A 41,682-nucleotide genomic window follows, 5' to 3' on the forward strand; every position below is an offset into this window, starting at 1 on the left:
TCAAACAACACCCACACACCGATCCACCGCGATACACTCACCACAGCTTCACAGGGAAGATCCTGCAACCGCCGCCCTCCCGGGCAACTTCTCCAGCCTAGCAGCAACAACTCCCAGCTCCAAAACCGGGGGTTCCGCTTGCTCCTGGAGCACGTCTACTTTGAGCGACCCCGTTCCTTTCGGTCCGGGCTCGCTCTCGGCGACGTCCATTAAGTTACGCAGACATGAACTGAAACGCAAACCCGCTGGTTAACGGCCCCAAGAACACGAAAACGCCGGCATGGCCGGCGTGATCGTGGTCGGAATCGCGAGGAATCAGCGGATGCGGATCCCGGCGAAGCTCTTCTTGCCCCGGCGCAGAACCACCCAGCTGCCGTGGAGCAGGTCGTCGGTGGACGGCGTCCACTCGGGATCGGAGATGCGCTCGTTGTTCACGTACGCACCTCCCTCTCCCACCGCACGCCGGGCGGCGCCCTTACTCGAGCAGAGCCCGCCGGCCACCAGGAGATCCGTGATCGTCCGTGGATCGTCCGGGGCGATCTCGGCCGCGCCGGCATCGTCGAGCGCCGCCGCCAGAGTGGCCTCATCGAGCTGGCCGAGTTCGCCGCGCCCGAACAGTGCCTGGGCCGCGGCCTGAACGGACTCGGTGGCCGCGACCCCGTGAACGAGCGTTGTCATCTCCTCTGCCAGCCGCTTCTGGGCAGCGCGCAGATGCGGCTTCTCGGCGGTGAGGACCTCGAGTTCCTCGATCTCCTCCCTGCCGAGGAACGAGAACCAGCGCAGGTAGCGGACCACGTCGGCATCCGCCGTATTGAGGAAGTACTGGTACCACGTGTACGGGCTCGTCATGGCGGCGTCGAGCCATAGGCTGCCGCCGCCGGTCGACTTGCCGAACTTCTTGCCGTCGGACGAGGTCACCAGGGGCACGGTCATGGCATGGACCGCCTTGCCGTCGACACGACGGTTGAGGTCGACTCCGCCGACGATGTTGCCCCACTGGTCGGAGCCACCGATCTGGAGCGTGCACTCGTGATGACGTCGCAACTGCAGGAAGTCGTTGGCCTGCAGCAGCATGTACGAGAACTCGGTGTAGGAGATGCCGTCGCCATCCAACCGGCGCTTGACCGTGTCCCGACCGAGCATGGTGTTCAGCGAGAAGTGCTTGCCGACATCCCGCAGGAACTCGATCACCGAGAGGTGGCCGGTCCACTGCATGTTGTTGACGATGCGCGCCCCCGTGGGCCCCTCGGTGAGGTCGACGAAGCGCTCGAGCTGGCCGGAGATCCGCTCGGCCCAGTCCGCCACCGTGTCGGAGGTGTTCATGATGCGCTCCCCGACATCACGCGGGTCACCGATCATGCCGGTCGCGCCGCCGGCCAGAACGATGGGCCGGTGCCCGGCGAGCTGGAAGCGGCGCAACGTCAGGAGCGGGATGAGATGACCGGCGTGCAGGCTCGGCCCGGTGGGGTCGAAACCGCAATAGAGCGACACCATACTCTCGTCCAGATGGGCGCGGAGCGTGTCGAGGTCCGTCGACTGGGCGATCAGGCCACGCCACTGCAGGTCATCGAGGATGTTATTGGTCACGACGTTCATTGTCCCCCATCACCGGCCGGGGTCGAGCACTGGCCGCGTGACCGCGGGTGCCCTCGGGCTCCGTCGGTAGGCGGAGACCTCCCGGGCGCCGGCGACCCAGAACCGCCAGTGACGGTCGGCCTCGCGGGAGACGCCGACGCGGGGCCCGGAGCGGATCAGTTCGTCCGGAAGAGGGTCGGGACGGAAGGAGACCGACGACGACGAGTTGAGCACGTCCAGACCTCGGAACGACAGGTCGACCCCGAGTGTGCGGCCGAGATTGCCGGGTCCGCGTGCGAGCTTGTCGGACGTGATGCCCGGCCGGCGGGTCGCGACGACCTCGTGGCCTTCTTCGACGCGGGCTGCCCGGAGCAGTACGCCCCCGCCCTCACCGGGCGGCCGGCAGGTGATGTTCACGCACTGGTGGATGCCGTGACTGAGGTAGACGTACAGGTGGCCGGCGTCGCCGAACATGACCTGGTTGCGCGGCGTCGGGCCGGGCCAGGTGTGGGCCGCGGCATCGGGGTAGGCGGATCCGGCCGGCCCGCCATAGGCCTCGACCTCGAGAATGCGAACAGAAACCGGGCCGTGTGTCAGCGTCCCACCGAGCACGATCCGCGCGGCCTCGTCCGGCGCCGCCTCCCGCAGCAGCTCTCTGAGCGGGTCGGTGACGCCGGACCGGGCCCCGTGGTCGGTGTGAGGGTTGCTCACTCCGGGGACGAGCCCTCTCCGGCGCCCGCCTTGGCGAGTAACTCCGCGTGCTCGGCCTCGTCGACCTGCCGGGATTCGTCGACCAGCAGCACGGGGATGCCGTCGTCGATCCGGTAGGCGCGGCGCAGACGCTGGTTGTACAGCGTGTCGTCACCAGCGAGCAGGAGCGGGCCCTTGTCCTCGGGGCAGGCCAGGATCGACAGCAGTCGTTCGTCTAGGACGGACATGCCGTTCACCCTACCCAGGCGGCGAGCTCGTCACGGAACTCGGCCAGCCGCCCGCGCTGCTTCGCGACAGCCTCACCGGCGGTGCCGCCGCGGGCGTTCCGGGACGCGATCGATCCCGTGACGGTCAGCACCTCGCGAACCTCGGGCGTCAACGCGGGGTCGACGGCGGCGAGCTCGTCGTCGTCGAGCTCATCCAGTCCCACCCCACGTCCCTCGGCGATGCGCACGCACTCCCCCGCCGCCTCGTGGGCGACCCGGAACGGGACGCCCTGCCGGACCATCCACTCCGCGATGTCCGTGGCGAGGGTGTATCCCGCCGGGGCGAGCTCCGCGAGCCGTTCGGGGTGGAACTCGAGGGTGTCGACCAGACCGGCCATCGCCGGGAGCAGCAGGTCGAGCTGGGCCACCGAGTCGAAGACCGGCTCCTTGTCCTCCTGCAGATCCCGGTTGTAGGCCAGCGGCTGTGCCTTGAGCGTCGCCATGAGCCCGGTCAGATTGCCGATGAGCCGGCCGGTCTTGCCGCGCATCAGTTCGGCGACGTCCGGGTTCTTCTTCTGGGGCATGATCGAGCTGCCCGTGGACCACTCGTCGGCCAGGGTGACGTAGCCGAACTCGGGCGTCGACCAGGCGATGATCTCCTCCGCCAGACGCGAGAGATCCACCGCGATCTGGGCGAGCACGTAGGAGGCCTCGGCCGCGAAGTCACGCGAACTCGTGGCGTCGATCGAGTTGTCGGCGGCGCGGTCGAAACCGAGCTCGGCCGCGATCGCGTCCGGGTCCAGACCGAGCGACGAGCCGGCCAGTGCGCCGGAGCCGTACGGTGAGACCGCCAGGCGCCGGTCCAGATCACGGATCCGGTCGAGGTCGCGCAGCAACGGCTGGGCGTGCGCGAGCAGCTGGTGGGAGAGCAGGACCGGCTGGGCCGCCTGGAAGTGGGTCTTGCCCGGCATGACCGTCTCCGGGTGCGCATCGGCCTGCGCCACGAGTGCGTCGACCACATCGAGCACACCCGCGGCCACCGCGCGCACGGCATCCCGCAGCCACATTCGGAACAGGGTGGCCACCTGGTCATTGCGCGAGCGGCCGGCACGCAACCGTCCGCCGACCTCGGGACCGACCCGCTCGATCAGGCCTCGCTCCAGGGCGCCGTGCACGTCCTCGTCGGACTCGGCGGGCACGAACTCCCCGGAGTCGACGTCGGCGGCGAGTCGATCCAGACCGTCGAGCATCGTGTCCAGGTCGGCACCCGTGAGCAGGTCGGCGCGATGCAGCACCCGGGCGTGCGCCTTGGACGCCCGGATGTCGTACGGCGCCAGATCCCAGTCGAAGTGGGTGGACTTGCTCAGGGCCGCCATCGCCTCGGCGGGGCCGCCGGCGAATCGGCCGCCCCACAGGGCCCCGGTGTTGGTCCCGTGCCGGTCGTCCCGGCCCTGCTCGTCGCTCACAGTCCCAGGTCCCGCTTCGCGGCGATCTTGGAGCTCAGGCCATGGAGGTTGACGAAGCCCTTGGCGTAGCTCTGGTCGAACGAGTCACCCTCGTCGTAGGTCGCCAGGTTGAAGTCGTACAGCGACTTGTCGGAGCGGCGGCCGTTGACGGTGATCGAGCCACCGTGCAGCACGAGTCGGATATCGCCCGAGACGTGTTCCTGGGTGTTGTCGATGAAGGCGTCCAGGGCGTACTTCAGCGGCGAGAACCAGAGACCGTCGTAGACGGCGTTGGACCAGGTGTCCGAGACGCCGGACTTGTAGCGGGCCAGCTCCCGCTCGAGGGTGACGTCCTCGAGGGCCTTGTGCGCGGTGATGAGCACCATCGCGCCCGGGGCCTCGTAGACCTCGCGGCTCTTGATACCGACGAGACGGTCCTCGACCATGTCCAGTCGACCGACGCCCTGGGCGCCGCCGCGACGGTTGAGCTCTTCGATCGCCTCGAGGACGGAGACCCTACGGCCGTCGATGGCGACCGGAACGCCGGCCTCGAAGGTGATGGTGACCTCGTCCGGGGCGGCGAAGTTGATCGTCGGGTCCTCGGTGTAGTCGTAGACGTCCTTGGTCGGCGCGTTCCACAGGTCCTCGAGGAAGCCGGTCTCGACCGCGCGGCCCCACACGTTCTGATCGATCGAGAACGGTGACTTCTTGGTGACGTTGATCGGGATCGCGTTCTCCTCGGCGAACTCGATGGCCTTCTCACGGGTCCAGGCGTAGTCGCGGACGGGGGCGATCACGTCCAGGTCGGGAGCGAGCGCGCCGAAGCCCACCTCGAAGCGCACCTGGTCGTTGCCCTTGCCCGTGCAGCCGTGGGCCACGGCCGTACCGCCGTGCATCTTCGCGGCGGTCACCAGGTGCTTGACGATCAGCGGGCGGGAGATCGCCGACACCAGCGGGTACTCGCGCATGTACAGGCCGTTGGCCTTGATGGTCGGCGCACAGTAGTCGTTCGCGAACTCGTCGCGGGCATCCACGACGATCGACTCGACCGCGCCGCAGTCGAGGGCGCGCTGGCGGATGGAGTCCATGTCCTCTCCGCCCTGTCCCAGGTCGATGGCCACGGCGACGACCTCGGCACCGGTCTCCTTGCCGATCCAGCTGATGGCGACGGAGGTGTCCAGTCCACCCGAGTAGGCGAGGACGACGCGATCGGTCATGGTGTTTCTCCTTGGTTGTTGTTCAGGTGTTGTCTATCGGCCCGGGGCCGCGTCAGAGTTGGCGCCGGGCCAACGCTGCGAGGCGGCCCGCCAGCTCTTCTCCGCGCACGGGTTCGCGGGCCATCACGAATATGGTGTCATCCCCGGCGATCGTGCCGACCACGTCGTCGAGATTCGCACGGTCCAGGGCACTGGCGAGAAAGTTCGCCGCCCCGGGCGGCGTGCGCAGGACCGCCGTGTTCCCACTGTGGTCGGCGGACACGAGCAGCTCACCCAGAAGGCGTCCCACCCGGTCCGTTCCGCCGGGGATGCCCGGGACCTGACTGCCGTCCTCCGGGATGACATAGCGGCCGGCACCGCCGTCGGCAGCGCGGAGCTTGACCGCGCCGAGCTCATCGAGATCGCGACTGAGAGTGGCCACCGCGATAGCGATCCCCTCACCGGCCAACGCGTCGGCCAGTTCAGTCTGACTGCGCACGGGCCGGTCCCGGAGGATCTCGGCGATGCGCGCGTGACGAGCCGTCCGACTGACCGCGCCGACGGAGGTCACGATCGCTCCAGCAGCCAGACGAGTAGCGCCTTCTGTGCGTGCAGCCGGTTCTCCGCCTCGTCGAACACCCGGCTGCGGGGACCGTCGATGACCTCGCCGGTGATCTCCTTCTCGCGATACGCGGGCAGGCAGTGCAGGACGATCACATCGTCGGAGGCCTTGTCGACCGCGTCCCGGCCCAGCTGGTAGTCGGCGAGATCGCGCAGACGCTCGGTGGCCGAGTCCTCCATCCCCATCGACACCCAGGTGTCGGTGATGAGGACATCGGCGTCGATCACGGCCGTGTCGACCTCGGTCGTGATGGTGACCGAACCGCCGGTCTCCGCCGCGATCCGTTCGGCGTCACCCACCACCTGTCCGGTCGGCTGGTAGCCGGCCGGCGCCGCGATGGTGATGTGCATCCCCGCAGTGGCGAACCCGACGAGGTACGAGTGCCCCATGTTGTTCGCGCCGTCGCCGAGGTAGACCGCCCGCAGGCCCGCGGTGCGTCCGAAGTTCTCCCGGATCGTCAGCAGGTCGGCGAGGATCTGACAGGGGTGGAAGTCGTCGGTGAGCGCGTTGACGACAGGCACGGCCGAATCCGCCGCGAGCTCGGCCAGTCCGGCCTGCGAGTACGTCCGCCACACGATCGCCTCGACGTAGCGGGACATCACCATCGCGGTATCGGAGAGCGTCTCGCCCTTGCCCATCTGCGTGGACCCGGATTCCACCACGATCGCATTGCCACCGAGTTGTGCGATGCCCGCGTCGAAGGAGAAGCGGGTCCGCGTGGAGGTCTTGTCGAAGATCACCGCGACCGACTTCGGCCCCTCCAGCGGGCGCGCCGAGAACGGCTCCGCCTTGAGCCTGAGCCCGAGCTCCAGCACCTCGGCCTGCTCCGCGGGACTGAGATCGTCGTCTCGGAGAAAGTGACGCGGGGTCGGGCTTCCCGGGGCTGTCGTCGTGGACGACGGCGAGGTCGTACCGGTCATGACGAGGTCTCCTTCTCCGACGCGGCGTCGAGGATCGGGGGCAGGGCGGTCACGAACTGCGCGACCTGGTCTTCGGTGAGGATGAGCGGCGGGGCCAGCCGGACGACGTCCGTGCCGGTGGCGCCCACGAGGTAGCCCGCGGCGCGCGCGGCCTCCTCGACCTCCTTCGCCCGCGGCGCGGTCAGCACCACTCCGAGCAGGAGTCCGCGGCCCCGGACATGATCGACCAGCGGGTGATCCAGGCACTCGATCTCGGCGGCGAGTAACTTGCCGAGCCTGTCGACGTGGGCGACGAGGTCGTCGGTGTCGATCGTTCTCAGGACCGCCACCGCGGCCGCGCACGCGACGGGGTTACCACCGAAGGTGGTGCCGTGCTGCCCGGCGGTGAGCAACTCCCCCGCCCGGCCGATGCCCAGACACGCGCCGATGGGCAGCCCGCCGCCGAGCCCCTTCGCCAGGGTGATCACATCCGGAACCACCCCGGCCTTGCGGGACGCGAACATCGCGCCGGTGCGGGCGACCCCGGTCTGGACCTCGTCGACGATCATCAGGATCCCGTGTTCGGTGCACAGTTCCCGCACGTCCGCGAGGAAGCCCTCGGGCGGTTCCACGACGCCGCCCTCCCCCTGCACCGGTTCGACGATGACGGCGGCGGTGTCCGCCGGGGCCTGCTCGACGAGCGCCCGGAGCGCCGCGGTGTCCCCGTAGGGGAAGTACTCGACGCCGGCGGGCATCGGCTCGAACGGCGCACGCTTGGCGGGCTGACCGGTCATCGCCAGCGCCCCCATGGTCCGACCGTGGAAGCCGTTCTCCGCGGCGAGGATCCGTGAACGGCCGGTGCGGCGGGCAATCTTGAACGCCGCCTCGTTGGCCTCGGCGCCGGAGTTGCAGAAGAAGGCCCGTACCGGCGCCTCCACCGCGAGAAGTGATTCGAGACGCTCCGCCAACTCCACGACAACCGGGTGGACATAGAGATTCGACACGTGCCCCAGTTCGGCGACCTGACTGCTGACCGCCTCGACGACGGCGGGGTGGGCGTGCCCCAGGGAATTGACCGCGATGCCGGCCAGCAGATCGAGGTACTCGCGACCGTCGGCGGCGGTCACGGTCACGCCCCGGCCCGAGACGAGTTCGAGCGGAGGGGTGCCGTAGTTGCGCATCAGCGCGGTGTCCCACCGTGAGGTGAGATCAGTGGTGTCCTGCGGGCTCACTGTGCTTCTCCTACTGCTGAACGTGTCTCGTGGTCACCCTCGGTGACCATCGTTCCGATGCCGCCCTCCGTGAGGATCTCGAGCAGCACCGAGTGCTCGACGCGGCCATCGATGACGTGCGCTGCGCCGACGCCGCCCCGCACGGCGGCCAGACACGCCTCCATCTTTGGAACCATGCCGCTCTCCAGCGACGGCAGCAGTGCCTCCAGCGGCGTGGTGCCCAGGTGCGTGACGAGCGACGAGCGATCCGGCCAGTCGGTGTACAGGCCCTCGACGTCGGTTAGGACGACGAGCTTCTCCGCTCCGAGTGCCGCGGCGAGTGCGCCCGCGGCCGAATCCGCGTTGATGTTGTGGACGACGCCGTCGGCATCGGGGGCGATCGTGGACACGACCGGGATGCGTCCGGCCTCGATGAGGTCGATGACCGCCCCGGGATCGACCGCGGCGACGTCCCCGACGAGTCCGATGTCGGTGGCCTCCCCGTCGACCATCGCCGTCCGACGGACCGCGGTAAACAGACCCGCGTCCTCGCCCGAGATCCCCACCGCGTACGGGCCGTGCGCGTTGATCAGCCCGACGAGTTCGCGGCCGACCTGGCCGAACAACACCATTCGCACGACATCCATCACCTCGGGCGTCGTGACACGGAAACCGCCCCGGAACTCGCCCTCCATGCCCAGCCGACCGAGCATCGCGGTGATCTGGGGACCACCGCCGTGCACCACGACCGGCTTGAGGCCACAGGTGCGGAGGAACACCATGTCGGCGGCGAACGCGGCCTTGAGCCTCTCGTCGACCATCGCGTTACCGCCGTACTTCACCACGACGATCTTGTCGTGGAACTCCTTGAGCCACGGCAGTGCCTCGGCGAGGACGTGCGCGCGGACGAACGGCGACAGTTCGGTCGACCCGTCGTTCATCAATGTGGGCATATCAGTCGCCTCCGGCGGTGATGGGGATGGTCAGGGTCAGGTGGATCTGTGCGCCGCCGCGGTGGCGGAAGCGGAACGCGGCGCCGGCCTCGGTGGCCGCGGGTCCGGGCCACGGCCCGAGTTCGGTGTCGGGCCGCAAGACGAGGACCTCAACCGGCCCGGCCTCGACCCCCGTGCGGACGCCCACGAATCCGGCGACGCCCTCGGCGACACCGTGCACGAACGTGAAGTCCGCGCCAGGATCGCCGGATCCGGGTCCGTCGAGCAGCACGACCGCGCGGGTCGACGGCACCTGGGCGCTGAGCGCGCTCCACTGCAGCTCGACCGCGTCGGCCCCACCACCCGATACGTCGAGTGCGGCCGTCGCACCCGAGGGAGCCAGCCAGATCCCGGCGATGTTCCGGGCCGGATCCGTCCACAGTTCGAGCCCGTGATCGTGCCCGACCAACGTCGCCCCGGGCAGGACCTCCGCGCTCAAGGGGCCAGGCCGACCGTGCTGAGACCGGCGGTCTCGGGCAGCCCGAGCGCGAGGTTCATCGACTGGATGGCACCGCCGGCGGTGCCCTTGGCCAGGTTGTCGATCGCGGCGGTGAACACGGCCCGACCGGTGCGCGCGTCGACCTCGATACCCAGCTGCACGGCGTTGGAGCCGAGCACCGAGGCGGTCATGGGCTGCACCCCGGCCGGTAGGAGGTGGACGAACGGCTCATCACCGAAGGCCTCCGCATAGACCTCACGCAGCTCGTCCGCAGAGGCCGTGGTGGGCACGACCGCCGTGGTGAGGATGCCGCGCGCCATGGGGGCGAGCACGGGCGTGAAGCTGACCGACACCTCGGCGTCGGTCACCGCCCGGAGGTTCTGCGTGATCTCCGGGGTGTGACGGTGGGTGGCGACCCCGTACGCCTTGGTCGAGCCCATCACCTCGGACGCGAGCATGGGCACCTTGGCCGCCTTGCCCGCGCCGGATGCCCCTGTCACCGAGACGATGGTGATGTTCGACGCATCGACGAGCCCCTTGGCCACTGCCGGGAACAGCGCCAGGGTCGCCCCCGTCGGAAAACAGCCCGGGACCGCGACCCGCCGGGTCGACCGCAGCGCCTCGCGCGCTCCGGGGAGCTCGGGCAGCCCGTACGGCCACGTACCCGCGTGCGGGGAGCCGTAGAAGGCCTCCCAGTCACCGGCGTCCGTCAGACGGAAGTCCGCCCCGAGATCGATCACCAGCACGTCCGGCCCGAGCTGTTCGGCGATCGCCGCGGAGTGGCCATGCGGGAGGCCGAGGACCACCACATCATGACCGGACAGCGACTCGGCGCTGGTCTCCGAGAGAACCCGGTCCGCCAACGGCAGCAGGTGCGGATGGTGCCGATCCAGCGTCTGGCCGGCGTTTGACCCCGCCGCCAGGACTCCGATCTCCAGCTCATCCGAGAGGTACGAGGGATGTGCGAGGAGGAGTCTGAGGAACTCCCCGCCCGCGTAACCCGATGCACCTGCGACAGCTACCTTGATTGCCATACGCACGAGTATGCATCACGTTGCAATCTTTTGCACACAAGGTCCGTCGGCGAGCCTCGCGTTCAACCGGGAGCCGGTCCGATCACCAGCACATCCAGGTTATGCCCCGATCTGCCGTGGCGCACCGCCGAAACGCTGTTGCCCCAGGTCGACCGAACCGCCCATGCGACGCCCCTCATCGAGGCCGGACGTGCCGACGCGGCGCCTGGAACTCTTGACGGTGTGGGGGAAACGGCGACACAGCTCCGCCTCGGCGCACTGTGAATCCGTACGCAGGACCAGCCCAGCCCCTGCCGCATCCGAACTCTCGGACACCGCCTCGGCCTCGGCCGCGGCGAGGCGCCGGCCCACTTCGAAGGCGAACCCGGTCATGAACGATTTGCGGTGGGTCACCGCTGACACCCCCGGCGCCGGGCGCTGCCGCGCGGCGCCGGCCAACATGATCCCGGTCAGCGCACCGGCCAGCATCGACACGCGCTCGACGTGTCGACGGACCCCGACGATATACACGTTCCGACCCCCGTCCGCCCGCCTCGATGACACCGCCCTGCAGTGCATAGCCACCGCCAGCGACGCGACGAGACCGATCTGGTCGGGTTGGTACTTTCCGAGCACCACGTGCTCGTGGACCACCACCTCGGCCGCCGCCTGATCCGGACCGGATCTGGCCAGCGCCTCGTCGACCCCGTACTTCGCGAGCAGCGCGTAGGCCCGCTCGAGTAGCACCTCCGCCTCCGGCGTCCCGGCCACGCTCTCGGCCTTGGCGAACAGCTTGCGGACCCGGTCGAAGGCCTTCTCCGAGGAGAGCGCTGACGCGGCGCCGCCCCCGTTCTGGCCGGTCGCGCGGGAGTTGTCGGAACGAGTGTGGGTCATGGCCTGCTCCTGATCGTCTCAGCATTGATGTCGAGACGGATGTTCGCACACACGTACGACAGGGCTGTGTCGACGCCGCCGGACAGCCGCCCGGGTCGATGACCCCGGTCCGATCAGCGGTGGAGGAACCAGGTGTGGTCGAGCGGGCCGGCACCCTGCCCCACGTCGAGGGACAACCCGCCGTGCAGGGCCCCGTCCATCCATGGCCGGACCCGTCGGTACGCCGCTTCCCAATCGGGCGCACCGACACGCGCGGTGGCCAGTGCCGAGGACAGCGAGCATCCGGTGCCGTGGGTGTGCGGCGTCTCGACGCGGACGAACGGCAACCGGAGTGTCGTGCGACGGTCCGTCTCGGACTCGACCATCACGTCCTCGGCGCTGCCGTCCTCGAGGTCGCCGGTCGTCGCGAGAACCGCGCTATCGGTCTGCTCGTGGACCAGCTCCGCCTGACTGACGATCCCCTCGATGTCGGTCGCGGTGTCTGTACCGCAGAGCACACCGAGCTCGGGCACGTTCGGGGTGACGAGGTCGACGAGCGGTACGAGGTCGCGCAGCATGGACGCGGCATCCTCGCTCGCGAGACGCCCGCCGGTGGTCGCGACCATGACGGGGTCCAGGACGATGTGAGGAGGGCGACGACGACGAAGCCACGCCCCGACCGCTTCGACGAGTGAAGCCTCTCCGAGCATGCCGATCTTGACGGCGTCGATCTGGACGTCATCGGCGACCGCGTCCAGCTGGGCGATCACCGTATCGACCGGCACCGCGTGGACGCCGGCCACGCCGCGGGTGTTCTGCACCGTGACGGCGGTGACCACGCCCATCGCGTAGCCGCCCATCGCCGTGACGGACTTGGTGTCGGCCAGCAGGCCGGCACCACCCGACGGGTCGGTGCCGGCGATGCAGAGAATGCGGGGCACCCGCACCGCGTCAGCCACGAAGGCTCGCTCCCACGGCCCGTGCTGCCGCGTCCACCGCGGCCGTGCGCCACTCGCTGGCCTCGTCCTCCGTCAGCGTCCGGTCGTCGGCGCGGAAGGTGAGCGCGTACGCGAGCGACTTCCTGCCCTCACCGAGCTGGCTGCCGGTGTAGATGTCGAACAGGCGGACGCTCTCGAGCAGGTCGCCGCCTCCCGAGATGAGGGCCGCCTCCACCGCGGATGCCGGGACCACCTCATCCACGACGAGAGCGACATCCTGATTCACCGACGGGTAGGAGGAGATCGCCGGCGCGGGCAGGACCTCGCGCGTGCCGATGGCGGTCAGGTCGAGCTCCATCGCGCATGTCCGCGCGGGAAGCTCCAGACGCTCGCACGCCGCGGGGTGCAACTCACCGGCGTGGCCGACCACCGCGCCGTCGACGACGATCTCGGCGCAGCGGCCCGGGTGCCAGGGTGCGTACTCCCCCGACCTCACCTCGACCTCGACGCCGAGCGCGGCGCCGACGGTCCGGGCCGCCTCGACCGCGTCGAGCGCGTCGGCGTCGCGGCCCGGATCGAGATGGCCGGCCGGCACTCGTCTACCGGTGTAGAGGGCGGCCGTGTGCAGCGGCTGCGCGGGCAGCGAATCGCCGAGCCGCTTCTGCTCGTCCGCGGTGGGCTCACGGTCCACGGGCAGCATGTCCACCCCGGAGGTCGCGGGCGTGCGGAACGCGACCTGGGCGATCGAGAAGAGCGCGAGGTCGCGGGTCCCGCGGGTGAGGTTGCGCCGGGCGATCTCCACCATCGACGGCAACAGGGTCGTCGCGAGATGCGCCTTGTCGCTCTCCAGGGGATTGACCACGGACATCGTGTGGCGACGCTCGTCGTCGTCGCGGAGCCCCATCGCGTCGAACACGGACGGATCGCAGAACGGCGACGTGAGCACCTCGACGTGCCCGGACGCGGCGAGGGCCCGCCCCACGGCCCGGCGGCCGCGCTGGGTGGCCGTCAGGCCCCGACCGGCGGGGGCCGTGGGCAGCACGGACGGGATGTCCTCCAGCCCCTCGAGTCGCAGGACCTCCTCGACCAGGTCGGCAGGCATCGTCAGATCGGGGCGCCACGTGGGTGGGGTGACCTCGAGCAGGACGGCGTCGTCGCCGGCCACCGTGGCCCCGATCTGCTCCAGGCGCCGGCGGGTGGTCCCGACCGGGTACCCGAGCCCCGCGACCCGCGAGGGCCGGTCCGGGTCGAAGGCGATCGTGGGTGGGACGGGCGCGGCGCCGACGTCGGTGAGCGACGCCTCGACGGTGCCGCCGGTGATCTCGGCGAGCAGCGTGGCCGCGCGATCCAGCGCGGCGACGGAAGCCGCCGCGTCCACCCCTCGCTCGTAGCGCTTCCCGGCCTCACTGGGCAGCTTGTGTCGGCGGATGGTCCGGAACACGGCCAGGGTGTCCCACACGGCGGCCTCGAGCAGCACGTCGGTGGTCGTGTCCGAGACCTCTGTGCTGGCGCCGCCCATGACGCCGGCCAGCGAGACCGGGCCGGTCTCGTCGCAGATCACCACGTCCTCCGGGTCGAGCGAGCGCTCCGCGCCATCCAGGGTGGTCAGCGTCTCCCCCGCCCGAGCGCGACGCACGGTGAGCCCGCCCGTGAGCGTAGCGGCGTCGAAGGCGTGCATCGGATGGCCGAGTTCGAGCATGACGTAGTTGGTGACGTCGACGGCCGGGGAGATGGGCCGCACACCCGACATCAGCAGGCGACGGGCCAGCCACCAGGGGGTCCTGGCCGACGGGTCGACGCCGGTGACCCGGCGCAGCGCGAACCGCTGGGCTCCGGACTCCCCGGTGACCTCGAGCGGCCAGGTCTCCTTCCCCGACGGCAGGCCGAGCTCGGCGGCCGGGTCCGCGAAGTCCAGGTCGAAGCCGCACGCGAGCTCGCGGGCCAGACCGCGGGCCGACAGGCAGTAGCCGCGGTCCGGGGTCACGTTGAGTTCGAAGACCGTGTCCCGCTCGGGGGCACCGGCGGCGAGGACCGGCCCGGCCGGGGTGCCCGGCTCGGCGGTGCCCGGCGCGAGCACGATGATGCCGCTGTGATCCGACCCGATCCCGAGTTCGGACGCCGAGCAGATCATGCCCTCACTGGGCCTGCCGTAGGTCTTGCGCTTGCCGATCTCGAAGCCACCGGGCAGGACCGTACCGGGCAGTGCCACCACCACGAGGTCGCCCTCGGAGAAGTTCCGCGCGCCGCACACGATCTGCTGCGGCTCGTCGCCGCCGACATCGACGAGGCAGAAGCGGATCGGCTTCTTGAAGCCCTCGAGTTCCTCGATGCTGCTGACCCGGCCGACGGTGAGCGGGCCGGTGATCTCCGGGAGCGTCTGCGGCTCCCCCTCCACCTCGAGGCCGACGCGCACGAACCCGGCGTCGAGTTCGGCCGGCGACACCGACCAGCCGTCGTTGGCCCGCTGCAGGATCTCGGTCAGCCAGGACTGCGCAATTAGCACTGTGGGGTCCTTCGTAGTTCTCGGTGGTCGGGTGAGCTCTGGGTCGGGCAGGTGGGGCATCGGCCCGGGCCCCGGCGGCGGCCGCCGCCCGGGCCGGTACGCCGATCAGTACCGGATGCCGAAGGGCAGCGAGAACCGCACGTCGCCCTCGACCATGTCGCGCATATCGGACAGCCCGTTGCGGAACTGCAGCGTGCGCTCGAGGCCCATCCCGAACGCGAAGCCGGAGTACACCTCGGGGTCGATGCCGCAGGCGATCAGCACATTGGGATGCACCATTCCACAACCGCCCCACTCGACCCAGCCGGCGCCGCCCTTCTTGTTAGGGAACCAGACGTCGACCTCGGCGGAGGGCTCGGTGAACGGGAAGTAGTTGGGACGCATCCGTGTGCGGGTCTCGGGCCCGAACAGGGCGCGCGCGAACGCGTCGAGGGCGCCGCGCAGGTGCGCCATGGTCAGCCCCTTGTCGATCGCCAGCCCCTCGACCTGGTGGAACACCGGCGTGTGGGTGGCGTCGAGCTCGTCGGTGCGGAAGGTCCGGCCCGGGCAGGCGACGTAGATCGGCGGCTCGCGATCGAGCATCGTGCGGATCTGCACCGGGGAGGTGTGGGTCCGCAGCACCTGCCGACTGCCCTCGGGTGCCACGTGGAAGGTGTCCTGGAGCGTGCGCGCGGGGTGGTCGGGGAGGAAGTTGAGCGCGTCGAAGTTGTAGTGCTCGGCCTCGATCTCCGGCCCTTCGGCGATCTCCCAGCCCATCCCGACGAACACGTCCGCCACCTGCTCGGTGATGATCGTGATGGGATGCTGGGCCCCGACCGGCGATCGACCGGACGGCACCGTCAGGTCGAGTGTCTCAGCCACCAGGACCGCCGCGTCGCGCTCGGCCTGCAGCTGCCCGAGCCGCGCCTCGTACGCCTTCTGGACACGGCCGCGCGCCACGTTGACGGCCTTGCCCGCGGAGGCCTTCTGCTCCTTCGGGAGCGAGCCGAGTGTCCGCCGACCCAGTGCGATGGGGCTCCGGTCGCCCAGGTGGGCCGTCTTGGCCGCGGCCAGTGCGTCGAGGTCCGCGGCCGTGGCGAACGCGCCCTCCGCGTCCGTGGCGTATCCCGCCAGGGACTCCTCGTCGATCCCGACCTCGACCGCGCCTCTGTCTTCGCTCACCTGTGCTGCGTCCTCCCCGTCCCGGTCAGCTCCGGCGACCGCCGGGTGCATCGCCGGACAGCCTAGTCGATTAGCGTTTGCGCCCCCTGCCCCGTGTCCTGCTCAGACCACCCCGTTCTCGTAGGCGTACACGACCACCTGAGCGCGGTCCCGCAGCCGCAGTTTCTGCAGGACCCGCCGTACGTGGGTCTTGACGGTCTCCTCCGAGATGAACAGCACCCCGGCGATCTCGGCATTGGACCGCCCGGTGGCGATCTGCTCGACGGTCTCGCGTTCCCGCGGCGTGAGGGAGGTGAGTTCCGCCGGCTCGCGGCGCGGGCGGCGGCCCCGGGTCACCACGTCCTCGATCAGCCGGCGGGTGACGGTCGGCGCCAGCAGCGCCTCACCGGTGACGGCGACCCGGACGGCCCGGAACAGCTCCTCGGCGGGCGCGTCCTTGAGCAGGAATCCGGAGCATCCGATCCGCAGCGCCTCGTACACGTAGTCGTCGAGATCGAAGGTGGTGAGCATGATGATCCGCGGGGCCGGGTCGATCCCGGAACCGAGTATGCGCCGCGCGGCCTCGAGCCCGTCCATCTCCGGCATGCGGACGTCCATGAACACCACGTCGGGGCGGAGCGCCTCCACTTTCCCGACCGCCTCGGCGCCGTCCGCCGCGTCGCCGATGACCCTGATGTCCGGCTGCGACCCGAGCAGCGCGGCGAAACCCTGTCGCACCATCGCCTGGTCGTCGGCGATCAGCACGGAGATGGTCATACGGATCAGCCTAGACGCGACCGGGTCCGCGTCCCGGGCCCCGTCCCGTCCCTGAGCGGAACCGTCGCGGTGACGGTGAAGCCACCGTCGGAAGCCGGGAGGGCCGCGAATGCCCCGCCGACGGCCCGGACCCGGGCGGACATCCCCGCGATCCCGGACCCGCCGCCCTCACCGGGCGCGACGAGGGCGCCCGGCGCCGCCGGGCCGCTGTCCACCTCGAGGGTCACCGCGGGTGGCGCCCCGTCCGCGTCGACCGTGGAGACCGCGAGGGAGACGACGACGAGCCCGCCCGGCGCATGGCGGGCGGCATTGGCCAGACTCTCCTGGAGCACGCGGTGCAGGACCACGCCGGCGGTCTCGTCAATCGTGTCCATCTGCCCGCCGAGCTGCCAGGTGATGTCGACGCCCGAGCGGCGTGCGGCGCGGAGGGTGGGCTCGATCTGCTCGACCCCGACGGGTTCCACCATCGGGTTCTCCGCGTCTGTGCGCAGCACCCCCAGAAGGCCCCGCACCTCGTCGAGCGCCGCGCGGGCCGTCTCGGCGATCGAGTCGAACTCGGCGTGGACGGCCGGCGTGACGCCCTGGAGTCGGTACGGCGCCGACTGGGACTGGACCACGATCATGGACATCTGGTGGGCCACCACATCGTGCAGATCCCGCGCGAGGTGGTTGCGTTCCTCGGCCAGCAAGCGCAGTTCGGACTGCCGGAGGGTCCGCTCGGACTCTCGTGCCAGGCGCAGGTTCGAGTTCTCCAGCTGGCGGCGCGATACCGCCAACCACCGCACGAGGAGTACCACCGCCGAGAAGACCGCGGCCCCGATCATCCAGCCCACGGACACCTCCGCGCCGGGGTTGAGCGCCATGAGCAGGATGGTCACCCCGACCGCGACCGCGACCCGCACCGGTCGTTCGACGAGGATCACCGCGGCCAGACACACGGCCAGCGCGAGATGGAACACGACCGGCCAGCCCAGGGCAAATGTCGACTCGGCCCGCAGCGGCACCGACACCGCACACGCAACGGCGACCGCACCCCAGGCGAGGAACGGCGCACGGCGCGCCGCCGCCACCGGGAGGGCCCCCAGCGCGGCGATGATCGGCACGAGCACCGTCCACGCCGAGTGGGTGATGAAGTAGGTGGGCCAGGCCACCGCGAAGAAGACGAGCGCGAGCACGACGAGGGCGAGGTCCCAGGCGTGAGGTCGCAGCACGCCGACGAGGCCGGCACGGCGACCCCGGGCGTGGGCCTCCACTGTGCGGGGCCCCGCGTTGTCGGGTTCGGCGGCGAACCTGTCGTCTTCTGATCGCATGGCCATGACGGTATGCGTGACCTCCGTACCCGGGCATCCCCCTGCGGAGTGACCTCGCCGTCCCCCGAGCGGGCTACCCCCGGAGAGTGACCTCGAGATCACCTCCGGAGGGGATCCGCCCGGCGGGCCGGTGTTCCTAGTTTCGCCCTCATGACCCCGCCTCCGAAGCACCCGAACCCGCCCGCCGTCCCGCGCACCTCGAACCGGCCGGCCGGTGAACACCGCTCGGGCACCGCGAGCCGGTCCCGCGGACCGGGGTCCCGCGCCGTTGTCGGTGTAGGTGCGGCGGTGGCGGGCGTGGTCGTCGTCATCGGGCTCTTCGCCGGTACCGTCGCCGAGGCCGCACCGGCGCCCGCGGCCGCGGGCCACGCCGCGCACACCGACCTCACCCGCCCGCACGGCACCGACGCCGACGCCGACGCCGACACGGCGATCGCCGCCCTGGCCGCCGCGCGGAAGATCGCGGACGGCACCCCGGGCGCCGACATGGTGGTCCCCGCCGTGGTTGTCGACCTCGGCTACGAACCGGTGGTGGAGCAGGCGTCGGCCGCCAAGCGCACAGGCGACTGCTCGTCCCCGGTGCCACTCCCGCGGTCGTTCGAACCCGCCTGCCGCGTCCACGACCTGGGCTACGACCTTCTGCGCGTGGCGCACCGACACCAGGTCCCGATCCCACCCGGGCTCCGGTCCGACCTCGACGCCCTCCTCGCGCGGCAGCTGCACGACTCGTGCGAGGGGCGCACGGCGTGCACGGTGATGGCGGACATCGCCCACGCGGCCGTCCAGCTCAACACCGTGCGCCAGAGGCACGGTGCGCCCGTCGAGGAAACGCTGCCGTGGTGACCCGGGTCGTCGCGCGGGTCACGCTCTACGCCGTGATCGTGTACGCGATCGTCGGCGCGCTGGGGTCCGCCCTGTGGTGGGCACTCGACTCGGGGCCGTTGGCAGCTGATCCGCGACTCGTCCTGAACGACCGGGCCGCGTCGTCGGCCATCCGCGTATACGGCGACCACCCCGGCCTCGACCCGGACCACGCGGCGCGGCTGACCACCGACGCCCTCGTCGGCGCCGGCGGATTCGACCGGTCCGTCCTGCTGGTGACCATCCCCACCGGATCGGGGTGGGTGGACCCGGCGCAGGTGACGGCGATCGAGGACTGGTCCGGGGGCGACGTGGCGACGGTGGCGATGCGTTACTCGTCCGCGCCCTCGGCGGCCGTGTACTCGCTCCGGCCGCAGTTGGCGGCCGACTCCGCGCACGCGATCCTCGCCGAGATCACGTCGCGGCTCCGTGCACTCCCCCACAACGACCGTCCGAGACTGGTGGTCCACGGGTTGAGCCTGGGGGCGCAGGCCGGAGTGGCGGCGCTGCGTGACCCCGCGGTCGCCGGGCTCGTCGACGTCGCACTCTGGCAGGGCCGTCCCGGGTCGGCTGCGATGGCCACGGCATCAGCGGCACCGTCTGCGGCAGCAGCGCCCTCCGCGGCAACTCCGGCCGGATCCGAACCGTTGGCCCGCTGCACGGTCAGCGAGGTCAATCCCGACGACCCGGTCGCCGAGCTCGGTCGGGACCTCCTCCGCAACCCGGTGCGGGCTCTCCGTGTGCTCTCCGCACTTCCGGGGTCCGACTCCGCGGCCCCGGGGGTCGGGCACCGCTACCGGCCGGTCCTCCCGCCCTCCGGGTGTGTCTCGCCCGGCCTCTGACCGGCGGCTGTCTCAGCTCACGAGCATCCACCCGCCGCCGGGTCAGCGTTGCTCGCGGACGGTGCCCGCGTCCACCAGGAGCTCACGAGTCGACCGGAAGGCATCACGCATACGCCGGTCATGCGTCACCAGCAGGACGGTGCCGTCGAAGTTCTCGACCGCCTCCTCGAGCTGCTCGATGGCGGGGAGATCTAGGTGGTTGGTGGGTTCGTCCAGCACCAGCAGGTTCACGCCGCGGTGCTGCAGGAGAGCCAGCGCCGCGCGGGTCCGCTCACCCGGTGAGAGTGAATCGCACAGTCGCGACACGTGCTCGCCGCCGAGACCGAACTTGGCGAGCAGCGTCCGGGCCTCGGTGGGGTCGGCCCCGTCCGGGTCAGCAGCGGCGCAGAAGACGTCGAGGAGCTCATCCGGACCGGCGAACGCGGCGCGCGCCTGATCAACCCGCCCCGCCTCGACGGAGGAACCGAGGGTGACCCGCCCGGACCCCGGCGTGCGATCGCCCAGGAGGAGCGAGAGCAGTGTCGACTTGCCGGACCCGTTGGCGCCGCTGATGAGGACCCGGTCGCCGGCATCGATCTGCAGCGTCACCGGGCCCAGCACGAAGTCGCCCTGTCGGGCGAGCGCCTCGTCGAGCACGGCCACCACCGAGCCGGAACGCGGCGCCGACGCGATCTCCATCCGCAGCTCCCACTCCTTGCGGGGCTCGGCCACCACCTCGAGCCGCTCCATGGCCCGCTCGGACTGCGCGATCTTGGCCGCCTGCTTCTCCGAGCGCTGCCCGGCCCGGTTGCGGATGTGTTTGTCGCGCTCAGCGTCTCTACCGCCGGACTTGCGCATCGTGTTTCGCACGCCCTTGTCCAGCCACGTCTTCTGCGTCTGGATGCGGCTGGCGAGCTGATCAACCCGCCCCGCGTACTCCTCATACGCCTCGCGGGCGCGCTGACGCGACAGGGCCCGTTCGGCAAGGTAGGACTCGTATCCGCCGTCGAACACGGTGATCTGTCGCTGCGCCGCATCGAGCTCGACAATCCCCGTGACGCAGCGGGCGAGGAACTCACGGTCATGACTGACCACGACCATCGGCCGCCGCTCGGATCGCATGAACTCCTCGAGCACGTCGAGCCCCGCCAGGTCGAGGTCGTTGGTCGGCTCGTCCAACAGCAGGATGTCGTACTGACTGAGCAGTACCGCCGCGAGGTTGACCCGGGCCGCCTGCCCACCGGACAGCGCCGCGACCGGAAGGCCCAGAACCTGCTCGTCGAGCCCGAGTCGTGCGGCCACAACCGGGATCCGCTCGTCCAGGTCGCCGCCTCCGAGGGCCAGCCATCGCTCGAGGGCATCCCCGTAGGCCTCGGCGGCCGCGTCCGACTCCGCCATCTGCTCGGCCAAACCGTCCATGAGCGTCTGGGCTCGCGCCACACCGGTCACCCGGTGCAGGAGTGAACGGACGAGCTCGTCGTCGTCGCTCTCCACCTCCTGGCGCAACACTCCGACGGTCGCCTCCGGTGGGCTCACGGTGATCCGACCGGACATCTCCGCATCGGGAGCACCGGCGAGCGCGTGGAGCAGCGTGGATTTACCGGCACCGTTGGGGCCGGTCAGTCCCCAGACGTCACCGGCGGCGACGACGAGATCGAGCCCGTCGAAGAGTGTCCGTGCACCGCGGGTGGCCCCGACCCCACGTGCCGTCAACGTGGCCGTCACAACCCGGCGCCCTGCAGACGGGCGCTGGTGTGGAGACAGATCGAGGCGGCACTGACGATGTTCAGGCTCTCCGCTCGCCCGCGGATCGGAATGCGGACCCGCACGTCGGCGGCCGCGGCCAGCGCAGCGGGCACCCCGTGCGCCTCATTGCCGAAGATCCAGGCGGTCGGGCGCGACAGGATCTCGTCGGCGTGCTCGATGTCCACCTCGCCGTCGGCGGTCGCCACGGCGATCTGTAACCCACTGGCGTGGGCGCGCGCAACCAGCCCCGACTCGGCGATGCCCCGCACGACCGGTAGATGGAAAAGACTCCCCGCGGACGCGCGGACCGCCTTGGGGTTCTCGGGATCCACCGAGCCCTCGGTGAGCCATACCGCGTCGGCGCCGAGCGCATCCGAGACGCGGATGAGGGTGCCGACGTTGCCGGGTTCGGCCAGGGCCTGCCCGATCGCCACGAGCCGTGCCGGGTGCGACCCGGCGGTGTCGGCCGGATCGTGCCCGGATTCGACAACGAGGGTCCGACACAGCGCGACGATCCCGGACGGCGTCACGGTATCCGCGAGGGATCGCATCGCCCGCGCGGTCACCATGGAGACCCGAACGCCGCGTCCGCGGGCAGTGTCGATGAGGGCGGAGAACCGATCGGCAGCGTCCTCGTCGCAGAAGACCTCCAGCGCACGGTCGGTCGCCAGGGCCGCCTCGACCGAGTTCGCGCCCTCCGCGAGGAAGCGGCCGGCCTTACGTCTGGATGCCGCCCGGTGGAGCTTCGACGCAGAAACGACCCGCGGGGTCCGTTCGGTGAACGGATCCGCGGGTCGTCGCTGCGTGCCCTGCCCGGGCGAGGTGTGATGCGTCAATTCGCGGAAGGTCAGGCCGCCGGAGCGTTGACGTCGGCCGGGAGGGCCTTGCGCGCGACCTCGACCAGCGCCGTGAAGGCGGCCGGGTCGGTGACGGCGAGATCGGCGAGGACCTTGCGGTCGACCTCGACGCCGGCGAGCTTGAGGCCCTGGACGAAGCGGTTGTACGTCATGTCGTTGGCGCGGGCCGCCGCGTTGATGCGCGAGATCCACAGCTTGCGGAAGTCGCCCTTGCGCTGGCGACGATCGCGGTAGCTGTAGTTCATCGAGTGGAGCATCTGCTCCTTGGCCTTGCGGTACAGCCGCGAACGCTGCCCGCGGTAGCCCTTGGTGGACTCGAGTACGGTCCGACGCTTCTTCTGGCCGTTGACGGCCCTCTTCACGCGTGCCACTGGTCAATCCTCACTGGTCTGGGGTGGCCACCTGCTGCGGTGACCGAAAGTTCTACGTATGGGAAGGGGCTCAGAGCCCGAGGAGCCGCTTGATGCGGGGCACGTCGGCCGGGGCGACGTCGGTGCGGCCGTCGAGACGACGGGTGCGCTTGGTGGGCTTCTTCTCCATGATGTGGCGGCGGTTGGCCTGCTGGCGGACCAGCTTGCCGGTTCCGGTCTTCCGGAAACGCTTGGCGGTGCCCTTGTGGGTCTTCATCTTCGGCATGATCGGTCTTCCTCACATGGTTCGTCCCGGGACCCGGTGGGGTCTCGGGGGGCGGACGGCGGACGTCCGGGGTCTGGTTCGGCGTTTCAGAGCCGGGCGGACTACTCCGAAGCGGGGTCGGTGACCTTCGAGTCCTGCGCCTTGGCGCGGGTCTTCGCGCCGCGATGGGGGGCCACGACCATCGTCATGTTGCGGCCGTCCTGCTTGGCGCTGGTCTCGACGTATCCGTAGTCGGTGATGTCGTCCGCGAGCCGCTGCAGCAGACGGAACCCGAGCTCGGGCCGTGACTGCTCACGGCCGCGGAACATGATCGTGACCTTGACCTTGGAGCCCTTCTCCAGGAAACGGACGACGTTCCCCTTCTTGGTCTCGTAGTCATGCGTATCGATCTTCGGACGGAGCTTCTGCTCCTTCACGACGGTCTGCTGCTGGTTCTTCCGGGCCTCGCGTTCCTTCTGCGCGGCCTCGTACTTGAACTTGCCGTAGTCCATGATCTTGCAGACCGGCGGGCGGGCGTTGGGCGCGACCTCAACGAGGTCCAGATCGGCCTCCAGGGCCAGACGAAGTGCATCCTCGACGCGAACGATCCCCACCTGCTCGCCCCCGGGGCCGACGAGTCGGACTTCGGGGACACGGATTCGTTCGTTGATACGTGCTTCGGCGCTGATGGGCCCTCCTCGGTAGTAACGGTGCGTGTGTGCTGTCGACCACTCGCGTGATCGCACCTGCGCCCTCGAGGGACCCCGGTCGCCCCGACGAACGTCGGGAAAACCGAGAAGGCCCCACGGTACGAATACCCGGGGCCTCTCACTCCTCACCCTCGTCGAAGATACGTCTGCCATATTTCGCAGACCCCTCGCCGGGGGTGGTGACCATCAAACAACCCTACTGGCGTCGGATGGTGGGAGATCAGGCTCCTCTTGGACGATGGACCCCATTGCTTAACGGGATCCCACAGTCGAGGTAGAGAATACCAGGTTCGGCGGGGACCCCCAAACCGGTGCCCGTGCACGCGCGACCGGGCCGTCCGTGGGACAGTATTCGCCATGACCACCGACCAGCCAGCATCCGCCGACCAGGCCTCGGACAGCCCCCTCGAGGAGCACGTCGATGCCCGTGAGGTCGAGATCGTCGATCTGGCCGACGTCTCCGCTCAGGAAGTCATCTTCCGGTCCATCGTCGTTCTCATGAGCGCGGCCGCGGAGAAGCTCGGACTCTCCGACGATGAGCCGACGGCCAGCGCCCACCTCGATCTCGACGAGGCCCGCAAGCTCGTCACCGCCCTGGCCGGCCTCGTCGCCGGGTCCGCCGAGCACCTCGGCCCGCAGGCGAGCGTGGTGCGCGACGGCCTGCAGGGCCTGCAGCGCGCCTTCCGCGAGGCCAGCGCCTACCCCGATCCGCCCGGCGAGGGACCCGGAGAGAAGTTCACCGGCCCCGTCTACTGACTCACTTCCCGCGGGACCGTGATCCCGCCCACGCACATCAGGGCCGCCCCGGGACAGAAACGCCCCGGGGCGGCCCTTGCGTGTCAGCGAAGCGACCTGGCCTTTCGCGCGGCCTTGGCCGCGGTCTTCTGCGCCGAGGTCTTCTGCGCCGAGGTCTTCTGCCCTGCCGACTTCGTTGAAGTGGACTTCTTGGGTGTCGCCTTGGCCGCGGACTTTTTCGCCGCGGTCTTGGCCGCCGGCTTCGTGGCCGGGCCCGGCGCTGAATCGCCCGCTGCGTCCTCACCGCTCGGCGATCCGGCGGGCAGGATCTCGGCGAGGAAGCGCCCAGTGTGACTCTCCGGCACCCGCGCCACCTGTTCAGGCGTGCCCTCGGCGACCACCATTCCGCCGCCTGCACCACCCTCGGGCCCCATGTCGATCACCCAGTCGGCGCTCTTGATGACATCGAGGTTGTGCTCGATGACGATCACCGTGTTGCCCTTGTCCACCAGCCCCTGGATGACCAGGAGAAGCTTGGTGATGTCCTCGAAGTGCAGGCCCGTGGTGGGCTCGTCGAGGATGTAGACGGTCCGTCCGCTGGATCGCTTCTGCAGCTCGGCGGCGAGCTTGACGCGTTGCGCCTCGCCTCCGGACAGTGTGGGTGCGGACTGACCGAGCCGCACGTATCCGAGACCGACCTGGGTGAGCGTCTTGAGGTAGCGGTGGATCGAGGTGATCGGCTCGAAGAACTCACAAGCCTCCTCGATCGGCATGTCCAGCACCTCGGCGATGGTCTTGCCCTTGTAGTGCACCTCGAGGGTCTCGCGGTTGTACCGCGCTCCGTGGCAGACCTCGCACGGGACGTAGACGTCCGGCAGGAAGTTCATCTCGATCTTCAACGTGCCGTCGCCCTGGCACGCCTCGCAGCGGCCGCCCTTGACGTTGAACGAGAACCGCCCCTGCTTGTAGCCCCGGACCTTGGCCTCTGTGGTGGCGGCGAAAAGGGTGCGGATCTTGTCGAACACGCCCGTGTAGGTGGCCGGGTTGGACCGGGGCGTCCGGCCGATCGGCGACTGGTCCACCTGCACCAACTTGTCGAACGACTCCACGCCGTCGATCCCGGAGTGCCTCCCCGGGACCTGCCGGGCCCGGTTGAGCTGGTTGGCCAGCGCCGTCGCGAGGATGTCGTTGACCAGGGTCGACTTGCCCGATCCGGATACTCCCGTGACCGCACACAGCACGCCGCCGGGGAACACCACGTCCACGTTCCTGAGGTTGTTCTCGCGGGCGCCACGCACCCGCAACTGCTTGTCCGGATCGCGTTCACGGCGAGACTGCGGGAGCGCGATGGAGCGTCGACCAGCGAGGTAGTCACCGGTGAGTGATTCGGTGTTGGCCAGCAGCCCCTCGTAGTCACCGGAGTGGACGACCCGGCCACCGTGCTCGCCGGCGAGAGGTCCGATATCGACGATCCAGTCGGCGGCCCTGATCGTGTCCTCGTCGTGTTCGACCACCAGGAGGGTGTTCCCGAGGTCCCTCAGACGCACCAGGGTGTCGATGAGGCGTCGGTTGTCGCGCTGGTGGAGCCCGATGGACGGCTCGTCGAGCACGTAGAGCACCCCCGCCAGACCCGAACCGATTTGGGTGGCCAACCGGATGCGCTGTGCCTCGCCGCCCGACAGGCTTCCGGCAACGCGGTCGAGCGACAGGTAGTCCAGCCCGACGTCGAGCAGGAAGCCCATGCGCGCCTGGATCTCCTTGAGCACGCGGCCGGCGATCATGGCCTGCCGGGCGTTCAGTTCGAGCCCGTCGAGGAAGGCTGCGCAGTCCGCGACGGACATCCTGCTGATATCGGCGATCGAGCGCTCGTGCCCGCCGTGACCGCTCAGGGTCACCGCGAGGATCTCGGGCTTGAGACGGGTGCCCTCGCACGCGGGACACGGCACCTCGCGCATGTAGCCCTGGTACCGCTCCTTCTGCGACTCCGATTCGGTCTGCTCGAGCCGGCGCTTGAGGAACGACATGACGCCCTCGAACTTGGCGTCGTACGTCCGCACCCGCCCGTAGCGGTTGCGGTAGCGCACGCGGACCTTGGTCGAGGCACCGCCGAGAACGGCCTTACGCACCTTCGCGGGCAGCTCCTGCCACGGGGTGCGGAGGTCGAAACCCATGTCGTCAGCAAGTCCGGTCAGGAGTTGCTGGAAGTAGTCCGCGCTCTGGCCGCCCGCCCACGGGGCGATCGCACCGTCCGCGAGAGAGACCTCCGGATCGGGTACCACTAGGTCCGGATCGACCTCGAGGTGCGATCCGAGACCGTCACACACCGGGCACGCACCGTACGGCGAGTTGAACGAGAACGCCCGGGGCTCCATGTCGTCCAGGGCGATGGGGTGACCGTTGGGGCAGGCCATGTGCTCGGAGAAGCGCCGACGCCGGCCCGGGTCCGATTCCTCGAGATCCACGTAGTCGATCACGATCACACCGTCCGCGAGGCCGAGCGCGGTCTCCACGGAATCGGTGAGCCGCTGCCGTGCGGACGGCTTGGCGGCGAGACGGTCCACCACCACCTCGATGTCGTGCTTCTCCTGCTTCTTCAGCGTCGGGGGCTCCGCGAGGGTGTGCAGTTCCCCGTCCACCCGGACGCGGCTGTACCCGTCAGCGGCGAGCTGGGCGAAGAGGTCCACGAACTCGCCCTTGCGTGTACGGACCACCGGCGCCAGGACCTGGAAGCGGACGCCCTCCTCGCCCTCCAGGATCTGGTCGACGATCTGCTGGGGCGTCTGCCGCGACACCTCCTCACCACAGGTGGGACAGTGCGGGACGCCGGCCCGGGCGTACAGCAACCGGAGATAGTCGTACACCTCGGTGATGGTGCCGACGGTCGAGCGCGGGTTCCGGTTGGTGGACTTCTGGTCGATCGACACCGCCGGGGAGAGACCCTCGATGAAGTCGACATCCGGTTTGTCCATCTGGCCGAGGAACATCCGCGCATACGCCGAGAGGGACTCGACATAGCGCCGCTGCCCCTCCGCGAAGATCGTGTCGAACGCCAGCGAGGATTTGCCCGACCCCGACAGACCGGTGAACACGATCAACGCCTCTCGGGGGACGTCGATATCCACGCCCTTGAGGTTGTGCTCACGTGCGCCGCGGACGACCAGCCGGTCCACCATGGGGGTTCTCCTTCCGGGGGGAGGTCGCCACATTGCCGTACGTGCCGCATGGCCGCCGTTCCCGCACACGAAGGTACCAACGTCGTCCGACATGTTTCCGGTCCCCGACCACCGGCAGCGTCGGTAGCCTGCAGCTATGTCGACTTCCACCACGCCAATCCCTGACCGAATCACCCTCACCGAGGGTTACACCGGCCGTCTCGACGGCCGTCTCACCGGCGAGCGCTGGACCGTGGGTCCTGCCCGCCTGACCAAGATCTCCGTCGGCGAGATGGACAACAACGTGTACATCGTCGAGTCGGTCGCGACGGGCGACGTCCTCCTCGTCGACGCGGCCAACGACGCGCCTCAGCTGATCGCCCACCTGCGTGAGCACGCCCCGTCGCTCAAGGAGGTGCTCACGACCCACCTGCACGCCGACCACTGGATCGGGCTCGCGGAGACGGTGGAGGCGCTCGGTCTCACCACCATCGCCTCCCCTGGTGACGCCGGGTCGATCGACATCCCCACCGATCGTCATGCGTCCCATGGGGACCAGCTCACCGTCGGCGATCTGCGGCTCGAGGTGATCGGGTTGCGCGGGCACACCCCGGACGGCATCGCCCTGCTGCTGAGGACGGACGAGGGCACCCACCTGATCTCGGGTGATTCGCTGTTCCCAGGCGGCCCGGGCAAGACAGGCTCACCGGAGGACTTCGACCGTCTCATGAGCGACCTGGAGTCGCGGGTGTTCGCGGAGCTCGAGGACGACGTGGTGGTCCACCCCGGGCACGGCGACGACACCACCGTGGGGGCCGAGCGCCCGCACCTGGCCGAGTGGCGGGACCGCGGCTGGTGACGGGAGAAGGACATCGGTGATCGCCGCTCCGGCCACCCGACCGAACCGTCGCGACGGCCATATCCGAATCGTTATCAATCCCACTCGTCACACGATTCCCGCAGCCCATCCCCTGTCGGACATCGTCGACACCGACCCGGGATGACGCGATCGGAGGCGCGGCACCCGAGTTCGCACTAGGTTCGAGCACGCACTCCCACTGATTCAGGAGGAACGATGATCCGACGACTCGCACGACCAATGCTCGCCTCGGTTTTCGTCATCGACGGCATCGAGACGTTGCGTAATCCCCAGGCCCATGTCGCCGATGCGGCCCCGCTGGTCGACCAGGCCACCCCGCTGGTGGAGAAGGGGGAGCAGGCGGTCAACGAGCGCGTCAACACGACCGTGCCGCCCGTCCCCAAGGACACCGAGACCCTCGTCAAGGCACTCGCCGGGGTCAAGATCGGTGCGGGCGCTCTCTTCGCCCTGGGCAAGGCGCCGCGGTTGTCGGCCCTCGCCCTGACCGCGTCACACGTGCCCTCGACGGTCAGTCGTCACGCGTTCTGGACGGAGTCCGATCCGGCGGCGCGCAGCCGTAAGACGACCGGCCTGGCAACCGATGTCGCACTGCTCGGCGCACTGCTGATCGCCTCCGCCGACACCGCCGGCCAGCCGGGGCTGGCCTGGCGCGCCGGCAAGGCCAGGGACAAGGTCGCGGCCAGGTTGCCCGGGGCGAAGGCGGAGGCCCTCACCGCCGGCTCGGCTGTTGCCGGGGTGGCGCACACCGTGGCCGACCAGGCGCGCGACGCGGCCGACACCGTCCGCGACAAGGCGCCCGAGGTGGCCGAACAGGTCCGCGAGCGGGCCCCCGAGGTGGCCGAGCAGGTTCGTGACCAGGCGTCGGGCATCGCCGGACTGGTGAAGTCCAAGGCCCCGGTCATCGCCGCTCAGGTGCGCGACCGCGTCGCCGACGCCCGCGAGCAGGTCGCCCCGTACGCGGCAGAGGCACGAGAGCGCGCCACCACCGCCGCACACCTCGCCGTGGAGGAGGCCGGACCGCTCGCTGCGCAGGCGCGTGACCGCGCCGGGTCCGTGGCGGCGAACGTGGCCGACCGGGTCGAGGAGATCGACACCTCGGCCGTGCGCAAGACCGCGAAGGACGCCCGCAAGGCGGCCGAGAAGCGGGGCGGCAAGACCGAGAAGCGTGCCCGCAAGGCCGGCGCCGACGCCCGGAAGAAGAGCGACAAACTGCGCAAGAAGGCGGCCAGGGCAATCGCGCCCTGACGCCACCCCGGCCCACCCTGGGCCGCCCGGGTCCAGTGACGACCCCGCCCGTCGACGGGCGGGGTCGTCGTCGTCGCTCCTGTCGCGAATACCGGTAGCCTGGACGTCCTGCCCAGAGCCGTCCACCAGGGAAGGAGCGCCCGTGACGGGAAACGATGCCCTCGCCGAGGAGCAAGAACACCTCGGTCGACTCCTCGACCGGCTCGAGGAGTTGCGCAAGGACACCCGCGCGCGGCTCGACGCCGTTCTCCGCGGGACAGGAGGGACGCCCCAGGCCCGATCCGAGCGCGAGTCGTTCGCCCGCCTGTACTCGTCGGAGCTCGCGTCCTTCAACGCCGCCAACCTGGGCCTGTACTTCGGGCGCCTGGACATGGAGGACGGCGAGGTCCGCCGGATCGGCCGCGTGGGACTGAGGGACGACGACGAGGACCTCACGACGCTTCTCCTCGACTGGCGCGCCGACCACAGCCGGCCCTTCTACCTGGCCACGACGGCCCGCCCGGAGGGGGCCCACCGGCGTCGCCATCTGCGCACGATCGGCCGCCGGGTGATCGGCGTGCACGATGAGTTCCTCACCGCCCCGGTGGACGGCGACGTGCCGGAGGACCACGACGACGTGGTGGGTGAGTCCGCGCTGCTCGAGGCGCTGGACGCGGCCCGTTCCGGCCACATGACGGACATCGTCGCCACCATCCAGCGCGAGCAGGACGAGATCATCCGTAACCCACACTCCGGGGTCCTGGTGGTCCAGGGTGGCCCCGGCACCGGGAAGACCGCGGTGGCGCTTCATCGCGCCGCCTACCTGCTCTACACCCATCGCCAGCGGCTGGACCGCAGCGGCGTGCTCATCGTGGGCCCGAACCCGCGGTTCCTCGACTACATCGCCCGCGTCCTCCCGTCCCTCGGCGAGTCGGGGGTCGTTCTGCGGACTCTCGGGGACCTCTACCCCGGGGTGAGGGCGACCGGTCCCGAGTCCCTGCGCGGCGAAGAGGTCAAGGGCTCGGAGGCGATGGTCGACATCCTCAGGGCCGCGGTGCGGGCACGCCAGCTCGCCCCCGCGGACGAGGTGGAGGTCCACGTCGACGGCCACCGGCTGGTCCTGGAACCGGCGACGGTCCGTGCCGCGCGCGGCCGGGCCCGGATGACGCGCCGCCCGCACAATCAGGCGCGGGACGCGTTCGCGACGCGGATCACGGAGGCACTGACCGAGCAGTACATGGCCGCCCTGACCGATCCCGTGGGTGACGCGGAGGACGAGGCGTGGGCACCCCGGGGCGACGGCCTGGGCGATCTGGGCGATCCGGCCCGCCCCCTGTTGGACGCCGAGGACCGGGCCGCTCTCCGGACGGAAGTCGAGGAGTCCGTCGAGGTGGGCGAGGCCATCGACGAGTGGTGGCCGGTACTGCGACCCGAGCGGCTTCTCGCGGAGCTCCTGTCGAGTCGTGAGCGGATCACCGAGGCCGCCGGCGACTATGTGGCAGAGGACCAGGAGGCGCTGTTCCGCGAGGACGGTTACGCCTTCTCGGTGGCCGACGTCCCGCTGTTGGACGAGCTGGCGGAGCTCCTCGGCGACGACCCGTCGGAGGAGGGCACCGAGGCCGATCGCGCGTGGGCCGAGCAGGTCCGTCAGGCGGAGGAGGCACTCGAGATCCTCACCGGTTCCGCGGTCCAGGACATCGAGGATGATCTCGACCCCGAGGTGCTCATGGCGTACGACGTGGTGGATGCGGAGTCGCTGGCCCGTCGGCACAGCGCGGATTCCGATCTCACCGTCGCCGACCGCGCCGGTGCTGACCGGACGTGGGCGTTCGGGCACGTGATCGTCGACGAGGCGCAGGAGCTGTCGGCGATGGCGTGGCGCACTCTCATGCGCCGCTCCCCCAACCGCTGGATGACCCTGGTGGGCGATGTGGCCCAGACGTCGAGCCCGGCGGGTATCGACTCGTGGGGCGACGCGCTGTCGCCGTATGTGGACGACCGGTGGGTGCTGTGCGAGCTCACCGTCAACTACCGGACCCCGGCGACCGTGTCGGCGGTGGCCGAGGCGTTGCTCGCCGAGATCGACCCCGCGGCGACGTCGCCGCGTCCGGTCCGTCAGGGCCGGCACCCGGTGGAGTGGGCGGAACCGGACGCCGCGTCGTTGGTGGATCTGGTGGTGCAGCGGGTCACCGCCGTATCGCCCGAGCGGGCCGTGGCGGTGGTGGTCCCGGATGGGAACGAGTACGACGACGACAACGGCGTCCACCCGGAGGACGGTCACGGCACCGCCGACGTCGGTGGCGTGAACGATTCCGCCGCGTCGACCGGTTATCCGGATCTTCGCGAGGCGGTCGAGCGCGTCCGCCCGGGCACGTCCGTGTTGCCGCTGGCGTTGGCCAAGGGGCTCGAGTTCGACGTGGTGGTGGTGATCGATCCCGAACAGATCCTGGCACGCTCGCCCCAGGGTCTCCAGGACCTCTACGTGGGTACGACCCGGGCGACGCAGGAGCTGGTCCTGGCCCAGCCAGGAGGTTTCGGCCCCCTGCTCGCGGAGATCCGGGACACGCTGGCCGGCAGCAGAGAGGAACTCACCGCATGAGGTCCGTTCCGGATCGCGTCCGGGTGGTGCCGGCCCTCCTCATCCTCGCGCTGGCCGCCGGCGGGTGCGGTCAGGCGGCCGAGGAGGCGTCGGAGACCGCCGCCGACTCCCCCACCTCCGTGAAGGCGAACAGCGCGCCGGCACCTGCCGACCCCGCACCGGAGACGAGGACCGACGCCGAGCAGGCGTTTCTCGATGATCTCGCGGAGTTCGGGCTGCCGACCGGCATGAGCGCCGAAACCACTGTCGAGGTGGGGATCGGGATCTGCGAGAACACCGCGGAAGGTGTCGACACCGAGACCATTCTCGACCAGATCCGCCCCCTCAGCAGCGCGATCGCCACACAGAGCAGGGACCAGGACACCGACCGCGTCGGTCGCACCATCGTGGAGGCCAGCCGGGCTCACCTCTGCGACTGATCCGGCCGGCCTCGATTCAAGACGAGCGCCCCGCCCCCGGAGTTCCGTGCCGAACGATGCCCACGGTTCCCTGGCCGGGCGTGCTGCTAGGTGGTGTGGACGATGAGCACGTCGCAGGTGGCGCGACGCGCGGCGTCGGCGGGCACCGAACCCAGGAGCCGACCGGTGAGCGAGTTGAGACCCTTGTTGCCCACGACCAGCAGGTCGGCGCCGGTCTCCTCCGCCAGGGAGATGAGCGACTCGACCGGGGCGCCCTTGACGGTGCGCACCTCGATCTCGGTGGCGCCCGCGGCGTGGGCCCTGTCCTTGGCGCCGCGGACGATGTCCTCGGCGGGATTGTCGCCACGGATCTGGTAGGCGTCCTCGCCCATCTGATCCGCCACCTGGCTGACCGACCGCTGATCGGCCGGCACGTACGCGCAGGCCACCACCAGGGTCGCGGACGCGTCGGCCGCCAGAACCGCGGCACGTTCGACCGCACGGTACGACGACTCGGACCCGTCCGTCCCCACGATCACCTTGGTGTAGGCGCTCATTCTCAGTCCTCTCCTAGGGAACACGTTTCATCCAGCGTAGACGGCAGAGGCCGCCACCGTAGGGGGTAAGCGTGTCACATCACAGATGAGCTATCACTCGATACCGGCCTCGCGCATACCCTTGAGTTCCTTACGGAGCTCCGCGATCTCGTCCCGGAGGCGTCCGGCCAGCTCAAACCGCAGATCTGTAGCCGCAGAAACCATCTGCTCGGTCATCTCCTCGATGAGCTTCTCCAACTCCTGCCGAGGACGGGCGGCATCGCCCACCGCGCGGGCGCCGACGAGTTCGCGGCGCTCCTGGGCATCGCCCGTCAGGGGCCGATCCTCCCCGACCCGATCGAGGATGTCGGCGATCTTCTTACGCAGCGGCTGGGGGTCGATCCCGTGCTCGGCGTTGTAGGCGAGTTGCTTCTCGCGGCGCCGATCGGTCTCCTCCATCGCGTGCTGCATGGAGTCGGTGATCCGGTCCGCGTACATGTGGACCTCGCCGGAGACGTTTCGCGCGGCACGACCGATGGTCTGGATGAGCGAGGTGCTCGACCGGAGGAAGCCCTCCTTGTCCGCGTCGAGGATCGCCACCAGCGAGACCTCCGGCAGGTCGAGTCCCTCGCGGAGGAGGTTGATGCCCACCAGCACGTCGTACTCGCCGCGCCGGAGATCACGCAGCAACTCCACACGCTGCAGCGTGTCGATCTCCGAGTGCAGGTAGCGCACGCGAACGCCCAGTTCGAGCAGGTAGTCGGTTAGATCCTCGGCCATCTTCTTGGTCAGCGTGGTGACCAGCACCCGCTCGTCCCGTTCGGCGCGCGCCCGGATCTCCCCCACCAGGTCATCGATCTGGCCCTTGGTCGGCTTGACCACCACCTTCGGGTCGACCAGCCCGGTCGGACGGATCACCTGCTCGACGAACTCGCCGCCGGTCTGCCCCATCTCGTAGTTGCCCGGCGTGGCGGACAGGTAAACGGTCTGCCCCACCCGCTCGGAGAACTCCTCCCAGGTGAGCGGCCGGTTGTCCAGCGCGGACGGCAGCCGGAACCCGAAGTCCACGAGATTGCGCTTGCGGGAGGCGTCGCCCTCGTACATCGCCCCGATCTGGGGGACGGTCACATGGGACTCGTCGATCACCGTGAGGAAGTCCTCCGGGAAATAGTCGATCAGTGTCGCCGGCGAACTGCCCGCCGCGCGCCCGTCGATGTGCCTCGAGTAGTTCTCGATGCCGGAGCAGAAGCCGACCTGCTGCATCATCTCGATGTCGTAGGTGGTGCGCATGCGAAGCCGCTGGGCCTCGAGCAGCTTGCCCTGGTTCTCCAGTTCCGCGAGCCGCCCCTCCAGTTCCTCCTCGATGGAGGCGATCGCCCTGGCCATGCGCTCCGGACCCGCGACGTAGTGGGTGGCCGGGAAGATGCGCACCTCGTCGACCTTGCGCACCACGTCCCCGGTGAGCGGGTGGATGTAGTACAGGGCGTCGACCTCGTCGCCGAAGAACTCGATGCGGACGGCGAGTTCCTCGTAGGTGGGGATGATGTCGACGGTGTCGCCCTTGGCCCGGAACGTCCCGCGGGTCATCGAGACGTCGTTACGCTCGTACTGCACGTCGACGAGGAGCCGGAGCAGCTGGTCGCGGTCGACCTCCTGCCCGACGGACAGCGCCACTGAGCGGTCGAGGTAGGACTGCGGGGTGCCCAGGCCGTAGATGCAGGAGACGGAACTGACGACGACGACGTCGCGGCGAGACAACAGCGAGGACGTGGCCGAATGCCGGAGCCGCTCCACATCGTCGTTGATGGAGGAGTCCTTCTCGATGAAGGTGTCCGTCTGGGCGATGTACGCCTCGGGTTGGTAGTAGTCGTAATAGGACACGAAGTACTCGACCGCGTTGTTGGGCAGCATCTCCCTCAACTCGTTGGCGAGCTGCGCCGCGAGCGTCTTGTTGGGGGCCATCACCAGTGTCGGCCGCTGCACCTGCTCGATGAGCCACGCCGTGGTGGCGGACTTGCCGGTACCGGTCGCGCCGAGCAGGACCGTATCCCGCTCGCCCCGGCCCAGCCGCTCGGCCAGCTCTGCGATCGCCGTGGGCTGGTCGCCCGACGGCGTGAACTCGCTGACCACCTCGAAACGGTCCGTACTGCGCTCGATATCGCCGATCGGACGGAACTCCGAGTAGGACAGGACAGTCGGGTCGACGGGGATCCCGTCGTCGGGGATCTCGGTCGCGAAAGCCATGACATCCAGGATACGAGCCTGCGACGCGTCCCGCTCGTCTAGTGTTTACGCCTCCACCGCCCGCATCGCCGCCCCGTCCATGAATCGGCGTGAATCGTGCTCGTCCGTCTGGAGTCGCCCTGTGTTCAATGAACCTCGTCGTCGTCGTACTTCCGACCGCCCCGGATACCGCATCGGGCGCCGACCCGCGGCGATGGCCACCGCCACCGCCCTCGCGGCGGGGACCCTCACCCTCGCCGCGCCGATCGCGGCCGCAGCCCCCTGCGACCCCTGGCCGCCGTCGGGTGCCGGCGGCGGGGGCGGCGGGGGCGGCTCGAGCAGCCTCGGCGGTTCGTCCGCGGCGCCGTCGAACCCCGCCACCCCGTGGCACAACGGCGAGTCGGGATACATCCCCGTGCTGGAGGGCCGCACCACCACCGTCGAGCTCCTGACCGGGCCCACCAGCCCCAACGACACCGTGGACCGCTTCGCGATAACCGGCACCGACCTGGGCATACTCTGGGAGAACGGCAACGCCGACGGGAAGAACCAGGTGCACATGGCGCTCGGCGACACCATGGGCGACTGCAGCGTCGACGGCGACCAGTGGCGCAGCAACATCCTCTTCCGCTCCTCGGACCGCGACCTCTCCGATGGCATGCGCATCGACGACGCCCCGATGGAACGCGCGGGCATCGCCAAGTCGATCCTGCCCCGGCAGAACGTCCCGGGTGAGACCACGGTGATCCCGACCGCGGGCGTCGCCGTGGGGACGACCCAGTACGTGCGCTACATGTCCGTGCGGACGTGGGGCGCACCCGGCGAGTGGACCACCAACTACTCGGCCCTGGCAAAGTCCACAGACAACGGCGAAATCTGGACCGAGGTCGCCGGCACCGCCCGTACGGGGACAGGCGATCCGGCGCTGGTCCCGTCCGCTCTCGGGGAACCGCACTCCGCACACACCGCCGGGCAGATGAGCGCCTTCCTCAAACACGACGGTCACGTCTACGAGTACCTGACCCCGTCGGGCCGCAACGGCTCGGCGATCCTCGCCCGCGTCGACGAGGCCTCGATCGAGGACATGGACGCCTACGAATTCTGGGACGGCACCGGCTGGGTGGCGGATCAGGACGCCGCGACGGTGGTGCTCGACGGCCGGGTGAGCGAACTATCGGTCTCCTGGAGCGAGCACCTCGGACAGTTCATCTCGCTGTACACCGACCAGAACAACGACGTCGTCATGCGCCGGGCCCCGACGCCCCAGGGACCGTGGTCGGGCAGGGACATCCTCCTGTCGTACGACCATCTCCCCACCCTTTACGGGGCGTTCGCGCACCCCTGGAGTCCCGCGATCAAGACGAACGGGGATGATCTGTATTTCACGCTGTCCACGTGGGACGCCTACAACGTCTTCCTCATGAAGACGGATCTCGATGAGCTCCCCGCGCGGACGGCGCCGTCCGCGGCGGCCCGCATGCGCGCCGCCGACGACAGCTGGACCCGCGACACCCCCGACCCCGCAGACACCGGCGAGACCGTTCTCGTCGACCGAATCCCCCTCCCGGAGGCCTAGTACATGACCCGCCCCCTCACCCCCTCCCTCGCCCGGCGCCTCGCCTCGGCGGCCGCTGTCACCGTGACCGCCGCCGCCACGGTGACGGCCGTCAGCACACTCGGCGCGGGCACGGCCGACGCCGGACCCTGCAGCGAGATGTTCGGCAACTTCGGCTCGCTACTCGAACACCGGACCGGCGCAGGGATGGCCACCGGCTCCCTCGGGTCGCTCGGCTCAACCGGCGACTCCGGGTCGCTGGGCTCGGCTTCCGGGTCGCTGGGGTCAGCGGACCGGTCCGGGTCGCTCGTGCAGGAGCTCGAGACCGGGTCGGTCGGCAACGGTCTCTCCGGATCGCTCGATCCGCTCGTGGGCTCCGTCTACGGGATGCCGCCGTGGATCACCGGCGAGGAGGGCACCGTGCCCGTCCTCCGCGGCCCCACCCAGTTCCTGCAGCTGGTCACCGGCCCGACCAGCCCCTCCGAGTCCCTCGCCGAGTACGGGGTCGGGGGAACCGACCTGGGCATCATGTGGGACAACGGCGACGCCGATGATCGCGAGATCCTCATGGCCTTCGGCGACACCATGGGCGACTGCTCCGTGCCCGGCAACCAGTGGCGCTCCAACGTCCTGTTCCGCTCCGGCGACGCCGTGCTGGACGACGGCATCACCATCGACTCCGCCGCGATGGGGGCCGACGGGCTCGCCAAGTCGATCGTGCCCCGGGCCGACCAGCCCGGCGAGGTGACGATCATCCCCACCGCGGGCATCTCCGTCAACGGGGTGCAGTACCTGCGATACATGTCGGTGGCGCACTGGGGACAGCCGGGATCGTGGACGACTAACTACTCGGGCATCGCCTACTCCACCGACAACGGCGAGAACTGGACTCCCGTGCCCGAGATGGCCCGGCCGATCACCGACGCGGTGCCCGTCGGCGACGGCGCACCCGCCGTCGACAGCTCCTGGCGTGGCGCGCAGATGAGCTCGTTCGTCAAGGGCGAGGACGACGACTACCTGTACGAGTATCTGACGCCCTCGGGCCGGCAGGGCGCGGTGATCCTGGCGCGGGTGGCGACGGGCGACTCCCCCACCGCTGCCGAACTCGGCGACGACGACCTCACCGACGACACACTTCTCACGGGCGTGCTCGATCCGGCGGGTTACGACTACTGGGACGGGGATGCGAAGGCGTGGGTGTCCGATATCGAGGACGCCTCCGTCGTGATGCCCGCCCCCGCCAGCGAGCTGTCGACCATGTGGAACGAGCACCTGGGAAAGTACACGGCGATGTACTCCAAGGGGTTCGACTCGATCGTCATGCGCACCGCGGACCACCCGGAGGGGCCGTGGAGCGACACCACCACCCTGATCGATTACTCGATGCTGCCGGGCGTATACGGGGGCTTCATGCACCCGTGGGCACAGGGTGGCGATCTGTACTACCTGGTCACCACCTGGAACGCATACAACGTGTTCCTCGTGCGCACCGACCTGAACGAGCTGTTCCCGGCCCCCTCCGCTCTGCGGACCGCGAGGGCCGCGTCGCCCGCACAGTCCGAGGTCGTGCGACAGGTTCCGGTCTCCGAACTGGTGAACGGGGTAGTCCCGACCGAGTGATCCGATGAAGACACCAGAGGGCCCGGCGACAGCCGGGCCTTCAGGTGTCCGGTCATCGGTTACTCAGGACCGCGCGGCAGCGTTCCCGGTCAGGACCGCGCAGACGCGCATCGCGCGCGCTCCCACTGCCGCGTCTCCTCGCGATCCGCGCGTCGAAGGATGCCGGCGTACTCCTCGCGGGCCGCGGGATCATCGGCGATCACCTCCGACATGAGCAACGAGAACTCGTGTTCCGGGTCGTCCTCCGCGATGACCGACACCTCGACGGGCCGCGCGGGATCGCACCAGTGGAACAGCGGGCGTTCGCTCGAACGGTCCCGCACCCAGCCCGCGGCGGTGAGCGCGCGCAGTGCCGCGTCCCGGCCCGCCTCATCACGGACCGTCACCTGGATATCGATGATGTCCGGCGCATCGAGTCCGCCCACCGAGGTCGGACCGACGTGGTCGATCCGCACGGCGACCTCCCCCAGGACGTGGCCCAGCCGCGCCGACGCCCGCTCCGCCTCGCCCGCCCACTCGGGACGGAACGGCACGACCGCCCGATCCCCTATCACCGGCGTGCCGGTCCGGAGATTGTGCTCGAACGGCAGCAGCCGGGACTCGACGAGCGATCGCGTCAGATCCGCGACGACCTGACGCTCCCCCGAGTTGTCGAGCAGGACGTCGGCGACCGCTCGCCGCTGCTCGTCGGTGGCCTGCCGGGACATGCGGGCCCGTGCGTCGTCCTCGGGCATTCCGCGCTGCTCGACGAGTCGCTGTAGGCGGATATCGGCGGGCGTGTCCACCACGATCACCAGGTTGTATCCCGGGGTCATCCCGCCCTCGACGAGCAACGGCATGTCGTGCACGACGATCGCGTCCTCCGGCGCCGTGCCGAACAGTTCGGCGGTGCGCTGGCCGATCAACGGGTGCGTGATCGCGTTGAGCGCGGCGGTGCGCCCCGCGTCCACGAACGCCAGCCCCGCCAGGGCCGCCCGGTCCAGTGCCCCGTCCACGCCGAGGATCTGCTCGCCGAACTCGGCGACGAGCATGGCCAGGCCCGGAGTGCCCGGCTCCACGACCTCACGTGCGATCCGGTCCGCGTCGACGATCACCGCCCCGGCCTCAGCGAGCACCGCGGTCACCGTCGACTTACCGGCACCGATCCCTCCGGTCAGACCCACCATCAACATGCCTGGAGTGTAAGTGACCCATCAATGTGCACCCCAATAACCACTTCCCCTAAACTCCCCCTTATGCGTCGTCGTTCAGCGATCAACTCGCTTCTCCTCACCGTGCCCGTGGCCGTCATGTCGGTATCCCTCGTGGCCCCGGTCACCGCCGTCGCCCAGTCCTCGGGCTCGCTCGGCTCCGCCGGACTGCCCGGGTCGAGCGGCTCAGCCGGATCGACCGGGTCCCAGAGCGGGCCGTGCAACAACTTCCTCGGCAACTTCCCGCCCGGCTCGCTGGGCGTGAACCTCACCACCGGTTCACTCGCCGACGCCGCGAACTCTGTGGCCGGTGCCGCGGCCGCCTCTGTGCGCGACTTCCCGCGGTGGATCACCAGTAACCAGGGCACGATCCCCGTACTCAAGGGCGCCACGTCCGTACTCCAGCTGGTCACCGGCCCCACCAGCCCCGCCAAGACCGACTCCGCGTACAACATCCACGGCACCGACCTCGGGATCATGTTCGAGCACGCCGGCGAGACGATGGTGATGTTCGGGGACACCTTCGGCGACTGCACCCCGGCCGGCAACAGTTGGCGGTCCAACGTCATGCTCACGGCGAAGTCCGGCACACCCACGAACGGTCTGAAGATCACCGGCGCGCGGCCCACCGCCCCGAACGGTGATGCCGCAGCGTTGGTCCAGGGCGCCCACCAGGCGAACGGCGTCGGTGAGGTGACGGTGATCCCCACCGCCGCGATCAGTACCGGCGGCACCATGTACATGCGCGTCATGTCCGTGCGGGACTGGAACGCCCCGGGTGGCTGGAACACCAACTACTCGGCGCTGGTGAAGTCGGAGGACGGCGGCGCCCACTGGACCGTCCTCACCGACTCGATGCGCCGCGTCACCAATTTCACCGGGTGGAACCGGACAGTGGACTTCGATACGCCACCCACCGCTGAGAACCTGCCCGCAGTCGACCAGGACCGCTGGTACGGCATGCAGATGAGCGCCTTCCTCGAGGCCGACGGCCACCTGTACGAGTACATGACCCCGTCCGGGCGTCGCGGGCCGGCCACGCTCGCGCGTGTGGATCTCGACAAGATCGAGGACCCCACCGCGTACGAGTGGTTCAAGGGCGGAACCACCTGGGAGTCCGACCCAGACGGCAACCACGTGATCCTGCCGGCGCCCGTCGAGGAGCTTTCCGTGGCGTACAACGCGCGTCTGGACAAGTACGTGGCACTGACCTCAATGGCGAGCGGCGTCGTCTCGATGAGGGTCGCAAACGAACCACAGGGCCCCTGGTCCGAGCCCCAGACTCTGGTCAACCGGCGCATGTTCCCCAACGCCTACGCACCGATGATCCACCCGGAGTCGATCACCTCGGACGGGAGGTACCTCTACTACACACTCTCCACGTGGGATGCCTACAACGTCTTCCTGCTGCGCACCGACCTCGACCAGTTCGACTTCGGCGCACCCACTGCAGACACCAAGACCGACGTGCAGTCCCGCATCACCGTGGGCGAGGCGGTGAAGGCCGGCGCCATCAACGACGAGGGCGTGATCGACGAGCAGCGCCTGGAGGAGGCCGCCGAGACCGCACCGGCCGCACCCGAGCCGATCACGGAACCGGCGGGCCGCTGAACCGCCCTCGGGCGGTGAACCGCGGACCCACAGCCGTGCGCTCCTGAAGGGCGCGTACGACGAACACCCACCGGCGTCGGAGCTATATGCCTCCGGCGCCGGTGAGTTCATTTCGAGCAACCGTCCGGGAACGCCGCTGCGCCCTCGCCGGCTCCTCCCCGCCTCAGTCACCCCTCGGGCAGAGCGCGGAGGACGGGCCCCGGCTGTGGGCATCCTCGGCGACCGATGACCTCGTCGTCGTCGTATACCACCACCCGGCCACGTTGACAGGCGCCGGGAGGCGCCCTGGCTACGTTCGCTACCGCGACGCGTCACACGCCCACTCCGGCTGTGCAACGATCGCCCGAACCCGCGGGCGGGCGGCAAATAGGCGACGGCCCCGGCCTCCCGCCGACCCTGCTGCCGTCGCTGTTCCAGCGGTTCAGCCGCGGCGACTCGGCACGCAACCGGGTCGGAGGCTCGACCGGGCTGGGCCTCGCGATCGCGCAGGCGGTGGTCC

The 41,682-nt window shown here is 69.8% G+C and carries 37 protein-coding genes; 11 read left to right on the forward strand and 26 right to left on the reverse strand.

From position 1 onward, the window contains the following. Positions 1-315: 315 nt before the first annotated feature. From tyrS to ACWIE7_RS14140, 17 genes are all read right to left on the reverse strand, one after another. Complete coding sequence (gene tyrS, locus ACWIE7_RS14060; RefSeq protein WP_454058697.1) at positions 316-1,587, reverse strand: tyrosine--tRNA ligase; 1,272 nt, start codon at positions 1,585-1,587, stop codon at positions 316-318. A gap of 18 nt (positions 1,588-1,605) precedes the next feature. Further along, positions 1,606-2,286 (reverse strand): DNA-3-methyladenine glycosylase, encoded by a 681-nt coding sequence (locus tag ACWIE7_RS14065; RefSeq protein WP_454069575.1) that lies wholly within the window; start codon positions 2,284-2,286, stop codon positions 1,606-1,608. Then, entirely contained in the window at positions 2,283-2,513 is a 231-nt protein-coding gene (locus ACWIE7_RS14070; protein WP_230931353.1) for a Trm112 family protein, read from the reverse strand. Before ACWIE7_RS14070 ends, ACWIE7_RS14065 begins: the two co-directional genes overlap by 4 nt. 5 nt (positions 2,514-2,518) lie before the next feature. Continuing rightward, positions 2,519-3,958 (reverse strand): argininosuccinate lyase, encoded by a 1,440-nt coding sequence (argH, locus tag ACWIE7_RS14075; protein ID WP_452100127.1) that lies wholly within the window; start codon positions 3,956-3,958, stop codon positions 2,519-2,521. Continuing rightward, positions 3,955-5,154: an argininosuccinate synthase gene (locus tag ACWIE7_RS14080; RefSeq protein WP_230931351.1), complete on the reverse strand. Its 1,200-nt coding sequence runs from the start codon at positions 5,152-5,154 to the stop codon at positions 3,955-3,957. The genes argH and ACWIE7_RS14080 overlap by 4 nt, the downstream gene beginning before the upstream one ends. A 52-nt stretch (positions 5,155-5,206) precedes the next feature. Then, on the reverse strand, positions 5,207-5,704 hold the full coding sequence (locus ACWIE7_RS14085; protein WP_230931350.1) for an arginine repressor: 498 nt from the start codon (positions 5,702-5,704) through the stop codon (positions 5,207-5,209). Next, a complete protein-coding gene (argF, locus tag ACWIE7_RS14090; RefSeq protein ID WP_452100128.1) occupies positions 5,701-6,675 on the reverse strand; it encodes an ornithine carbamoyltransferase in 975 nt (324 codons plus the stop codon). Before argF ends, ACWIE7_RS14085 begins: the two co-directional genes overlap by 4 nt. Further along, positions 6,672-7,886, reverse strand: a complete 1,215-nt coding sequence (locus ACWIE7_RS14095) for an acetylornithine transaminase (RefSeq protein ID WP_454069577.1) — start codon at positions 7,884-7,886, stop codon at positions 6,672-6,674. Before ACWIE7_RS14095 ends, argF begins: the two co-directional genes overlap by 4 nt. Then, positions 7,883-8,818: an acetylglutamate kinase gene (argB, locus tag ACWIE7_RS14100; RefSeq protein ID WP_452100130.1), complete on the reverse strand. Its 936-nt coding sequence runs from the start codon at positions 8,816-8,818 to the stop codon at positions 7,883-7,885. The genes ACWIE7_RS14095 and argB overlap by 4 nt, the downstream gene beginning before the upstream one ends. A gap of 1 nt (position 8,819) precedes the next feature. Beyond that, positions 8,820-9,296 carry a hypothetical protein gene (locus ACWIE7_RS14105; protein ID WP_452100131.1) on the reverse strand — a complete coding sequence of 159 codons (477 nt, stop codon included), beginning with the start codon at positions 9,294-9,296 and terminating at the stop codon, positions 8,820-8,822. Further along, positions 9,293-10,330, reverse strand: a complete 1,038-nt coding sequence (gene argC, locus ACWIE7_RS14110) for an N-acetyl-gamma-glutamyl-phosphate reductase (protein WP_452100132.1) — start codon at positions 10,328-10,330, stop codon at positions 9,293-9,295. Before argC ends, ACWIE7_RS14105 begins: the two co-directional genes overlap by 4 nt. Before the next feature lie 99 nt (positions 10,331-10,429). Next, positions 10,430-11,203, reverse strand: coding sequence for a DUF2786 domain-containing protein (locus tag ACWIE7_RS14115; protein ID WP_454069579.1), 774 nt, complete (start codon positions 11,201-11,203; stop codon positions 10,430-10,432). A 113-nt stretch (positions 11,204-11,316) separates the two neighbouring features. After that, positions 11,317-12,141 (reverse strand): bifunctional hydroxymethylpyrimidine kinase/phosphomethylpyrimidine kinase, encoded by an 825-nt coding sequence (thiD, locus tag ACWIE7_RS14120; RefSeq protein WP_452100134.1) that lies wholly within the window; start codon positions 12,139-12,141, stop codon positions 11,317-11,319. After that, positions 12,134-14,623 (reverse strand): phenylalanine--tRNA ligase subunit beta, encoded by a 2,490-nt coding sequence (gene pheT / locus ACWIE7_RS14125; RefSeq protein ID WP_454058691.1) that lies wholly within the window; start codon positions 14,621-14,623, stop codon positions 12,134-12,136. The genes thiD and pheT overlap by 8 nt, the downstream gene beginning before the upstream one ends. A 105-nt stretch (positions 14,624-14,728) precedes the next feature. Then, positions 14,729-15,784 (reverse strand): phenylalanine--tRNA ligase subunit alpha, encoded by a 1,056-nt coding sequence (gene pheS, locus ACWIE7_RS14130; protein WP_454058690.1) that lies wholly within the window; start codon positions 15,782-15,784, stop codon positions 14,729-14,731. Positions 15,785-15,886: 102 nt separating this feature from the next. After that, positions 15,887-16,540 carry a response regulator gene (locus ACWIE7_RS14135; RefSeq protein ID WP_454058689.1) on the reverse strand — a complete coding sequence of 218 codons (654 nt, stop codon included), beginning with the start codon at positions 16,538-16,540 and terminating at the stop codon, positions 15,887-15,889. A gap of 5 nt (positions 16,541-16,545) precedes the next feature. Then, positions 16,546-17,850: a sensor histidine kinase gene (locus tag ACWIE7_RS14140; protein ID WP_454069581.1), complete on the reverse strand. Its 1,305-nt coding sequence runs from the start codon at positions 17,848-17,850 to the stop codon at positions 16,546-16,548. A 150-nt stretch (positions 17,851-18,000) separates the two neighbouring features. Here ACWIE7_RS14140 and ACWIE7_RS14145 point away from each other — a divergent pair, with 150 nt between their 5' ends. Together ACWIE7_RS14145 and ACWIE7_RS14150 are read left to right on the forward strand one after the other, a co-directional pair. Then, positions 18,001-18,693: a hypothetical protein gene (locus ACWIE7_RS14145; protein ID WP_454069583.1), complete on the forward strand. Its 693-nt coding sequence runs from the start codon at positions 18,001-18,003 to the stop codon at positions 18,691-18,693. Continuing rightward, a complete protein-coding gene (locus tag ACWIE7_RS14150; RefSeq protein ID WP_454058686.1) occupies positions 18,687-19,553 on the forward strand; it encodes an alpha/beta-hydrolase family protein in 867 nt (288 codons plus the stop codon). Before ACWIE7_RS14145 ends, ACWIE7_RS14150 begins: the two co-directional genes overlap by 7 nt. Before the next feature lie 42 nt (positions 19,554-19,595). Here the strand turns inward: ACWIE7_RS14150 and ACWIE7_RS14155 are convergent, their stop codons facing one another. From ACWIE7_RS14155 to infC, 5 genes are all read right to left on the reverse strand, one after another. Next, positions 19,596-21,257, reverse strand: coding sequence for an ABC-F family ATP-binding cassette domain-containing protein (locus tag ACWIE7_RS14155; RefSeq protein WP_454069585.1), 1,662 nt, complete (start codon positions 21,255-21,257; stop codon positions 19,596-19,598). Continuing rightward, positions 21,254-22,114, reverse strand: a complete 861-nt coding sequence (locus ACWIE7_RS14160; protein WP_454069587.1) for a TrmH family RNA methyltransferase — start codon at positions 22,112-22,114, stop codon at positions 21,254-21,256. Before ACWIE7_RS14160 ends, ACWIE7_RS14155 begins: the two co-directional genes overlap by 4 nt. Positions 22,115-22,125: 11 nt before the next feature. After that, positions 22,126-22,506 carry a 50S ribosomal protein L20 gene (gene rplT, locus ACWIE7_RS14165; protein ID WP_182632080.1) on the reverse strand — a complete coding sequence of 127 codons (381 nt, stop codon included), beginning with the start codon at positions 22,504-22,506 and terminating at the stop codon, positions 22,126-22,128. Between the two features lie 70 nt (positions 22,507-22,576). Then, positions 22,577-22,771: a 50S ribosomal protein L35 gene (rpmI, locus tag ACWIE7_RS14170; RefSeq protein WP_007630819.1), complete on the reverse strand. Its 195-nt coding sequence runs from the start codon at positions 22,769-22,771 to the stop codon at positions 22,577-22,579. Positions 22,772-22,872: 101 nt separating this feature from the next. Continuing rightward, positions 22,873-23,496, reverse strand: coding sequence for a translation initiation factor IF-3 (infC, locus tag ACWIE7_RS14175; RefSeq protein ID WP_230931334.1), 624 nt, complete (start codon positions 23,494-23,496; stop codon positions 22,873-22,875). Between the two features lie 321 nt (positions 23,497-23,817). Here infC and ACWIE7_RS14180 point away from each other — a divergent pair, with 321 nt between their 5' ends. After that, positions 23,818-24,216, forward strand: coding sequence for a DUF1844 domain-containing protein (locus ACWIE7_RS14180; protein WP_230931333.1), 399 nt, complete (start codon positions 23,818-23,820; stop codon positions 24,214-24,216). Between the two features lie 83 nt (positions 24,217-24,299). Here the strand turns inward: ACWIE7_RS14180 and uvrA are convergent, their stop codons facing one another. Next, positions 24,300-27,368 (reverse strand): excinuclease ABC subunit UvrA, encoded by a 3,069-nt coding sequence (gene uvrA / locus ACWIE7_RS14185; protein ID WP_454069589.1) that lies wholly within the window; start codon positions 27,366-27,368, stop codon positions 24,300-24,302. Between the two features lie 136 nt (positions 27,369-27,504). On the opposite strand from uvrA, the gene ACWIE7_RS14190 reads away from it, so the two are divergent. The 4 genes from ACWIE7_RS14190 (at position 27,505) to ACWIE7_RS14205 (ending at position 32,469) form a co-directional block, all read left to right on the forward strand. Beyond that, complete coding sequence (locus ACWIE7_RS14190) at positions 27,505-28,206, forward strand: MBL fold metallo-hydrolase (protein WP_452100145.1); 702 nt, start codon at positions 27,505-27,507, stop codon at positions 28,204-28,206. Positions 28,207-28,422: 216 nt separating this feature from the next. After that, the gene (locus ACWIE7_RS14195) at positions 28,423-29,472 is read left to right on the forward strand and encodes a DoxX family protein (RefSeq protein ID WP_454069591.1); all 1,050 of its coding nucleotides are present in this window, start codon (positions 28,423-28,425) and stop codon (positions 29,470-29,472) included. Between the two features lie 142 nt (positions 29,473-29,614). Further along, complete coding sequence (locus ACWIE7_RS14200) at positions 29,615-32,050, forward strand: HelD family protein (RefSeq protein ID WP_454058682.1); 2,436 nt, start codon at positions 29,615-29,617, stop codon at positions 32,048-32,050. Next, positions 32,047-32,469: a DUF732 domain-containing protein gene (locus ACWIE7_RS14205; RefSeq protein ID WP_454058681.1), complete on the forward strand. Its 423-nt coding sequence runs from the start codon at positions 32,047-32,049 to the stop codon at positions 32,467-32,469. Before ACWIE7_RS14200 ends, ACWIE7_RS14205 begins: the two co-directional genes overlap by 4 nt. Before the next feature lie 86 nt (positions 32,470-32,555). Here the strand turns inward: ACWIE7_RS14205 and ACWIE7_RS14210 are convergent, their stop codons facing one another. After that, positions 32,556-33,005: a universal stress protein gene (locus ACWIE7_RS14210; protein ID WP_230931327.1), complete on the reverse strand. Its 450-nt coding sequence runs from the start codon at positions 33,003-33,005 to the stop codon at positions 32,556-32,558. A 93-nt stretch (positions 33,006-33,098) separates the two neighbouring features. Further along, complete coding sequence (gene uvrB / locus ACWIE7_RS14215; protein WP_454058679.1) at positions 33,099-35,228, reverse strand: excinuclease ABC subunit UvrB; 2,130 nt, start codon at positions 35,226-35,228, stop codon at positions 33,099-33,101. Positions 35,229-35,349: 121 nt separating this feature from the next. On the opposite strand from uvrB, the gene ACWIE7_RS14220 reads away from it, so the two are divergent. Both ACWIE7_RS14220 and ACWIE7_RS14225 read left to right on the forward strand, forming a co-directional pair. Next, positions 35,350-36,783: a DUF4185 domain-containing protein gene (locus ACWIE7_RS14220; protein WP_454069593.1), complete on the forward strand. Its 1,434-nt coding sequence runs from the start codon at positions 35,350-35,352 to the stop codon at positions 36,781-36,783. Positions 36,784-36,786: 3 nt separating this feature from the next. Further along, positions 36,787-38,382 carry a DUF4185 domain-containing protein gene (locus ACWIE7_RS14225; protein WP_454069595.1) on the forward strand — a complete coding sequence of 532 codons (1,596 nt, stop codon included), beginning with the start codon at positions 36,787-36,789 and terminating at the stop codon, positions 38,380-38,382. Positions 38,383-38,471: 89 nt separating this feature from the next. Here ACWIE7_RS14225 and coaE read toward each other — a convergent pair whose 3' ends face one another. Beyond that, positions 38,472-39,554 (reverse strand): dephospho-CoA kinase, encoded by a 1,083-nt coding sequence (gene coaE, locus ACWIE7_RS14230; RefSeq protein WP_454069597.1) that lies wholly within the window; start codon positions 39,552-39,554, stop codon positions 38,472-38,474. A gap of 63 nt (positions 39,555-39,617) precedes the next feature. Here coaE and ACWIE7_RS14235 point away from each other — a divergent pair, with 63 nt between their 5' ends. Then, entirely contained in the window at positions 39,618-41,183 is a 1,566-nt protein-coding gene (locus ACWIE7_RS14235) for a DUF4185 domain-containing protein (RefSeq protein WP_454069599.1), read from the forward strand. A gap of 330 nt (positions 41,184-41,513) precedes the next feature. Beyond that, on the forward strand, positions 41,514-41,682 hold a 169-nt coding region (locus ACWIE7_RS14240; protein ID WP_454069601.1), incomplete at its 3' end, for an ATP-binding protein.

This window comes from Dietzia sp. NPDC055343, from assembly GCF_053645265.1.

Excerpts from the sequence above, each read along its gene's own strand:
- ACWIE7_RS14070 (WP_230931353.1), bottom strand. The coding sequence starts at position 2,513 with ATGTCCGTCCTAGACGAACGACTGCTGTCGATCCTGGCCTGCCCCGAG.
- ACWIE7_RS14080 (WP_230931351.1), bottom strand. The coding sequence starts at position 5,154 with ATGACCGATCGCGTCGTCCTCGCCTACTCGGGTGGACTGGACACCTCC.
- argF (WP_452100128.1), bottom strand. The coding sequence starts at position 6,675 with ATGACCGGTACGACCTCGCCGTCGTCCACGACGACAGCCCCGGGAAGC.
- argB (WP_452100130.1), bottom strand. The coding sequence starts at position 8,818 with ATGCCCACATTGATGAACGACGGGTCGACCGAACTGTCGCCGTTCGTC.
- argC (WP_452100132.1), bottom strand. The coding sequence starts at position 10,330 with ATGGCAATCAAGGTAGCTGTCGCAGGTGCATCGGGTTACGCGGGCGGG.
- ACWIE7_RS14115 (WP_454069579.1), bottom strand. The coding sequence starts at position 11,203 with ATGACCCACACTCGTTCCGACAACTCCCGCGCGACCGGCCAGAACGGG.
- ACWIE7_RS14135 (WP_454058689.1), bottom strand. The coding sequence starts at position 16,540 with ATGACCATCTCCGTGCTGATCGCCGACGACCAGGCGATGGTGCGACAG.
- ACWIE7_RS14140 (WP_454069581.1), bottom strand. The coding sequence starts at position 17,850 with ATGCGATCAGAAGACGACAGGTTCGCCGCCGAACCCGACAACGCGGGG.
- ACWIE7_RS14145 (WP_454069583.1), top strand. The coding sequence starts at position 18,001 with ATGACCCCGCCTCCGAAGCACCCGAACCCGCCCGCCGTCCCGCGCACC.
- rpmI (WP_007630819.1), bottom strand. The coding sequence starts at position 22,771 with ATGCCGAAGATGAAGACCCACAAGGGCACCGCCAAGCGTTTCCGGAAG.
- ACWIE7_RS14180 (WP_230931333.1), top strand. The coding sequence starts at position 23,818 with ATGACCACCGACCAGCCAGCATCCGCCGACCAGGCCTCGGACAGCCCC.
- uvrA (WP_454069589.1), bottom strand. The coding sequence starts at position 27,368 with ATGGTGGACCGGCTGGTCGTCCGCGGCGCACGTGAGCACAACCTCAAG.
- ACWIE7_RS14190 (WP_452100145.1), top strand. The coding sequence starts at position 27,505 with ATGTCGACTTCCACCACGCCAATCCCTGACCGAATCACCCTCACCGAG.
- ACWIE7_RS14195 (WP_454069591.1), top strand. The coding sequence starts at position 28,423 with ATGATCCGACGACTCGCACGACCAATGCTCGCCTCGGTTTTCGTCATC.
- ACWIE7_RS14205 (WP_454058681.1), top strand. The coding sequence starts at position 32,047 with ATGAGGTCCGTTCCGGATCGCGTCCGGGTGGTGCCGGCCCTCCTCATC.
- ACWIE7_RS14210 (WP_230931327.1), bottom strand. The coding sequence starts at position 33,005 with ATGAGCGCCTACACCAAGGTGATCGTGGGGACGGACGGGTCCGAGTCG.
- uvrB (WP_454058679.1), bottom strand. The coding sequence starts at position 35,228 with ATGGCTTTCGCGACCGAGATCCCCGACGACGGGATCCCCGTCGACCCG.
- ACWIE7_RS14225 (WP_454069595.1), top strand. The coding sequence starts at position 36,787 with ATGACCCGCCCCCTCACCCCCTCCCTCGCCCGGCGCCTCGCCTCGGCG.
- coaE (WP_454069597.1), bottom strand. The coding sequence starts at position 39,554 with ATGTTGATGGTGGGTCTGACCGGAGGGATCGGTGCCGGTAAGTCGACG.
- ACWIE7_RS14235 (WP_454069599.1), top strand. The coding sequence starts at position 39,618 with ATGCGTCGTCGTTCAGCGATCAACTCGCTTCTCCTCACCGTGCCCGTG.